Raw genomic sequence first — 57671 nt, 5'->3', positions numbered from 1 at the left:
CTCCCGGAAAGTGGAACCGACCCATCATAGAGACGCTTTGCGGATGTCCGTTTGCCGGATAGGCTCTTGCGCGTTCGAGGCGTGCTCGGATGCGCCACCGGCATGGGGCGCCCGAGATGTGCACGGACCTCCACCAGCAGATCGGGGAACCGGGCGATCCCGGTCCGCGCCTTGATGATGTCGAGCAGGTCGCCGTATTCGCCGGTCGCACCATCGGTCCAGCGGCCGCGGGCGCCCTTGCCTTCATCGGGACCGGTGAGGCGCACGTAAAGCGAGCGTCCGGGCGTGTTCTGCAGGTCGCCAACCAGCCAGTACCTGCCTTCGCGCCGCCCGGCGGAGAGATAGTGCCGGCACACGCTTTCGGCATTCTGTGCCAGCTCGCGAAGCAGCTCCTGAGTTTCAGTATTCATGGCAAAATCAACCTTTGCGTGTAGGTATTCCCCGAGCGATCTGGATATGCAAGTCTCTGAGGGGACGCTAAAATCTGGCGCCGCGGAATTCCGCTGACCCCTACGGCCTCAGCGCCAAGCAGAGGCCGTGGTCGACACGTGTGTGGGGCCATGCGAGATCGCGGACATTCGACGCCTTGTTCGCGCTGAAGGATTCAGGCAGGTCTGCCTCAGCCTTATCGGGGCTGAGGCGAAGGGCTCAGACGGCCCCGTGCTGGATCAGGAAGCGGCGTCCGATGCCAAAGCGATCGCCCTTCCTGAGAAGCGTCCAGGCCTCGACCAAGAGACGCGCCTTCATTTCAGAACCCATGATCAATACTCGCTCGGAAAGAGCCGGGTCAGCACGCGGCGCGTTTGCGCATCGTCCAAGGGATCTTCGGCGCCATAGGCGTAGTCCGCATCGAAGATATCAATCTTCCACCAGACCACCTTGCCCGCGATGGTGACCGCGCCGAAGGTGTGATCCCCATAGGGGTCATTGTCCTCGGTGAACTCCGCAAACGCGGCCACCGCGATCTGGGCGCGGGTCACGAAGTCCAGACCTTCTTCGGCGACACCCCGGGTGCAAAGGACTCTACCCTGATGGACCGGATGTCCGCCCCGGATAATCGCGGCGCGGATTGCGTCATTTGCCGCCGCCACCTGCCGGACGATCACCTCGGGATCGTTGCCCGCTTGCTCTTGGGATACACTGTGCTCTTCAGCCATATCGGCCTCCTATCTTCTGAGGCGGTTCGGGCTTGGTGCCTGCGTCCCGCCGATGGGCTCGGCCTCGCCACTCTGATTTGGCGAAAACCATGTTTTCGGCGGAACAGAGTGGGGTGAGCGAAGCCCGGCCCACGGGCCTGAGCCGGACAGTCAAAGGATCGAAGACGGGGATGGTGCGGCCCGCAGGCCGAAGGCCGAGGACACGGTCCCCGGCGGAGACGACGCGCAGCGCGCGGCGCTTGTCTTTTGACTTTCCGGGGCAGGTCTGTTGGCGGACAATTTATTGGATGGTGCCAGGGCGGGGGTGAGCGGGCGCAGCCCGTCGACCCCCTGCCCTGACTTTCGAGATCATGCGAGACGCGCGCCCCGCGCGGCTCTCAACTCAGATCCCCTCGGGACCGATGGGCGCCACCCTGTCCATCAGTCGTTCGAGATCTTCCGGGCGATACTTCGCAAGCACAGCACCAGAACCATAGACCTGAAAACCGCGGCCATCCGGTCCGCGATCTTCCCCGGGATTCCCGAAAGGCATGCCGCGCTCGGGCTTGGTCGCGCCGAGCGCTCGCAACTCAGCGGTTCGCCGACACCGCCGAGCGAGCAGAACATTGGGGTTGAAAAAGCCCACATAGATGCGAACTATTGTGATCTATTATGAAAGAGGGTTCGCCATGTCTCGACTGACCATCTCGATGCCCGCCCAGATGAATGAGTGGGTAGAGGCCCAGATCAGCACCGGCCGCTATGGCAACGTCAGCGAGTATTTCCGCGATCTCGTTCGCCGCGACCAGGAACGCAGGGAAGCCGCGATTAACGAGCTTCGCGCGCTGCTTGATCGTGCAGAAGAAAGCGGCGTGAGTGATCGCTCCGTCGCTGAAGTCCTCGAAGCTGCACGACAAGAAGCCCGCCAAAAAGGCCTCCTGCGTGGCGACAACTGAACTATCAAGGTCGGCAGAGCGGGACCTTATCGATATCTATCTCCATGGGGTCGAACACTTCGGCGCTGCTCAAGCTGATCGCTACGCAAAGAGCCTCGCCGCGAAAATCGCGACGGCGGCAGACAATCCGAGTTTCGCTGTAGACTACAGTTCTTTAATTGATCCCCTGCGCTCGTTCAATTTGTCGTTCCGGTCGGCCGCCTGCAAGGTTCTTTCCGAAGTCATCCGCGAAGGAGCTTCATCTCGGCGTTCAAGGCTCGGACGTCCCCAGGTGATATGCGCAGTATCCGCTTGGGTCCGCAGGTAGATCTCACGGGATCGATCCGTTGCCTGCCGCTTTGGCCGACGCGGCAACTGTGTGGCGCGTCTTGTCGGGTCAGGTCTCGGACATTTTCATGCCTCCCGCTCCTCGAAGACACCGCCACTTGTCCAGATCGCGTGCATGATCACGGCCAGCTTGCGCGCCAGGGCGACGACGGCCTTCTTGTGGCTCGTTCGTTGCTTCAAAGCCGTGGCCCAGTTCTTGAGCGCCATTCCTCGTCCGGGTTTCACTCGGCAAAGCAGCGAGTTGGCTGCTTCGTACAGTATTGTCCGCAGCAATCGGTCCCCGCGTTTGGAGATGCGGCCGCCGTAGTCGATTGCACCGGACTGGTACCGTCTGGAGGTCAGCCCTGCATAGGCCCCCACCGAGCGCGATTTTGCGAAGCGCTCTGGCGCGTCGATCGTCGCCACGAAGGTTGCAGCCGTGACGGTCCCCACCCCGGGCACTGTCATCAGGCGCAGGCATGCGTCGGACCCTTTCACCTGCCGGACCAGTTCCTTGGTCAGCGCGGCGGCCTGTCGGAGGGATTCCGTGCGCACCGCCAGAAGGGGTAGAATGATTGGTGCCAATGCGTCGTGCCCCTCGAGAACCGCGCGGATGCGGCCCTCGTAGGTTCGTGGCTGTGTCGGAACGCGCAACCCGAAGCTGGCAAGCAGACCGCGGATGGTATTCTCCGCATTCGTACGAATGCTGATCGCCGCATCACGGGCGGCCAGCAGGGCCCGACGCTCCTGCGCCTGTCGGCTCTTGACCTCGACCTTCCGATAGAAGCCCGTCCGAGCGAGATCGGCCAGCATTGCTGCGTCGTTGGCATCTGTCTTGTTATGCATCTGGCCGAGCACTGCATGGGCCTGCCGGGCATCGACACACACCGCCGGCAGACCGCGCCTCTTCAGTTCATCGTAGAGCCAGTTCGCCATGCGGCCTGTCTCAAGGATGACGCATTCAAGTCCACCTAGAAAGCGGGCGAGCGCTGTAAAGATCGCATCCGGATCAGTCCTCGTCTCGCAAGCCATTTCCATGCTGCCAGCCGAGGCGCGCACGCAGATCGCGGTCTTTTCCTTCGAGACGTCCAGTCCGACGTAGTATCGTTCCATTTCCACTCTCCTCTTCCGTGGTTCCAGATAACCGCCAGAGAGCGCGGGGGATCAATTACTCCGAGTCATGTCCGCCGCGGGCTGCGCCGCTACGAAAGCGTGTTCCATGCTATACGACGTCGGACGGCATTTTCGTCCTGCGCATCCTCGATCGCCGCATGGACCCCGCCCGCCATTTGGCCTGACCAAGGTACCGCCGGTCCTTGGTCGTCGTAATGCTCGACGCGTGCTGGGCCCGTTAGCCCCGGCGTCGCGAAGTGTGCTGAAGTTCATTCGCCCGCCCCCTGCCCCCCAACTGACAGGATCAGTTGCCCTGTGTCGATCATCGGCGCGTCCGAGGCGATGAAATCGCCCAGGCCTGCGACTGCGTCCTCGGCATCCCGGCTACTTGGATATCGTCGCAAGGCGTCGTGCAAATCGTAGGCGGCCGCGCGGGCGTCTTCGTGCACGTCAGCCGTGACTTGGTTCCAGCAGTTGAGAAACTCTTCGACCTCACGGAAATACATCTCGAATTCGGCATGGATTTCATTGCCGGAGTATCCGGCGTCGTGGAGGTAGCTCGCCTCAGGCTTCACCGGCTCGATGCAGGTCTCGGCCTCCGCAGCAAGTGGCGCCAAGAACACCAAGGACAGAGCCAAATGGATTGGACGCGGCACGACTTCGCTCCTTCTGTAGCCACGGCGCTCGGTCACGCCGATCAACTCTTCAAATCATTTCGGCGCGGAATGCCGCGTCCGCCGCCACTGCACCTTCCAGGCGGCACTCTCCGGCGACACCTGCGTTCGGTCCGGGCTTCGCTCAAACATCTCGCCGATAGACCGAGCCTTGACCACCCGGTGGCCCCGAAACTTCTGTCAAACGAAGCCTGGATCGGGTTTCCCTGCGCACCTACAGCGTGACATCTGGTGCTTAGCTGTCAGCGGTTCAAGCGACTGGGGCGCGACAGAGTCCGCTCTCCCCTGGGCGAAGGACGCACCGCGGGTAAACAATCGCGGCAAAGCCGTAAACATGTAAGAAAATCAGAATTTTACATGTGACGCTGATTGGCGTCTTTTCGCCGATTCCCTCAACTCGAAGTTCAACTCAAAGATGATTTTTCCTAGAGATTACCCGTTCGCGCCGAAACCGGAAACCGAAAGCAGCCCGGGAACTACGTTGCAAACTGAATGCCTCGCGATGCCGTTTTGCGACGCACCACCAGCCATCCGCGTGCCCTTCGCGGTAGCCGAGGCGATGAGCCTATCCTGCCATGGTTTTCCTCCATGCGCGCGATCAGAAGAACCGGAAATAAAGGAGCAGATTATGGCTCAATTCTCAGGCCTCCCTAAAAGACGCGTTGCACAGATTCTACTTGGGAACGCTGTCCGCAAGTTCCTCAACATGGGGGGGCGACTACAGTATGACCCTCGAATGGAAGCCAAGACAAAGAGGACTCTGTGGTATGTGATCGGAGTTACCGGTGACGGTAAGACTGAACTGCCCGTGTACACGGTCGCTGGACAGCCCAAATGCTTCCGCACTGCCGACGCGATGATCCGATACCATTGTGAGATGTGCCCGGACGACCGAGAGCTGACGATCCGCCTGCCAAAAATGGCTTAGTCCAAGAATAGGATGATCTCGCCCTTCGCGCTCTCCTGCGCCAGGCGGGCAGGAGAGCCAAATGTTCGTGTGGCGCTGGAGAGTGCGAAGGGCGAGCGCACGGAAGCACCAACAGGCCCGCACCCTTCCCGTTTGCGGCCTTCACACAGAATCGAAAAAGGACTGTCGGGACGCTCTAGTGATGCGAGTTTACGTCACTTGCATGGCTGTGGATAACGCTATCGGCGTCGCCTGCAGGGCAGGAAAATATGGTTAAATCACTGATTAAAAATATAGAATCATCATATTACTGTCAGGTCGACTTATCGCTGCACCCCCACCCCCAACAGAAAATGGTGGAAATTCAGTGAGAAGGTGATAAGCAGGTCTCAATGATATAAGAACGTCGAGGGCAGCATGAGCGGTATTCGAGGCTCGCAGAGGCTGGAGAACTACGCTTCCAAGCTCATTAAGAGCTTGCAAGACCACACGGCCGAAATCTTCCCACCGGATGCGCAGAAGACGCTCCGTTCCTACTCAATGAAGGAAGTGGGCGACCTCATCGGCGTCAATCCCAACACATTCCGGCACTACATCAAGACCTATGCCGACCAGATGCCCACGGGCAAGCTGGTCAACGGCAATCGCCGGTATTTCACCGCCGAGGAGATGCAGGAGATCCGCGAGTTCCTATGGAAAGAAGGCCGGATCGGCATCAAGGAGTACCGTCGCCGCCAACCGGGCGAGGAGATGAAGGCAATCACAGTCTTCAACTTGAAGGGCGGGGTCAGCAAGACAAGTTCGACGGTCCACCTCGCGGAAATCCTTGCTCTCCGGGGGTATCGGGTGCTTGCGGTCGACCTCGACGCTCAGGCCTCTCTGACGAACCTTTTCGGCCTCACCCCCGAGGCCATGCCGGACATGCCGAGTTCCTATAACGTCATCAGCTACAAGAACCCGTTGCCAGTGCGCGATGTGATCCGGAAGACTTACTTCCCGGGCATAGACATCATCCCGGCGTCTATGGACATCATCGAGTTCGAGTATGAGACTGCTCTCTCCTTCCGCGATGGCGGCACCAGTTCTCCGTTCCACAGCAGGATGGCGGAGGGGCTCAGCCAAGTGCGCGATGACTATGACATTGTCCTCTTCGACACCCCGCCTCAGCTTTCATTCGCGGTGATCTCTGCCCTCTTCGCGTCGAGTGGGATGATCATTCCGCTCACCGCGTCGATGCTGGACGTGATGTCGCTATCGACCTTTATGACGATGGCGGCCGAGCTCATGGCCGTCGTCGAGGAGCAGGATCAAGATAAGACCTACGATTTCATCAGGTTCATGATCACCAGATATGAGACCGGTGACCAGCCTCAGCTGCAGGTGGCCTCTTTCATGCGCACCGTTCTTGGCGATGCGGTCATGAACAACGAATTCCTCAAATCCACTGCGATCGGCGATGCCGCGAACACCAAACAGCCGCTATTTGAGGTCGAGCCGCGAGACATCACCAAATCGACTTACGACCGGGTCATGGCCTCAATCTCTGGCATGGCTGACGAGGTCGAGGCAGACTTGCGTAAAGCATGGGGACGAACCTGATGGTACGCAAAAACGTCTTTTCGAGCACACTTCGTGAGGCCATGTCCGGCTCCAAACAAGAGCAGCAGGAACCGCGCGCAGACGAAACTATTTCGGAGCCCCCTGCCCCGCCAGCCGCCTCGGCTTCTCAGCGGGATCAGAAGCCCGCAGCAGCGAGCACGCCAGGCAAGCGGAGCAACCCCAACGTAGAGATCTTCAGGAAGTCATTCCAAGAACAGATGCTGCGTACAATGCAGGATGTTGATCCGGATCGGGTGGACAGCTCACGTTTCCAGGACCGGCTCGATGTTTCTGAAGAACTCGACGGACTTAAGGACTCGATCCGCGAAAACGGGCAGCAGGTGCCTGTCCTGTTGCGTCGGGTGGCGGGGGACCGGTTCGAAGTGGTCTATGGGCGACGGCGTATCATGGCGTGCCGCCAGCTCGGTATTGATGTTCGCGCAATGGTCGTGGACATCAGTGATGAAGACGCGCTGATCGCACAAGGACTTGAGAACGCGGCGCGCCTCGAAAACAGCTATATCGAGAAGGCTCTATTCGTGGCCCAGGTCACGGAAGCGGGTTACAGCCTCTCCACGATACAGAAGGCGCTCGACATCGATAAAACGCAGGCGTCGAAAATGCGCGGTGTCATCCGCGATGTCCCACGCGAGGTCATTGCCGCGATCGGGGCGGCACATGGCGCAGGTCGACGGCCGTGGGAAGAGTTGCGCAACGCGCTCTCGGGCGATGACGCTCCCGGTCAAGCCCGTCTCCTCAAGATGATTGACGAGGAGTTGCCAAGCCACGAGCGACTGAAAAAGCTACTAGTTTTGCTGCGGCAAGCACGACGTACCGAACACGCGGCCCCTGCCCCAGATGTGAAGATCGGCAACGGAAATTTCAAGCTCGATCGAACTCCGCGCTCACTCACCGTCAAGGCGCATCGCAACGCGCCAGAGGCTTTCCTACAGCATCTCGAAGAAAACCTCGACAGAATATATCAGGAGTGGCAGAATGAAAACGCCTAACTCATTGATTATGAACGACTTTGACCTGCATTCAGGGCTTCCTTTCCGACTTGGAAAGGACTTGGCGGCAGTTGTCCGAAAGGCAAATCCTTCATTGCATTGGCTATTGCCCACCGGGCAATAGCAGCTTTCGGAGAAGAAGAGCGCCCGGCTAGGCACCGGGTTGAGGTAAACGAGCAGAAAAAGGAGCAGACCCCAGCAAAAGAAAACCCCCCAAAGACAGTGTCTTCAGAGGGCTTCTGTTCTGTGTAGCAACTAACAGATACCCGAAATCAGATTCACTGACAACACCGATTTCGGTGAACGGGTAGCTTTTGCCGTCTGAAATGACATGAAATCCATAAAATCCGCGGCATTCAATGCCGGGGCGCGGGAGAACTGCGTCCAAAGCATGGGGCCGGTTTTCCGCCCGATCCGGCGCTGGTCCCTCTTCGACCTAGTCAAGGCCTCCGCAGAAGCGCTTGCGCTCAATCCAGGCGACCTAGTAGCTCTGCGAGCAATGCTAACCTTCCTTCCCTTGAAGGACAGCAACGGCACAGAAGTGCCCGCTACGCATGAAATGCTACTCATCTGCTATGCATCGAACGCCTCCATTTGCGAACGGACTGAAGGCATGGATGAAAGCAACCTAAGGCGACACATTCGCAAACTGGTAGACCGCGGACTCGTCCGCCGGAAAGATAGCGCGACCGGCAAGCGTTTCCCCCTAAAGAGTGCCGGCGTCGTAGTCGACGCCTTCGGAATAGACCTTCGACCTTTGTTCCAAGCTGCTGAGCATTTGCAGGGCATAGCCACCAAGATTAGAGAGGAAGAGCAGCTGCGACGGAACTTGCGCAGCGAAGCTTATTCCTTGCGCCGTCGCCTTCTCGATTTAGAGGTGCCTTTCGATACTTCCACCCAGAGCTTCCTCAATGGCCTCACCAACTTTCTTCGTCGGAAGAGCACAACCGTTCCTCAGATCGCGGCAGCCCGAGATCGACTGCTCAACCTGCTTAAAGCGCCCTGCCCCGCACGGCAGGATCACGCCACCTCTAAGACATGCGACCTGCACGCGGGCAACGCTAGACCGGTTGTCGAACACCTCAACAAAACAGAATGTTCAGGAGTCATGCCTCGAAAGGATGACACAAAAACCGGTGATTTGCCCGCCAGCGACGGACGAATTGCACGCCAAGTAGAGTCACAAACTTTGAGAAAAAAACATACACAGCTACGAAAGGCGAAGAACTCGCCTGCGGTAACCTACGCCGACTTGCTGAGAAGAAATCCTCATGCCGCAAGCTTCCTTCCCGAGGTGGAACCAAGTGACCTAGGCTTGGTCGAAGCTCTCTATAGATTAGGGGTAAGCCTTGGCATAAGGAACGCGCCATACACGGTAATTCTCCAACGCCTAGGTCTGCACAGACTCGTCGATATTTTCGACCAGATGATCACTCAGGTAGAGACAATCAGCAATCCCCAGCGCTACTTCGAAGTGGCCGTCGTGCAGAGTATGCCTACGGGCTATCCTTGATTTAACTCTGACCCGTGCCTGTCGGGGAAGCCATGGAGAGAACTGACGTAACCCTAAGTGTCCGTCTCGCTGAGTGTCCCGAAAGCCGTTCGGACGCAAAGCAACCCTTCGGCTTCAGTAGGACCGGACAAGTTGCGCTGATCGAGCGCTTATGTCGCCCTAACGCTGTGTGCCAATGTCAGAAGACTGACTTTCAGCATGCAGTATCTTAGTTTCACAGACACTTAGTTTTGGACTGATTTGCGTGGCTGAGAGTGCCATCTGCCACTTCAGGAAAAGTTCTACACGCCTTTAGAGCCACGCCGGCCATTGGTCTTAAAGGTAGGAGACTGGCTTAGGTGCGCCCATCTGAGTTCGGGAATATCGTAGCTATTGCCCACTGGGCAATAGGCAATAAAAGCGAGGAACTGTAGGGCGGCCGACTGAGGAAACTTCCTGTCGGATAGCACTCTCAGACAGGAGGTTGCGGTTACCGATCAGCCAAACAGTCTTGGTTCTCACTGAACTCCAAACCACACGTTTAAATCAGGTGACACTCTCCTTAAGACCCTGCAAGCGCTCAGTACGCACACGAAAAAGCCCTATTGCCCGGTGGGCAATAGCTTGAAGGATCAAGAAGCTTGGCTTTGATATGTTTTGGCCCTTTCGAAGTCCCCTACCGTTGATTGATAACGGCGGCGGCATGTTGAGCTTCGTCCGAATGAAACCCAACCAAATCGCAGGCTCAGGATGTACTTCGGGGAACCCATTGGATACGACGTCGATTTTGCTCCCGCTGGGGGCGTCATACGTCCGTGCCTGAACCAATCCCGAGAAGCTCGATAACTGTAGCTTGGTGACAATCTCGGAACTCGTGAAGTGTGCCCTAACGTCTCAAAAAAGCCACCTGCTGTGACAGGTCAGTGCCGTCTGGAAAATATGAATTCAGCCAAAAAGCGCTGTCGGCCGGAAGTTAGCCTTTGCCCGGTGGGCAATAGCACCCGGCTCTCCTAGCGCCGGTTCTCAGCCCTAGCTGGCTACGTGTTCGCTTAACCAAGAATGGTACGCAGCGCCGTGCTTCGAGATCGAGTTACATCTAAGCTATTTCTCCAAGAACTCTTGGTACCTCCTAGTCGATTGGTTTCCAGTTCGGATACCAAAGCCTTGTGCTCACTAGCCACCAACGAGAACAGTGGGCACGAAAGACAATAGGTTCAAAGCGCGCCCCGCGAGCCGTGAAACAAGCTGCGGTCAGGTCTAAGCTGATTGCAGAGGACCACAACTCCGTCACTTGCGCGTTCTCTGCGGACGTCCGATCTCTGCCAAAGCTCTGACTAGGTCCAGGTCTCCACGGCGGAAATCTCGTAGCATACCTTCGAGAACCCCCGCAGGACACGCATCAGCTCGCGCACGCTCGGAATGCTTTGCATCGGCGATGAGCACACAAATTGCAGCACTCGCAGATCCCATCGCACCGCGGAGTTCCCTCCACATAGCCGGATGCGCACCCATCTCCGGGAGCCTGTTCTGAGCCGAGACGACGAAATCGTAGAACACAAGCTGCCGCTGTCCGTAGCGGCGCATATCCAGGTGAAGCTGCATTTCCTGAGAGCATAGCGCGTATAGGCGTTCCGGCCCTAGTGATCCAAGAAACGTCGCCTGACGTTCTCCTGCCTGCCCGCGGCTCAACAGCTCTCCTTCAGCCCCGGCCTCCTTCGGATGTTTGTCCTGGTCGCTGTAGCTCCGATCCCCCAGCTCGATATCATCGGTATGCCGTGCGTCATCCACCGCTTTGGCCGAAACTCGACTAACGCCTTGAGTAGGATCTTGGGTCATATCTTGTATTAAGGGCCGCTCGTTTTCGCAGGCCCGACCGCTTGATGTTGGCGCCTCACTCAGAGTGGCTGCAATCTTTCGGCACAGAGCGGCAGCTTCCGCTTCGTGCAGGGTCAACTCTTCCACCGACATGCGATGCAACTTGGCGGCCGAAGGCCACGCATCGAGCTCGGCCCGAAGGGTCGGAGTGATCTCGTCACCTCGGGTCCAGTCAGCAAGCTCCGCTAGGAGCATCAGCGCGCGCCGCTTGTGGGCGCTGCGCAGTCCGCGAAGTTGCCCGTGGGCCCTGCGCGTCTTCTCGAGCGCATCTCGGAGTCCAAGGAACTCTTGCACGCGGGCAATACCGCGACCGAAGAAGACACCGCAGCCGGCGAACCCGGATCGCGCGCCGTTTGCCATGGTCCGCTTCTCGATGAGGCCAGCGCGCTCCAGGACTTGCTCATGGGCACGGATGCGGCAGGGGGAGACCCCGCGCTTTCGCGCGAGCTCGGTCTGACTGAGGTAGCAGCACGGCTCCTCTGCGCCGGTCTTGAAGGATCGTGGGCGCGTGGCACCGATCATCGCACGGAAGGTCATCATGGCGGCAGCCCCAATGCCGACGGCACTGGCGATGGCATCGACGAGGTTGACGAAACCGTCGCGCTCCATGCCACTGGGGAGTGTGGGGAAGGGGCCATGTTGTCGGCCATGGCTCCATTGTTGCATCACTGTCATTCTGCTCGGTCCTTCTTCTTGAGAACGCGAGGCGGCGTACAGACAAACCTCTCCCGATCGCACAGATGCGGTTTGGGGTTGTCCGTCATGTCAGGAAGCTGCTAGACCGTGAACATGTCAGTGTTCTTTTCAGGGTTTGCAGACCCTGAAGGTCTTGAGCTTCCCCGTGTAAGGCTGCCGCCTTCGCGGGGTTTGCTTCTTAAAAGGGGCTGATCCTTTCAAGAGATGTCAGTAGTTCACCTGCTCGAACCCATAGCTCCCGCTATAGTCTCGCCAGTCGACAAACACCGCACGGGCATGGATGGATGGACAATCTTCGCCCCAACCATCAAGTCCTTCGAACGCGGCGGGGAGGTCGTCGACGCTGCTGTCCGACCAACCGAACGCCCCGTGCTCCCCATAGGTCCCGATCTGAACGTTCTGAGTGCGCCGGCAATGGCTCTCTTCGCTGCCGATCTCTCGTTGTCTGGCTAAAGCGACATGATAGACCCGGATCGAGCGGACAAAGTCAAACTCCGGGCCGCTGATGTCGACATCGGCAGCATGGGATTGATTGCCGTCCTGCGCCGCCAACGCGAGCGCGGTCATCGGGTCGGTGGACAGGGCCCCGAGCGTCTTGCCCAGAACCGAGGGTAGAACCGCCGTGCCAGGTTCATGGACGTCTGGCGCACTTCGCGCTGCGATTGGCACGAGACGGGGCAGGGGAGTTTCGTCGCGATCTCTGTCGTAGCTGGCGCCGAGCGGGCAGTTCCAGATTTGAAGGGGCGGCTCGATCGGCGACGGGGTGATGCGCTCGATGAAGGTCTCGCGTGCTTCGGCGCACTCCGCGGTGGACGGCCAACCGCCCGCGAGACAAATCAGGATCGCGCAATCAACCTGGTAGGCCTGCGCCGTGCGCGGGGCTCCGATTGCTACCTCGGAGGCCAGGATCGCCGCACCGGCGATTTTCCGCGCATGCCGGATTCTTAACTTAGCCACGTCAACTGACCTCCATCTTCCGCAGGGCCGGGCTCCCGCACGCTTCGTGTTGACGTTAGGGAGCCCGCTATGAAATTAAGGCGAACAAACATGGGTCGTGCAGCCTCAGGTTGCGTCTTGAGCGGGTAGATTTCAGCAAACGCCGATTTTGTCAAATTCGCGTTTCAAGCTTTTTCGAAAATGGCATGAAAGGCGATTTTGAAAATAGGCCTTTCTCGTTGTGGCTGGGTGTGTTTCAACGTTACCCATCACCTGGCCAGATAATCCCGACGACAGGTGTCCCCGAATGAAAAAACAACGCCCGATTACAAGCGATGCAGTACAAGGCTTCCTTCAGGATGGTGGCAAAATTGAATACCGCCCTATCGAGGCTTCCAGAGGATGGCACTGGGAGCTTTGGGCGATCCGACCTGACGGGTCGGAAACCGTCGTCATCTCATCCAAGACCGGAGATGACCGCGTCTTCAAATCCGCGGACGCGCTGGTCAACTTCCATCTTCGGACGTTCCCCGGCTCCGAAGGTGTCTGGGTTCCGATCCCGAAGGGCGCCGAAAGCCAAGACGCCAAATGACCGGCTGGGCGCATCCCGCGCCCAAATCCGCCTGCCTTCTTCGGCCGGGCGTCTCTCTCTGACCCTCTCAGCCTTCCTTGCGGGTTTGCCCGGGATCGCAGAGACCGAGCCGATGAATGCGGCTGCGTTCCGCGCGCTGGCTGAGAACTGCGCGCCAGGCGTTTCACCGAGCGTGATGGAAAAGCTCGTCGCCGCCGAGAGTGGCTTTGAGCCCTACGCAATCGGTGTGAATGGCCAAGGACAGCGATCTTACACGGCGCAAAGCGCCGAGGAGGCCGCCCAACTTGCGCGGCGCTTGATCTCCGAGGGCGGCTCCATCGACATGGGGCTCGGGCAGATCAACAGCGCCAATCTCGAGTGGCTTGGTCTGACGCCCGACACTGTCTTTGACGCCTGTCGCAACCTCGGCGCGGCGCAGACCGTGCTGCGCGAGGGCTACGTCCGCGCGCGTGAGCGCGGCGCGGAGAAGGGCACAGCCTTGAGACAGGCCCTGTCATCTTACAACACCGGATCGCCGACGCGCGGATTTGCGAATGGCTATGTGGACCGCGTCCTCGGGGGAGGGCAGGGGGCCGTCCCCGTAGCTGCCGCGGCACGTCCGGCGGCGCCCCGCGGGCAGGCCGATCCGCCGGAGGGCTGGGATGTGTTCGCCACATCAAGCGCCTCCGGAGCCCACGTCTTCCAGTAGAAGGATTTCACCTTGAAACGTTTCCTGCAACGTCACCGGTCCGCCGGTGCGCCGATCTCTCTCGCCCTGATCCTGGCCCTTGTCGCGCAGCCCGCAGCGGCCGCCGGGTTCACCGATTTCCTGAACAATATTCTCGACGAGTTTGAGAGCGCCAAGCAGCCGATCGCGCTCATCGCGATCATGTTCATCGGCGCGGGCTGGCTTTTCAATTTCGTGGACCTGCGCCGCGCGGCCTGGGCCGTCGGCGGGGTCGTGATGATCTTCGCGGCCTCCGAAGTTCTGACGATGATCACCGCGTAGGGCGGGGCAGGGGGCTTTGATGACCAGGGAAAAGCTCAACGAGGATACGTTGTTCCTGGCGCTGACGCGTCCGGCAATGGTCTTCGGCATTCCGATCGAGGCTTTCGCGATCTCCTGCGGGCTTGGCGGCCTTGCGATGATCATGGCGGACTCGATTGCTTATCTGTCCCTGGCACTCCCGCTTCTCGCGCTCGCGCGGCTCGTCGTCGAGCGTGACGCCAACGCCTTCCAGATCCTCTTTCGGTGGCTGGATACCAATGCCCGCTGCCGGAACCGCAGCTTCTGGGGCGGATCGTCCTCCTCGCCGCTGCAGTTGCACCGGCGGCACCTGCTCGAGGAAATCGATTGATGGGCTTTGCGCGCAATATCAGAACCGAGAGCACCGCCGAGCGCTACCTGCCGTGTCTGCGTCATGCGGATGAGCATGCGATCATCACGCGCAATCGCAGTGCGTTTCAGATGATGAAGCTTGAGGGGGCGTCCTTTCGAACGGCGGACACGCGCCACATCAATGTCCTGCATGACACTCTGAGCCATGCGCTGCGCAGCATCGCAGGCCTTGGGGTGATGGTCTATGTCCATGTGATCCGCAGCCGCGACGAGGGCTCTCCGGCGGGCGTGTTCACCTCCGATCTTGCCAGCTGGATCGACGGCGCCTACCGCGCCCGGCTCGAGCAGAAGCGCCTATACCGGAACGACATCTATCTCACGCTTTACATGCAGCCGCGGAACTTCCCGAGCGAGCACCTCGTCCGCGAGATGCGGCGGGCCCGCTCGCGCCAGATCGAGGTGGATCAGGCGCTATTGGACGAGCTCGATGACAAGGCGGCCCAACTTGCTGGGAGCCTCAGCCGGTTCCGGCCGCGTCGGTTGTCGGTTGTTCGCAACGACCGAGATGTTCTGATTTCTGAGCCTGCAAGCGTCCTGAAGCAGGTGATTTCCGGCCGCCCTGCTGAAGTCCCGCTGGTTCAGGGCACGCTCGGCGGTGCGATTTACACTGATCGAGTGATCTTTGGCCGCGAGGTCTGCGAGATCCGCCATGCCGAGGCCAGCACCTACGGGGCCATGTTCGGGCTCAAGGAATATCCTGCCTGGACCCGGCCCGACATGCTGGATGGCCTGCTGACCGCGCCCTTCGAGTTCATCCTGACCCAGTCGTTCCGCTGCGCGGGCAAGACCGACGCTCTGCGCCAGATGTCGCTGAAGGAAGGACGGCTACGCAATGCCAATGACCCGGCGCTGTCGCAGGCGGACGGGCTCCGCGCGGCACGCGACGAGCTGATGTCCGGGACCTTCGTCATGGGCGAGCACAACCTCTCGCTTCTCGTGCTGAGCGACGATCCGGTGGCGTTGAAAGCCCGCGCCGCGGATGCCGTGACCCTGTTGTCGGAAGCCGGCGCGGTTGTCGCGCGCGAGGATCTGGGGCTTGAGCCGCAGTTTTGGGCACAGCTGCCGGGCAACCACGCCCATCGCGCCCGGACGGCGCTCGTGACCAGCCGCAACTTCACCGCGCTGGCCCCCCTGCACAACTACCCGACTGGACATCGCGCCGGAAACGAATGGGGCGCGGCCATTGCAAAGCTCCAGTCGAGCGCGGGGACGCCGTTCTACTTCAATTTCCACGTTGGCGATCTTGGCCACACGTTCATCTGCGGTCCCTCGGGCTCTGGCAAGACCGTTGTGCAGACCTTCCTGCTATCGCAGCTCGAGAAGTTTGGCGTGAAGCGCGTACTTTTCGACAAGGATCATGGTGCCGAAATTTTCGTGCGGGCCTCAGGCGGAACCTATCTCGATTTCCAGCCCGGTCGGCCCACGGGATGTGCACCGTTCATGGCGCTCGAGCTCGATGCCCCTGGCCAAGCTTTCCTTGTGGCTCTCGTCAAATCGATGCTGGGCGGCGATCAAACCACCTTCTCGGCCAGCGATGTACGCCGCATTGAGCAAGCCGTAGCAGGGCTTGCCAATCTTCCGCGCGCCGAGCGCAGCCTATCGGCGCTGCGCGAGCTGCTTGGGTTCGGCGGTGGGGCCGAGGACATTGGCGCGCGGCTCGACCGCTGGACGCGCGAGGGCCGGCTGGGCTGGGTCTTCGACGATGCCGCCGATGAGCTGTCGCTCGATGCCGATCTCGTCGGCTTCGACATCACCGCTTTTCTCGACGATCCGGAAATCCGCAAGCCGATCATGATGTATCTCATGCGGCGGGTGGAGCAGCTTATCACCGGCCAGAGGATCGCGATCTTCATCGACGAGTTCTGGAAAGCGCTGTCGGACCCGTATTTTTCCGACTTCGTGAAGAACAAGCTCAAGGTGATCCGCAAGCAGAACGGCATCATCGTCGCGGGTACGCAGTCGGCTTCCGATGCCATTACAAGCCCGATCGCGCGCACCATCATCGAGCAATGCGCCAGCCAGATTTACTTTGGCACGGACCGCCCCAGCCGAAAGGACCTGGTGGACGAATTCGGTCTTTCCGAGCGCGAGTTCGAGATCGTGCAGAGCAAACTGCCCATGGGGCATTTCCTCATCAAGCAGGCCCAGAATTCTGTGGTCTGCAATCTCGACCTCTCCGGCCTTGATGACGTGCTGACCGTTCTGTCGGGGCGCACCGCGAGCAACGCGCTCATGCATGAGCTGCGGCAGAAATACCCCGCGCCCCGGGACTGGCTCCCGCGGCTCCTCGCGACACGAAAGGACCTGGCATGAAACGGCACGCATTTCGCGCCGCGCCCCTGCTCGCCTTGCTCGCCCAGCCGGTGCTCGCTCAGGGCGTTCCGGTGATCGACACCACCGCACTCGCCAATGCCAAGGCGGAATTTGCCCAGCAGATCGCGCAGATGGTGCGGGAGCTCGAGCAGGCGCAGGCCCTTTACGCGTCGATCAACGGCATGACCGACATGGACTCGGTGGTGAATGCGCTCAACTCGCCGGAGGTGCGCGAGCTGCTCGGGCCTGAGGCCATGCAGATCGCCCGGGATTTCGATGTGACAATCGATGATCTCGGTGATCTGGCCAGCACTGCTCAGGACGCGGCGGATTTCGCCTCTTTGGGTAGCACAGACATCGACGCCGAGGATTTCTACCGCAGCGAGCTTGATCGGATCACCAACCGCTCGGCGCGAGACACCGCTATCGGCGAGCGGATCGTGACCCTCTCGGACGACCGCCTCGCAGGGCTCGATCAGCTCCGCGACAAGATTGGTGACGTCTCGACACAGCGGGAGATGGATGCGCTTTCCGCGAGGATCGCGGTGGAGCAAGCCATGCTGCAGAACGACACCAACCGCATTCAGGGCCTTGCCATGCTGCAGGACGCGCAGACCCGCGTCGAAGAGCAGCGCCAGGCGGAAATTGCCGAAGAGCGTCATGCCCGCGAGAGCGAAGCGTTTGAGCGGCTCTACGGCCCGGACGAATTCTAAGAAGGAGAACTGCCATGAAACGTCCCATCCCAATGCTGGCGGCACTGGTCGCGACTGCTTTCGTTGCTGGCTGTCAGGAAGATGAGAACCAGACGGTTGAGTATTTTTCCGAAAACCCTGACGCGCGCGCTGAGATGCTCGAGTCCTGCGAGGTATCCGATCGAGCGTTCGAGGACGCGAACTGCGTCAATGCCGAGCAAGCCGAACTCGAAGGCCTGCATGAGAAAGAGAGCGAAGCTGCAGAACGGCTCTTTGGCGAGCCATCGTTCGATTGATCACGCGCCGCCATAGAAGAGACGGGTCGACATGCTGCAAGCGCTCTACGACAACTTCACAAACAGTCTGAGCGAGAAGATGAACGCGATCAGCGGGACGATGTCGGCTGAGCTAACGGCACCGCTGACTGCCGCAATGACGATCTATCTCATCCTCTACGGCTGGGCGATGATCCGGGGCTCTGTTCAAGAACCGTTGCTGGACTTCACACTGCGGGGCGTCAAGCTCGCGATTATCTGGACGCTCGTTTCCAGTGCTGGGGAGTACACTGCTTGGGTCGGCGACACCATTCAGCAAGGCATCCCAGACTTCGTAGAGGTTCTCGTCGGTGGCCCGGCGAACCTTCCGTCTGACCCAGTCATGACCATGTCCTCGAAGATCGGCGAAGAGGTACGAAAGCAGTTTGGTTCGGGCATTGCCGGGATGCTCTATGGCTACGGGCTCTCGCTGTTCGTGCTTGCATCCACGGTGCCGTTTGCGGCGTTGGCCTTTGTTGTCAGCCTTATCGTGCATTTTGGCTTGGCAATGCTCGCCGCCGTTGGCCCGCTTTTTGTCGCGTTTGCGCTTTTCGAGGTCACTCGCGGCTGGTTTTTTGCCTGGTTGGGACAGACGGTGAACTTCGCGCTCTTGAAGCTCCTGGTCATCGTGCTCACTCAGGCGATCACCGCCTTCATTGCGGACGTTTATACCGCCTTCAATCCAACCGACGGCGCCGCCGCGGTCTCGGCTTTCGCCGTCGCAATGGCTTGCGGGACGATCTTTTTCTTCCTGTTGCCGTCCATCGCCTCGGCGCTGAGTGCCGGCACGTCGGCATCGACCGGCGCGGCGCAGCGCATGGTCGAGCGCAAGCTCTTCGGCACCTCCCCGCGTGTCGATGGCCCCGGCAGTTCGGGTGGCTCGGCAACGCGCACAGATTGAGGCCGACAAATCGGCCTCTCCAACCCGCAAACCTCCAAGGTAACGAGATGAAATTTTCTGTCCTGCTCATGGCTGTTCTCGGCCTGACAGCCTGCGCGACTACCACACCGCTGCCGGATGTTGCCGGCACTCAGGTGCGCCCGCTGAACCCGACCAAATGGAACTACCAGGACGCGGTGCTGCAAAAGCAGAAGGAAATCGGCGTGTCGCCCCGGATCGCAGATACTCGGGGAGGCGCGGAGACATGAAACCCGCGGAGGACAAGGAATTTGCCGCCTATCTGAAAGAGGCGCGCAGCTTTGACTATGATCTGCGCCTGGCCGCCGAGCGCTCCAAGCGCACCGCCTGGATCATTGCCGGGGTCGCAAGCCTCCTTGCTGTGACCAGCGTTGCGGCGGTGGGGGTCATGGCACCGCTCAAGGAGGTCGTGCCCTTCGTGATCCGCGTCGATACCGCGAGCGGTGTTCCGGAGGTCATGACCAGCCTCAATGATGGCGCCACGAGCTACGAGGAGACCGTCACCCGCTATTTCCTGGCGCGCTATGTCCGCGAACGCGAGGGCTACAGCTTTGCCGAGCGCGAAGCGATCTACCGGGAGGTGACGCTGCTCTCGGCCCCCGAGGAGCAGGCCCGCTTCTCGGATGCTTTCAACGGCTCAAACCCCAACAGCCCGCAGTACATCTATGGCACCGACACCCGTGCAGAGATCAAGATAAGATCGATCTCCTTCTTGGGCGACGAGCTCGCGCAGGTCCGTTTCTACAAGACCGCGATCAATGAGCGCGAAAACCTTCGGACCCAAACGCTCTGGGTTGCGACGATCGAATTCGCCTTCGACGGCAAGGCAGAGATCAGTGCCGAGGACCGGACCATCAACCCTCTCGGGTTTCTAGTGGAAAGCTATCGGGCCGACCCGGAGGTACCGCAATGAGGCTTCGGGCAGCTCTTATCGCTTGCGCGGTGCTGACGGCGGCAACGCCAGTTTTTGCACTCGACGTGCCGCGTCCCTCGCGATCAGACACGCGGGTCCGGTCGGTCAGCTACAACGAATGGGACGTCGTGCGCGTGGTTGGCACAATTCGGACCACGGTTCAGGTTGTCTTCGCCCAGACCGAGGAGATCATCGATGTCGGCAGCGGCGATACCGTCTCCTGGGAAATCGTGCCGCGCGGGAACATCCTCTATCTGAAAGCGCGAGAGGCAAATCCGCCCACGAACCTGCAGATCGCCACGATGCGTGCCGATGGGACGACCCGGACCTATTCCTTCGAGCTCATCGTGCGTGAAGGGGCGATCACCAACACGTCCGAGGATGTCTATTTCCAGATCCGCTTTGCCTATCCGACCGATGAGGCCAATAGGCGGCGCGAGGCTGCGGCCACCCAGAAGGCCCGGGCCCAGGAACAGGCGGCCAAGGCTCGGCTGGCGGAGTCGGTGGCGACATCAGTCTCTAAGAACTGGCGCTATCTCGCGGCCGGCAGCCGAGTTCTGCAGCCGACCCAAGCCTACGACAATGGCGAGATGACCGTGCTGACGTTCGCTCGCCGGACCCGCATGCCCGCCGTGTTCATTGTCGGCAGCGCGGGCACCGAGCGTTTGGCCAACACCACCGTGCGGAAAAACCAGGTCATCGTGCACGACGTCGCGCCGGAGCTGCGCCTGCGTCTCGGGGGCGAAGTGACCGCCCTTTATAACATGGGGCAGGGCCATGCGGTCGGCGGTGATGCCGGCACTGGCACCACCAGCCCCTCCGTGCGCCGCGAAATCATCGGAGAGTGAGCATGGCCGAGACCGAAAATTCCGATGAAGCGCTGGAAAATGCCGAGACCACCCTTCCGGGCGAGCGGGGCATTTCATCCTTCGCCGGGGCAAAATCCGCAGGGCTGACCGAGAAGAACAAGAAGCTCCTGGTCGCCACGGGCATCGTGTTCCTCGGGGCAATGGCCTTCCTGCAATGGCCGAGGGACGCCGAGCCTGCCCCGGAAGAGGTGAGGGAGCGTAGGGCCAGCACGATCCGCACCGCGGAAGATTTCCTACCCGCGGAACTTCCGGGGCAGGAAGAGTCGACATCCGCGCCTGAGCCTGATGAGAAGCCCGCGGCAGCAGAGGATCCCGAGGCGCTCGGACCCATCGAACGCGCGCGCCAGGAAGAGCAGCAGAGCCAGTCGTCAGAGCCGAGCGAAGCCGAGCAGCTCTTTGAGGCCTCGAAGCGCGCCCCGCTCATGGCGCATGCGGGCACAAGGACCTCAGCTGTGGGAGGCATTACGCAAGGCGCAGCGTCCGCAGAAGGCGCCGCACCAACGCTCTTCGGCGGGGGAACTGCCGAAGGTGCCGGACGCGAACTCTCAGGGCTAGCCGCGGAACTCGTCACCGGCACGCGCGGGGCCGAGCAGGCTCGAGTGCTGGCCCATCCGAACCTGACGGTCACCCAAGGCACAGTCATCCCCTGCGCGCTCGACACGGCGATGGATTCCACCGCGCCCGGTATGGTGCGCTGCACCGTCACGGATGACGTTTATGCCACCACCGGCGCTGTCATCCTTCTCGATCGCGGCACGAAGATTGTTGGTGAGTACCGGGGCGGTCTGCAACGGGGCCAGAAACGCCTCTTCGTTCTCTGGACCCGGGCCGAGACGCCGGCCGGGGTCATCGTGAACCTGGGCTCGCCCGGCGCCGACGCGCTGGGACGCACGGGTTTTGAAGGCGACATCGACACCCAGTTCTGGACGCGCTTCGGCGGCACGATGATGCTGTCGATCATAGATGACGCGCTGATCCTCGCGACCCGCTCGGGCACGGATGACGAGAGCAACTACGAGAACACGCGCGACGCGGCGCGCAGCCTTGCGGAGACCGAGCTCGAGAGCACGATCGATGTGCCGGTCATCCTGCGCAAGAACCAGGGTGAAGAGGTCTCGGTCATGGTCGCCCGCGATCTCGATTTCTCCAGCGTGTACCGGCTGCGATGATGCAGGTGCGTGACACGGGTCGTGCAAAGCCGAGAGCTACCAGCAGGGTCGTGCCCTCGGCTCTTGCCTCCCATCTGGAACCGCTTGCGCCTTGGCTCGCGCGCAGCGACGTGCTCGAGATCTGCATCAATCGTCCCGGGGAGGTGTTTGTCGAAGATGCCTCCGGAACCTGGGAGCAGGTCGCCGCCCCGGCGTTCACCTATTCCTTTTTGCTAGGTCTCGTCTCCACCGTCGGTAGTTGGACACGCCAGCAGGTCAATGAGCAGACGCCGCTCCTGTCTGGCGCCCTGCCAGGCGGCGAGCGGATTCAGATCGTCCTGCCGCCCGCGGTGCCCGACGGCACGATCAGCATTACAATACGCAAGCCGGCCCAGAAGAGCTACACGCTCGACGATCTGATGGCCCAAGGCATGTTCGAGGCTGTCAAAAGCTGTTCGACGGACGGCGGGTTGAGTGCGGAGGACGAGCGCCTTCTGTCTCTGCACCGCGACGGCAGCTGGCCGGCGTTCCTGACCTCGGCGGTAAGGGCGAAGAAGAACATCCTCGTTTCCGGCGCCACCGGCTCGGGCAAGACCACGTTTTCCAAAGCGTTGCTCCCACTCATTCCGGCGCACGAACGGCTTATCACGATCGAGGACACGCTTGAGCTCGGCCTGCCACATCAGAATGTTGTGCGGCTGATCTACTCAAAGGGGGAGCAGGGCGCGGCGCGCATCACCGCGCGCGAACTTCTCGAAAGTGCCCTGCGCATGCGCCCGGACCGGATCTTCCTGCAGGAGCTGCGGGATGCCGCGGCCTTTTACTACCTGCGAAACGTCAACACCGGCCACGGCGGATCGATCACCACGATCCACGCGGACTCCCCCGCACTCGCCTTCGAGCAGCTGGCGCTGCTGGTCAAGGAAAGCGACGCCGGCCGGGACCTCACGCGCGGCGAAATCAAGGAGATGCTGATCCACATGGTCGATGTCGTCGTGCAGCTCAAGCGCACCGAGGTGGGGCGCCGCGTCACCGAGATCTACTTCGACCCCCTCCAGAAGCTGGGAGGCGGCGCATGATCGTTCAGAACTGGCATCGTCTCGGCACGCCGGCGCGGGCCGCCGCAATCACCGCCGCCGCCGGCATTGGCGTGGTGGGCGGGCTCATGACCTCGGCCTACGCCCTGCAGTGGGGTCTCAACGTTCCGGTGCATCTGCCCCGCGACCTGTTGCTCTGGCCGCGCGCGGCGCTCGCCGGGTACACCGATCCCGAGACCCTGAAGTGGGTCAAGCTTGCAGGCTACGCTGGGCTTTTACCCGCTGCTGTCCTGGGAGCAGCTATCCTCAAGGCAAAGCCCAAGCCAAATGTCCACGGGAGGGCCGAGTTTGCCCGCGAGCGCGAAATCCGGGGCGCGGGCATGCGCTCGAGCGCCGGTCTGATCGCGGGCTTCACCTCGGCGCGCCCCCACAAGACTTACGGCAAGCCCGTGGACAGGTGGGGCAGGGCGGTCGAGCACAGCGGCAGACTCAAGATCCACAAGGCGGGGCACCTCAACGCCGACAATCTGCTAATGTATGGCGGGGATGAGCATGTGCTCCTCTATGCCCCGACCCGCTCAGGCAAAGGTGTCGGTGTGGTCATCCCCAACTTGCTGAACTGGCCGGGATCCGCTGTCATTCTCGACATCAAGAAGGAGAATTGGGCGCTGACCGCGGGTTTCCGCAAATCGGGAGGGCAGGAGGTCTTCCTGTTTGATCCGCTCGAGCCTTCCGGCAAGACACACCGCTGGAATCCGCTGGCGACCGTACGTCGGGGCACCGAGTTCCAAATCGAGGACCTGCAGCGTCTGGCTGATCTCTTCATCCCGGTGGCGTCCAAGGACCCGTTTTTCGACCGGGCCGCGCAAACCGCCTTTGTCGGCGTCGGTGGCTATCTCGCCGAAACCCCCGAGCTGCCGTTCACCCTTGGGGAGATTTACCGGCAGCTGACGCTGACCCCGTCTTTTGCAAAGACGTTCCGCAAGCGCATCGAGGACCGCGCGAAATCCGAACGGCCGCTCTCGATGCAGACGGTCTCGACGCTGAACGACTTCCTGTCGAAGAGCGAGAATACCTTCGAGAGCGTCAAGTCGACCATCACCGCCAACCTCGGGCTCTTTGCGAACCCCATGCTGGATCGGGCGACAGCCGCGTCGGATTTTGATTTTGCCGACCTGCGGCGCAAGCCGATGTCTATCTACGTCGGCATCTCACCAAACAACCTTGGCCGCCTCGCGCCGCTGATGAACCTCTTCTTCCAGTCCTGTGTCGATGCCAACATGCAGGAACTGCCCGAGCAAAATCCGGCGCTGCGGCACAAGGTGCTCCTTTGCATGGACGAGTTCGCTTCGGTGGGTGAGTTGCCCGCCTTCAAGCGCGGCATTGGGTACTTTGCCGGCTATGGTCTCAAGGTGCTGACTATCGTGCAGACCCCGGCGCAGCTTGCTGACATCTACGGTCGCGACGGCGCCGATGCCTACATGGACAACTCTGGCGTCAGCATTGTTTTTACACCCAAGGGGCTCACCGAGGCGAAGAACCTCTCCGAGCGGCTCGGCACGCTGGGCGTCGAGGTGGAGAGCGAGAGCAAGTCCAAATACTTGGCCAATCGCCAGGGCACGACCGTCAGCCAGAGCGAGCAGCGGCGGTCTCTTATGCTGCCGCAGGAATTGCTGCAGATGGACCAGAGCGAGGCCCTGGTGCTGGTGGGTGGCCACCCGCCGATCAAGGCAAAGAAGATTCGCTATTACGCGGAGGCTGCGTTGCTCAAGCGCACGAAGATTCCGGCGCCGCATGTTCCGTCCATCGCGGGCAGCACGCTCGAGCGCGAGCTCGCCCTGGTCAAGGCACAGAACGCCATGCTTATCGCGCGCCAGACGGAGATGCAGGAAAAGGTCGATCACATCCTCAGCCTGCAGGCCGCTCATGCGGAAAACATCGCCAAGGGCGAACCCGCGGAAGTGCCGATGTCCGACGAGGAGATCGCCGATCCGGGCACGATTTCCTACGAGCGGCTGAGCCTGACGGGACATCAGCAACAGGCAAAGATTGCAGAGCTCAACACCGCCGGAACGATCGGAACGAAAGAAGGCGCCATCGAACTGCTCGAGGCCTTTGGATGCGGCGACATCGCGAACCAGCAGGGCGACGAAAGGGATGAGCATGGATGAGAAACAGAACGAGGTGGGGTTCACCCTTTCCTATGCCGGCAATGACACCATGGCGCGGTTTGCCACGGCAGCGGAGGCCGGACGGGCATTCGCCGATGCGGATGCAGCGCAGCGGCCGCGGGTCATAGAGGCGGTGGGGCAGGGCGCGCGCACGCTGGCCTCGACCGTGACCATCGGGACGGATGTGCAAAAGTCGGTGCCGGCGCTGGAGAGCTTGCCCGACGTCTCGGCGAAGGAGATCGGTTCCAAATCCCGTGAAGGGTTTGGCGAGAGTGACCTCGCGTTTTGGACCGCGTATCATGAGCGCGTTGCGGAGCAGGAGCGCGAGGACGCCGTGAAATCCCCGGTGGCCGAGGTCGCCGCAACAGTGCGAGAGGAACAAGGCCGGGGGACGATCGCCCCGGACGAAGCCACGAAAACCCGGGCAGGGGAGGATCGGTTCTCCCTCCCGGCCAGCTACCATGACCGTTTCCTCGTGACGAAGGCCGCGCATCAGCAGGAACTTTACCGATCCTACGAAGATGTGCGCCCGGCAATCAGCGACACGGGCGACCGGCTCAGCACCCGCAACGCGGATCGCGGCACCGCGATGGACATGATCGAACTCGCGGCGCACCGCGGCTGGCAGAACCTCACAGCCCGGGGTCCGGAAGAGTTTCGCCGCGAGATGTGGATCGAGGGCACCGCGCAGGGCCTGAAGGTTGAGGGCTACCGGCCGACCGAGAAGGATCGCGAAGAGGCCAGTCGCCGAGGGCAGATGATCGGCGAGCGCGTGCTCGAACGCACGGATGGTGAGCAGATCGAGCGCGGCGGCAGTACAGCAGGGTCGTTGCGATCTGACGGGACGGCGAAGGACGGAAACGTGGTGCAAATGCCGCGCGCCAACTTCGCCGAGGGCATCACCGGCACGATCACCGAAATCGGCTCTGCGCCATACCGCAATCGCGAAGGCGCCAATTCCGTGCCATTCATCGAACTCGCGCGCGAGGGTGAAAAGGTAGAGCGTCTCTGGAGCGTGACCCTGCCCGACGCCGTCGAGAAACATGAACTCAAGGCTGGGGATCAGGTGACGCTGTATTCGCCGGGGGTCCAGCCGGTGACCTACAAAACCATAGACAAGAAATCAGGCGAAGAGGTCGAAAGACAGGGGCATCGGCGCCTTTGGGATGCGCGGGATATTGAGCGAGCGGCGGAGGTCAATAGAGGCGAGCCGGGCGTCGTTGAGGCGCAGCCACAGGAAAATGCGATGGCTGTAGCCGAGGAGAATAGCACAGTGTCCGACAAACTGCGGGAGCAGGAACTGTCCTCAGAACGTCTCGAGGATCGTATCATGCACTATGAGCCCGGCGATCAGGCTGTCAAAGGCTCGGCGAGCGTGCTTGCCCACATGGACGCGCGGATGCGGGCCGGTGGGGTGTCGGAAAAGGATCGAGAGGCGGCTCGGGAGAATGTCGCCAAGCTCCTGTCGCAGGGGCTGCAGGCAGGGAGGTCGGTGCAGGTTCAGAGCTTAGCGAATGTTTCCAGGGAGCAGGAGCGGCTAGCACAGAATGCCGGGCAGGTGGCTGAGAAAGAGCGGGCGCGCGGGGTGCAGAAGGGACAGGAGCGGTGAATGCCGCGCGTGCCGTTATGGGTGGCGGGATTTCGGAATTGGGTCCTGTCCGCATGCTCGTGGGAGTTGCGGCCTTGGTCTGGCTGGAACTCCAGATCTCTATGCGTTCGGCACTATACCATTGACGGCGCTTTGGTCCGTGGACACTAGCTCCACCTGAGGTAGATCTCGCGCCCGTGACGTGCGGCATCAGGCTTCAAAGAGGCGGGGGAAAAGCATTTCGTGCGTCTGACTGGGGAAGCGCAGCTGCAGTGGCGCGCGGGGTGTGATGGACCCCAGCACCCCATCATCGGTGAGTTCCTTGATGACGGCGCGTGCGGTGCGCGGGGCCACGCCCAGGATGGCCGCTGCATCGCCGCGGTCAACTTCGCCCCGAACGAGGACTGCCCGCAACAGATCGGACGCGCCGGCACGGAAGTCGCGGCTTGTCGCATAGCGCGCGAGACGCTTGCCCATCCCGTCAAATCCCAGAAGCTCGTCCATGAACTCTACCTGGTCGAGACAAACCTTCAGGAACCAGTCGGTATAGGTGGTTAGTGCCGCCAGGGAGAGATTGCCTCTCCCGTCCCGATCGCTCTGCCGAACCCGGTCGGCCAGATGCATCATGGACTTGTACTCGTCGCGCCCGGGTAGACCTCCCTCCAGTCCGCGGGCGAGCCCCCGGGAGACCGACCAGCGGCCGCTGGCACCGATCCCGGCATGATGGGCCAGAGCATGGCTCATGAGCCGACTGACGCGGCCGTTGCCATCGTAGAACGGATGGATGAAGTTGAGCCGGTGGTGGGCCGTGGCCACCGCGAGGATCCGGGCCGTCTGCCCGTGCAGCCAGTCAAGCCGGAAGCGCGCATGGAAGTGATCCATGAAGGCCGGCACCTTGTCATGGGGCGGAGGCACATGCTCGCCGATCTCCACGTCCCCGTCACGCCATTCTCCCGGCACCATGACCACCGGGTGCGCGCCTTCCCGGATCGTCAGGGCGGAGGCGTCGAGGTCCCGGTAAAATTCAGCGTGAAGCCAGCGGATGAAGTCGGGTCCGGTCGGATCCTCGAGCGTGCCGGCTGCGGCCTTCGCATCGATCTGCGCCTGGATGCAGACGTGGGCGGCGCTTTCCTGTTGCAGGGCGCGGCGCTTCGGGTCGGCATCAAAAGTGCCTGACAAGGCGCGCTCAATCTCCCGGGGCCGGGTGTTGTTGCCCTCGATCCGGTTCGAGTAGTAGCTGTTCATCACCCGGATCATTGAGGCAACCTCGGCCAAGGTCTCGGCGGGCAAGTTTCGACCCAGCTTTGTGGCAGCCGTCGCTAAAGCCAGGGCGCAGTCGGCCAGCTTGATCGGCAGATCCTCGATCCGGGCTGGCTCGATTCGCGTAGGGGCGATGATCATCTCGGCCACTCCGGAAATCCATTTCGTGCCACTAAGTTGCTTGTCTAAGTATCTGCAGTGTGGAGGCTTATTCAAGTTTATTGCAGTTTTATGCCACTAAGGCACGCCACTATTTCGTGCCACTCCGCCCGACCGCTAGAAGTCCCGATGAGGCTTCCCGCGCCGGTGAAGGAGATAAACTACGGCCAGACAGTGCTTTTGCGGCGGGGCCGCGTCCGTGTGGAGGCCTGCTAGGTATTGCTCATGGCTTGGAAGCCAGCCCCGGGCACCTTATTTGCAAACAGGGCGGGCAGGGGGCTCGGCCTGGTGAGAGGACAAAATGCAGCGCGGCGCGATCCAGCCTTCGGAGCCCAAGGACTACTTTTCTGCAGCGCGGGCACGCGTCGATAATTATGCCAAATCGACGTTCTCCCTCGCGGGCTCGGCCCGGCTGCATCGCAGGGCCCTGGGTTTGGATGTCCTCTGTGCTCCGCTCAACGTGGTCTTGGCGCCCCTTCATGCGCTCCTGCGCCTCATTTCACTCTTGCTGCGCGCGGTGCGCCTGAGACGCGCTGCAGCCCTTTTGAGGCGCGTCCATCTGATCCTGCCCACGCGCACGGCTCGCACGGTGGAGGAGGGGCTTCTCAAGCATGTATTTGCCCTGCCGGACGGTCCGGGACGCTCTATCGCCGATCGCTTCGCCGAGGCTCCTCCGCTTCGAGATGACACTTCCCTCAGCGAAGATGAAACGCGCAGGCGGGCGGAGCGGGCCGCAGCGAATATCAAGACCTACACCGGCACCCGGTCGGCCGTGGCCGAAATGACCACGGCGCTGCTGACAATCTGCTTCGGGGCCTGGCTGTTCCATCGCCTGACGCCGGGCATGCTGTCTCTAGCGCCTGCGCTGGCCGATAGCTATGCCATGGACGCCGCGATCGGGAACTTCCCGCTCGGGCGTGGGCTGGGCGGCCTCTGGTATGGCGCATTCCCTGTCGGCGCTTCGCCTCTGGCCATTGTCACGGTCGCCCTGATGCTGATCGTCACGGCGGCCATCATCACGGCCTTCGCGGGCGTTCTGGCCGATCCCGTCCAGACTCGGCTCGGTGTTCACCAAGCCCGTCTGCGCCGGTTGGTCACCGCGGTTGAGCGGGACATGACAGGGTCAGACTCGGCACCCTTCGCCGCGCGCGAACATCTCTATGCGCGGGTCTTCGACATCGCCGATATCGCCGGTGGGCTGTTCAGGCACTTCCGCTGAGGTCAGCCTGGATTAGCGCTGAACACGCGTCATCGCCCAAGCACCAAAAGTATCAGGTGCCCGGCATGGGCCCACTCCTCGTTGGAGCGAGCGGTAGCTTTGCGTGGCCTTTTCCTTGCGAGCATCTTTTGGGCGGACTCTCAGCCCTCAGCCGTGATGCTGGTAACCTTCCCCCCACCGCAGCTCGAGTAGGCGTACCCGCGCTTGGTCGCCAGCTCATTCCTAGACCTGATGATCGCGGAGTGAGCTGACTGGGCACGGCAGACCGCGTTACATATTTCAGCGTTATCCGACCGGGCACTCCTTTGGGCATGAGACAGACGCAGAAGAGGGCTCGAAAAATTCAAGAACCACATACTGTTAACCCACAGGCCGCGTACGCACCTGAAGTCATTTGTCGCTTCGTAAAATTTGGGAGGCTTCCCTGTTCAAAGGTGTATTATCTTGGGAGAGGCCGCCGACCCAGTCAGCCCACTCCGCGATCATGGGGTCTATGGGACGCGGGCCTCTGAGGAACCACGGGGACGTGGTTCCGGCGATGCGCCGGGACCGACTGATGCCAGTCCAGACAGCGAGCACGCAATTGCGATGGGCACGTCTTGATTCTATTGAATCAGCATCGTGTTGGCAGCTGCCGCGCTGACCACCGACCGAAACACGCATCCCCGCGGCCCTAGCAGTGAGGCCGCGCTCTAGGGAAGGACGGCGACCTAACTGGACTTAAACCCCACTCCGACGGACCAAGCCGCTTGGGCCGAAGGCGATCGACGAAGATGGCCCCGTGACCGAATTCAGAGCCAAAGTTCGCTGCCGACAATGGGGCTGGCTCAGATGCTCAGTACCTCGAAGTCCAAAATTCAGGAGGGCGTGTTTGGACCAATGTCATCCGCGTCCGGCACGGCCACTTGTGTTCTGTCGATGGTCTTGAAGCGCGGCTTGTGCGGCGGAAACTTGGCGCGGTCCTCTTCGAGCAGGCCCGCGTCCGTGATGATGAGGTCGATGGAATTGATCGGCACCGTGCGGTGCAGGGCGCAGGACATGAACCTGCTGCTGTCGGCGATGAGCACGACCTCTCTTGCGGCGGCGGCCATGGCTCGCTTCATGTGCCCCAGTTCCAGATTGGTTTCCGACGTGCCATTCTCGTCGATTGCGGTGGCCGAGGTGAAGAAGATGTCGCAGTGGATATTCTTCAGGAAGCCCAGCCCGGGCTCTCCCAGCAGGCTGAACGAGCCGACACGACACGCGCCTCCAGGCACGATCAGGGTGATGTTGTCGCGGTAGGTCAGCTGCTTGGCCACGTAGAGATCGTTGGTGATAACGGTAAGCGGAAACTCGATCTTTGCGATCTCGTCGGCCAGGCGATGACAAATGACGGCGCCGGTATCGATCAGGAGGGACTGGCCCGGTTCGATGAGCGTGAGCGCCTCGCGCACTATGGCCAGCTTTTCCTCGACCGCTGTTCGCTGCGACAGGTCGGTGGACGGCTCGTAGCTCGAGCGGGACCGGATCGCCACCGCGCCGCCATGGGTGCGCCGCACGAGCCCCTCGCCTGCCAGGACGTCCAGGTCCCTGCGAATGGTCGATACTGAAATCCCCAGCATCCGAGCAAGATCCTGACCGGATCCCGCCTGGTTCTGCTTGAACCAGTCGATGAGATGTTGCCGCCGCTCTGCCGGCAGCATCTCTTCATTCAATGTGTCCTCTGACTTGCGCAAGGGGACCTCCTAATCTGGCATTGGGTCGGTTTGACCTGACTATCGGTAACTAAGTGCGTCAAAGCAGGCTAGGTAACCAAAGGACGATCTGCGGGAAAACCGCGAGAATGACCGTTCCGAGACACAGCAGCAGGAAGAAAGGCATCGTCGCGCGCACGGTTTCCCCAAGCGATCGCTGCGTGAGGCCCTGCAGGACAAAGAGGTTCAGTCCCACTGGCGGTGTCAGGGCGCTCATCTCTATCATGATGACGAGGTAGATGCCAAACCACAGCGGGTCGAAACCGGCCTGCACGATGAGCGGGACCGCGATGGGTACCGTCATCACGGTCATCGAGGTGCCGTCGAGGAACATGCCCAGCACGATGTAGAGACCGGCGAGGATCAGCAGAACGCCATAGGGCGACAGATCGAGCGACGAGATTGCCTGCGTGATCTGATTGGGCAACTGCAGGAAGGCGATTGCTGCCGACAGGAAAGAGGATGCGGCGATCAGCATCAGGATCATGGCCGAGACGCGGATGGTCGCGGCAAGGCTGTCACGCATGAGTTTGAGCGTGAACTGACCGGTGACGATGGTGATCACGATGGCCCCGAACACGCCGACCGCGGCGGCCTCGGACGGCGTGGCGATGCCCGAGTAGATCGACCCGAGCACGACGAACATGAGCAGCATGATCGGCAACAGTTCGACAAAGCCGCGCGCGATCGCGCGGGCGTCCACCTTGCCTTCGTAGCGCGGGGCACGTTCGGGGTGCAGCAGCGAGACAAGCGCGATGTAACCCGCGTAAAGTCCTGCCATCATCAGGCCGGGCAGCAGGCCGCCGGCAAAGAGCTTGGCAATCGAGACTTCGGCCAGGACCCCGTAGACGATCATGGCAATCGAAGGCGGGATCAGCAGCCCGAAGGAGCCAGCACCGGCCAGCGAGCCTGCGGCAAGGCGCAGGTCGTAGCCGCGCGCCTGAAGTTCGGGGATGGTGATCTTGCCCACCGTCGCCGTGGTTGCCGTGGACGAGCCCGAGATCGCGGCGAAGACCGTGCAGCCGAAGACGTTGGTGTGCAGCAGGCCGCCCGGGATGCGCGCCACCATGGGCGCAAGGCCACGGAACAGCCGCTGCGAGATGTCGGTGCGGAAGATGATGTCCCCCATCCACATGAAGATCGGGATGGCTGCAAGCTCCCACGAGATGGCGGAGGAAGAGATCACCTTGGTGGCAATGGTCCCGATGCGGGCAGCGCTGAAGTCGAGGACAAAGTACATCGCCGAGGCCCCGACCAGCATCAGGCCGGAGAAGATCCACGCGCCGGAGCCGAGAAAGAGAACGAGCAGCAGCAGGATGACCGTGGCGGAAAACGTGATGGACATGGAAATCTCCCGATCAGAGGGTCAGGGCGCGTTCTTCGGCGTGACCGACCACGATGAGTCGGAGCGCCCGTACGAGCATTTGCAGGAGCAGCAGGATAAGGCCCACGAAGAAGAAGCTCTCGGGGATCCAGAGCGGGATCGGGATCAGGTGTTCGCTGACCGAACCGCGCTCGAAAAGCTTCGCCACCGACTTCCACTGGTGCATGGCGAGGAACCCCATGATGGCCGCGGAAGAGCCGAGGGCGAAGGCCTCCACGATCCAGCGCAGCGGACCGGAGAGCGTGTCGGTTAGGGCTGTCACGCGGATCATTGCGCCTTCCTCCAGCGCCCAGGGCGCGGCGAGGAACGTGATCGCGGCAACGCCGAAGCCCACCAGAACATCGGCCATATAGGTCGAGGTGGAGAACATCCGCATGCAGATCTCGAGCAGGATGAGAAGGGTCATCGCGACCAGAAGGACCGCCGAGATGACGGCCGCGGTCCTGTTGAGGATCGTCGACAGCCGAGCGATGGAGGCAAGCCAGGCCGGATCGTCGTTGCGGTCGGGGTGGTGGTGCTCTTCGATCTCGGGGAGTTCAGGCTTCTCTACGGGACTCACTGCACGCTCCATGGTTTGTCATTCCTAGGGGCTCCGCGCCCCGCTGTGCAGGGCGCGGAGGATAGCAAGGATCAACCCTGCTGGGACTTCAGTTCCTCAAAGCGGGCCAGGATGCGTTCGCCGCGCTCGCCTGTCTCGGCCAGCCAGGTCTCGCGCACCTGAACACCGGCCGCTTTCAGGAAGTCGAAGACCTCTGGCGGCACGTCCGCGCTGCGGGTGATGTTCATGCCGTTCTCGGCCATCTTGGTGTAGGCCTTGTCGATCGAGGCGCGGATGATATCCCAGTTGTAGGCGTCGCAGGTCTCGATGGTCTCGAGCATGGCGGCCTGAACGTCCTCGGGCAGGGCGTCGAACTCGTCCTTGTTCACGTGGCACATGAACAGGCCCATGGCGTAGCTGAGTTCGGTGAAGTCGCTCAGGTAGTCCCAGATCGACAGCTGGATCGCGCCGTCCGCAGAGGTGAGTACCGCGTCGAGACCGCCGGTCGACAGCTGCGGGATCAGGTCGGACCAGGCAACCTGCAACGGCGCAGCGCCCGCGTTCTTGAGAGTCTGGGTGCCGTTCACGTCATAGGTGCGCACGCGCAGGCCCTTGAGGGCATCTTCCGAGGTGATCGGCATCTTTGCGTGGATGCCGGAGGGCGCGTTCGGCATGGCCCAGAGCAGCACCATGTTGTTCTCTTCGAAGACCTTCGCATATTCTTCGCGGGCGGCCTGCCAAAGCAAGTAGGCTTCGTCGAGATCGGAGGCGATGAAGGGTAGCGACGACAGGTTGAACAGGGGATCGATGCCGCCGAGTTGCGTCATCAGCGTGACCGCCGCTTGCACGCCGCCATCCTGCACGGCATCGAAATGGTCAATCGACTTGTAACCGAGGGCGCCGCCGCCCTGGTAGTTGATGCTAAGCTTGTCGCCGACCTTCTTGCTGACTTCCTCCACAAAGAAATTGCACGCCTGGCCAGAGAGGGACGTGGCGCCGTACTCATCGGACATGTCCCAGCGGACGTTGGCGAGGGCGGGGCCGGTCAACGCGACGAGCGCGCCGGTAGCGGTGGCGGTGCGCATGAACGCGCGACGAGTGAATGTCATGGTAAAGCTCCCTGCGATTGCTTTCGTTTCGGGCGGATACGTTCGCCGCACCGATCATTGAGGCGTGCACAATGATGCGTGTATGCAGGCACATTTGGACCCTATTCGTCAAGAAAGTTTCACTTACCGCCATAGAATCTGATGGATGATGCTCATATTTGACTTTTTTTCTGTAAAATTCGGCATGCCTTAGCCAGTATCCCGACATTCTGTCATCGCTGAAAACTTTTTCGTTCACTTTCGACCACAAATGAGCAACGGTAGGCTCCGTAGCGGGGATGATCGCGATTCTCCGGTACCACCTAGGAGCAAGGTAGTGATTCATGTCGTCGAATACCCAAATCCTGCTATTTCTGCGTGGCGCGAGTTTGAGCTCTATGCCAAATGCACTCGGCGCCTTGCTCCGCTTGGGAGCAAGCGCGGTGCAGGGGCGCCGCCGGAACTGCGGCTGCCTTGATCTTACCTTGATGCTTCTTGATCGTTTCTATTGCGCGTTTTTCCCAACGTTCAATTTTGGGGTGAGCGGGAACGAACCGACTTTTCGTGTACATCGAGAGCGGAGGTCTTTCCCTCGAGAGCAGCAAAGGACGTCGTCGCGTGTCGCGCGGTGGCGCGACATATTCCAGAAAGCGGCCGCGCGCGCGGCCTGAACAAAAGGTAGGAAGGCAGAAATGGCCTGGAGAATTGGCGTAGATTCCGGAGGCACGTTCACCGATGTGTGCCTCTTCGATGAAGACAGTGGCAAGGTCGAAATCTGGAAGGTCTCGTCCACGCCAGACGATCCTTCGCGCGGCATCACCACGGGTGTGGTCGAGGGCCTCGACCAGGTCGGCAAGACCGCCAAGGACCTGTCCTTCCTCGGTCACGGAACCACGGTTGCCACCAACGCGCTGATCGAGCTGCGCGGCGTGAAGACCGGTCTCATCGTCTCCGACGGCTTTCGCGACCTGCTGGAAATCGGCCGTCAGAAACGCCCGAATCTCTATGACATGAACGCCGAGAAGCCCGAGCAGCTGGTCTCGCGGGATCTGCGTCGCGAAGTGCCCGAGCGCATGAAGTACGACGGCACCATTGATGTGCCGCTCGACGAGGCCGCGCTTCGCGCCGAGCTGCGCGAACTTGCCGGTCAGGACATCAAGTCGCTGGCCGTGTGCTTCCTCTACGGCTTTCTCAACACTGAACATGAAGAGCTCGCCAAGCGCGTGATCGCCGAGGAGCTGCCGGATGTCTTCGTGTCGACCTCGCATGATGTCGCGCCCGAGTTCCGCGAGTTCGAGCGTCTGTCGACCACCGTGGTCAATGCCTACCTCGGGCCGGTCATGCAGCGCTACATCCGACGCCTGAAGGAAAACCTCGCAGAGATCGGTCTGGAAATCGCGCCGCAGCTCACCCAGTCGAACGGCGGCGTGATCGGCTTCGACACCGCCGCGAACCTGCCGGTGCGCACCGTGCTCTCCGGTCCCTCCACCGGCGTGGTTGCTGCGCAGGCCATCGGCAAGATGTCGGGCTTTGACAACATTATCACCTTCGACGTGGGCGGCACCTCTTCCGACGTGGCGCTGCTGCAGAACGGTGTCTGCCAGCTTACCGGCGAGGCCGACGTCCACGGTTACCCGATCAAGGCGCCGATGCTCGACATCCACACGGTCGGCGCTGGCGGCGGCTCCATCGCCCATGTCGATAGCGGCGGCCTGCTGAAGGTCGGCCCGCGCTCGGCTGGCGCTCATCCGGGGCCGGTCTGCTATGGCCTGGGCTCGACAGAACCGACCGTGACCGACGCCAACATCGTGCTTCAGACGCTGAACCCCGTCGAGATCCTCGGAGGCCGCATGAAGGTGCGCCGCGATCTGGCTGTTGCGTCCGTACAGCGCCTCGCCGACAAGCTCGGCCTGGGCGTGATGGAAACCGCGCAGGGCATCATCTCGGTGGTGACCGCAAACATGGCGAAGGCGATCCGGGTGATCTCGGTGCAGCGCGGCCACGACCCGCGCGACTACGCGCTGATGGCCTTCGGCGGGGCGGGCCCGCTCCACGCCGCACGTCTGGCCCGAGAGCTCGACATGGGCAAGGTGATCGTGCCGCTGACCCCGGGAACGCTCTGCGCGCTCGGACTGCTGCTCACTGACCTGCGTGCCGACTTCGCGATCTCGCGCCTGCTGCCGCTAGACGACAGCGCGCTTGCCTCCATCGATGCAGGCTTTGCCGACCTCATGGGGCAGGCGGGCGCATGGTTCGATGCCGAGGAGATCTCCGAGGACCGCCGCGTGATGACGCGGACCGCGGACATGCGCTACATGGGCCAGAACTACGAGCTTTCCGTCGCTGTGCCTGCCGGTCCGATCACCCCGGAGACCTTCAAGGCACTTGAGGAAGGCTTCGAGGCGGCGCACCGCCAACGCTTCGGCTTCGTCGCGGAAGGCGAGCAGATTCAACTCGTCACCCTGCGTCTCGAGGCGGCCGGCGTCGTGAACAAGGCCCAGTTCAAGCCGCAGCCGGTCGAGGGGCACGATGCCTCGGCCGCGCAGATCGACACCCGCGATGTCTATATGGCCGAAGCTGGCGACTTCGTGTCCTGCGCGGTCTATGCGCGGGACAGGCTGCGCCCCGGAAACGTCATCCAGGGCCCTGCAATCGTTGAACAAATGGATACCACCACGGTTATCCTGCCAGACATGTCGGGCACCGTGGACACCTATCTCAACCTGATCCTGGAGGTGAAGGCATGACCGCGACCGAAAAAATGACCATCGATCCGATCACGGTCGAGGTGATCGGCTCGGCACTTCAGAGCATCGTCGAGGAGATGGGCGAGGCGCTGGTGCGCGCGTCCTACTCCACCAACATCAAAGAGCGGCGCGACTGCTCCACCGCGCTCTTCGACCATCGCGGCAACACGCTGTGCCAGGCCGAGCACATCCCGATGCACCTCGGCTCATTCCTTGGCGTGATCCCTGCGATTCAGGCCCGCTTCGACATGGCCGACATCAAGCCCGGCGACGTGTTCATGGCCAACGACGCCTATGCGGGCGGCGCCACGCACTTGCCCGACATCGTGCTGGCGGAACCGATCTTCGTCGAAGGCACGCTGGTCGCATGGGCGGTCAACACCGCGCACCACTCCGACTTCGCCGACCGTGGCCACGAGCACATCTATCAGGAAGGCATCCGCATCCCGCCGGTCCGCCTCTACCGGGAGGGCGTGCTCAACAACGACCTGCAGGAGATGTTCCTGCTCAACTGCCAGGTCCCGCGCGAGCGCATCTCGGACCTGCGCGCCCAGATGTCCGCGAACCGCCTCTGCGTGCAGCGGATGAGCGACCTCTGCGTCAAATACGGCACCGCAAAGGTGCTCGCCGCCGGGGACGCGCTGCAGGACTACGCCGAGCGCAAGATGCGTGCTGCAATCGAGGCGATCCCCGACGGCACCTACAGCTTCGAAGACCAGTTCGACAGCAACCAATGGTCCGGCGCGATGACCTTCAAGGTCGACATCACCGTCACCGGCGACGAGATGCTGCTGGCCTTCGATGGCCCGCCGCAGGTTCGCGGCGGCCTGAACCTGATCTACACCTCGCTTCTGGCGGCGGCCTATTTCACGGTGAAATCCGTGCTTGATCCGACCGTCCTGCCAAACGCGGGTCTGGCGCGGCCGCTTACCGTGACGGCGCCCAAGGGATCGATCCTCAACTGTGCCCATCCGGCGGCGGTCGAGGGACGGATCGCGGCCTCGCAGCGGGTGACCGATCTGGTCTACGGCGCGCTCGCCAAGGCGCTTCCGGGAAAGGTCATGGCTGCCGGCAACGGCTGCTGCACCGGCGCGATCTTCAACGGGGCGGACGACGACGGCAACATGTGGGTCTACCTCGAGACGATCGGTGGCGGTGGCGGCGCTCGCCCCGGCGCGGACGGGCTCTCGGGCATCCATGTCGGCCTGACCAACACCTCGAACCTGCCGGTCGAGGCGCTGGAGCTGGAGTACCCGCTCACGCTGCTGCGCTACGAACTCGTGGACGACAGCGCAGGCCTGGGCCAGTTCCGCGGTGGCATGGGAGTCAGGCGCGTCTACCGTGCCGAGAAGGCCTGCCGCTTCACCGTCGAGAGCTCCCGCGTGGGGTCGCAGCCCTGGGGCCTCGACGGCGGCCATAGTGCCAAGGGCACCACGCTCGACTTCGGCGACGGGCGGACGACTTTCGCGGGGATGGTCGACCTGAAGCCCGGGCAGATCGTGTCGATCACCACCCCGGGTGGCGGTGGCTACGGTGATCCGGCGAAACGCCCCGAAGAGTCCGTCCTGCGCGACATCGCGGAGGGCCGCGTCAGCGCCGCGGCCGCCAAGGCGACCTTCGGTCTCGGCGCCTGACGGACCTAGCAGCGCATCGAGGGGCGGTCACGGAACATGATCCGTGGCCGTCCCGCAGACACGCCGCGAACAAACTCCTCCTGAGCAAAGAATTTATGATGATTAACAGTGAAACCAGAGGGTTCGTCCCCTCGCTGAACACGGTCGCGAGCGAGTCCGAGCTTCCGGCCGAAACTGATGTGGTGGTCATCGGCGGCGGCACGGCGGGCGTGTCGACCGCGCTTTTCCTCGCGGAGAAGGGCGTCCGTGTCACCCTGTGCGAAAAGGGTGAAATTGCCGCCGAGCAGTCGTCGCGCAACTGGGGCTGGACCCGCCAGATGGGCCGTGATCCGCTCGAGATGCCGCTGACAATCCAGAGCCTCAACCTCTGGCGCACGCTCAAGGACCGTTTCGGGATCGAAGCGGGCTACAAGGAAACCGGCATCGTCTACGTCTGCAAGAAGGACTGGGAAGTCAAACAGGCCGAGGGCTGGGCCAGGACCGGCAAGGAATACGGCCTGCCCTTGCGTGAACTGACTGCCCGCGAAATCGAGGACATCGTTCCGGGAATTGCGCCGGGTCAAAATTATGGCCTGCATACGGCGACGGACGGGCGCGCGGAACCGGCGCTTGCCGTGCCTGCCTTTGCCGACGCCGCTCGCCGGTTGGGGGCAAAGATCGTCACGCGATGTGCGGTGCGCGGCTTCGAGAAGACCGGCGGCGCCGTCTCTGCGGTGGTTACCGAAAAGGGCACAATCAAATGCTCTGCCGTGGTGGTCGCCGGAGGTGTCTGGACCCGCCCCTTCCTGCTGAACATGGGTGTGCACCTGCCGCAACTGAACATCATTGCCGCGGCTGCGCGCGTCGAAGCCGTCTCAGGAAATCTTCACAACGGCCCTGACTTCCCCATGGGCGGCGCAGCCTTTGGCCTGCGCAAACGGATGGACGGCGGGTATACCGTGGGTCCGCGCAACATCAACATCGCGCCGATCACGCCGGACAGCTTCCGCCTGTTCACCGACTATTTGCCTGTCTTCCTCAAGAGTTGGCGTGAACTGAGCCTTCGCTTCGGCAAGGACTTCTTCGAAGAACTCATGGCGCGCAAGCGCTGGGGCCTCGACCAGATGACACCCTTCGAGGTGGTGCGGGTATTGAACCCCGAACCTTCGGACTGGATGCTCAACCGCGCCCTGAAAGGGATGCGGGAGACCTTGCCCGCCCTGCGCGATGCGCGGGTGACGCATGCCTGGGGTGGCGCAATTGACGCGACGGCGGACGGAGTGCCGGTGATTGACGGAGTCGAACAGATCCCGGGCCTCTATATCGCGGCGGGCCTCTCGGGCCATGGCTTCGGTGCGGGTCCCGCAGTTGGCCAGCTGATGGCGGAACTGATAGCGGGGGACCGTCCGACCGTTGATCCGACCCCCTTCAAATACAACCGCTTCCGCTCCACGAAGCGCTTTGCCGCATGGGAGCCAAAGCAGGCCTACGCCTTAGCGCCAGGCCCGCGCGCTGCGTCCCACACGAACTGACGAGACCAAGGATGGAAGGACAATCCATGACCTATTCGCCAAGCGAAACCCGCTACGAAAAGATGACCTACAACACCTGCGGCGCGAGCGGGCTAAAGCTTCCGGCGATCTCGCTGGGTCTTTGGCACAACTTCGGCCACGACACGCCGCATGACACCAAGCGCGCGATTTGCCAGACCGCCTTTGACCTCGGGATCACCCACTTCGATCTCGCCAACAACTACGGCCCGCCCGCAGGCTCCGCCGAAGAGGCGTTCGGGGAAATTCTGCGCACCGACTTCAAGGGCTATAGGGACGAGCTTCTGATTTCGTCGAAGGCGGGTTGGGACATGTGGCCCGGGCCTTATGGTGATGGTGGGTCGCGCAAATACCTCATGGCGTCCTGCGACCAGTCGCTGAAGCGCCTCGGTGTCGACTACGTCGACATCTTCTATTCGCACCGCTTTGATGCGAACACCCCGCTCGAGGAAACCATGGGCGCGCTGGACAGCATCGTGCGTCAGGGCAAGGCACTTTATGTCGGCATTTCCAGCTACAATTCGGAAATGACGCGCAAGGCTGCCGCGATCCTCAAGGATCTCGGAACACCCTGCTTGATCCACCAGCCGAGTTACAACATGCTCAACCGCTGGATCGAACGCGACGGGCTGAAGGACACGCTTGCGGAAATCGGCATGGGATCCATCGTCTTCACGCCGCTGGCGCAGGGGATGCTGACCAACAAGTATCTGAAGGGCGTGCCCGAAAACAGCCGTGGCGCCCGAGGAACGACACTGAGCGAAGGCTTCCTGTCCGAGGAAAACATCGAGAACATTCGTCAGCTGAACCGCATTGCTGAAGGCCGTGGCCAGACACTGGCGCAGATGGCGATCGCGTGGTGCCTGCGCGGCGGGGCGATTACCTCTGCCCTGATCGGCGCGTCCAAGGCACAGCAGGTCGTCGACTGTGTCGGCGCGCTGGAAAACCTCGAATTCACCACCGAGGAATTGGCCGAGATCGACCGCTACGCCGTCGAGGGTGACATCAACCTCTGGGCCGGTGCCACCAACAGCTGACCGGAAATCTCCTATCCGGGTCCGCCCCTTCCAATCGAGGGGGCGGGCCATCATGCTGACTGGACGCCCGCCCGGGCGCCACTGGCCTCGCTCACAAAGATCGCGTCAAGGACTGTTGACCTGCTAGTGACGCTCACCGCAAAAATGGTAGGGTCAACTCTCGCATCAATGGGACAGAGACGGCGGATACGATTTACCTAGTTCGGCAGGATATGCATTTTGCTAGCGGGGCCATTGATGCGCCGGCCTTCTGAGTCGAAGAGGTGCAGCACAGTTGATGCTGCGCCGAGCTTGATCTGGGCGCCGCGGTTTAAAGGAATCTCACCTGGCAACTTAGCCACGAGTAGATCCGAATGTTCACCAATTTTGCTGTGAACAAGCTGCACCTCGCCCAGATGCTCCACATGGTCGATTGTGGCGTCAATCAGCGCATCCTGCGCGTGTGCGACAGTGAGATCCTCAGGGCGGACGCCCACCTGAACCGCTTCCCCGACCCGCATCTCACCCCGCTCGATAGCAACCTTTACGCCATTGAAGAGTCGAACTGAAATGGTCTCGTCGGACTGGTCGGCAACTTCTCCGGAGAGGATGTTCATAGCGGGGGAACCGATGAAGCGCGCGACAAAGACGTTGGCAGGATTGCGGTACAGGTCCTGCGGGCTGCCGACTTGCTCGATCTGCCCATCCTTCAAAACCACGATACGATCTGCCAGGGTCATCGCCTCGACCTGATCATGGGTGACGTAGATCATTGTTGTGTCGGGCATCGATTCTTTAAGTTTAGCGATCTCGATCCGGGTCGCGACACGCAAGGCGGCATCAAGGTTCGATAGTGGCTCGTCGAAGAGAAACACGCGAGGATCGCGCACGATGGCGCGACCAATGGCGACACGCTGGCGCTGTCCACCGGAAAGCGCCCTTGGATAGCGATCAAGATATGGCGTCAGCTTGAGGACTTCGGCTGCGCGAGAAACGCGCGCCTTTATCTCAGCCTTGGGAACACCCGCGATTTTCAGACCGAAGGCCATATTGTCGAAAAGGGTCATGTGTGGATAGAGCGCGTAGCTCTGAAATACTTTCGCGATGCCGCGCTTGGATGGCGGCACGTCGTTCATAAGTTGGTTTTCTATGCGCAATTCGCCAGCGCTGATGTCCTCCAGCCCCGCAATGCACCGCAGAAGTGTCGACTTGCCACAGCCGGAAGGTCCTACAAAGACCATGAATTCCCCTGTGTGAACATCGAGATCGATGCTGTGGAGCACATCGAATGTGCCATAGGATTTCTTGAGCTGTCGAATGGTCATCTCGGCCATTTTTGGGGCACTCCGGTGTCGTTAGGATTTTTGCTCGTGGCCGGAGACAAGGTCCGACAGGTAACGCACGAGTGGATTGGGTTGCCGATTGCGGATCTCCGCGGCATTGCGACGTCTGACTGCCGCGCGTACAATACGGGCGCCAATGTAGCGGATCGGTTCCGGTGGCAGTGTCCTTCGCTGCGCTAGGCCGACAAGCCCGCTCCGGCTCCATTCGTCGCTACGACCCAACGCCATACTGGCCAGAATACGCGCGACGACGGGAGCCTGCGCGATCCCGGTCCCGTTCAGGCCAAGCCCAAAGATAATGTTCCTGTGCCCTGTAAGGCTGCCACACGCAGGCACGTGGTCCGGGGTGCAATCGATGGGTCCCGCCCAGTCATGGGTGATGCGGGTATCCCGAAGGTCGGGGTAGAGCCTCTTGAGTTCTGCCCGGTTATCGCGACCGCCCTCCTTGCTTCGATTGAATTCGGCGCCGAAAGCATCGTTGTAGCAGATCCGTCCACTGCCATGACCGAAGATCAGCCGGCCGTTTTGATCGCGCTGATAGTAAGTCACCTGTCTTTGGGAATCGCAGACGGCGACACCTTCCTGCAATCCGAGACGATCCAGGAAAGGTCCTGTCGGCTCGGTAGCGATAACCTGGCTCTGCACCGTGAACATGTGGCGGTGAAGTTCCGGGATACAAGACAGCCAAGCGTTCGTGGCAAGTACGAGCGTGTCCGCCGTTAGCGTCCCGATCCCGGTTTGCAACTCGCAAGGAGTGCCAGGAACAATGTTTCTTACTACCGAGCCTTCATGGATCTTGACGCCGCGGGAGATCGCAAGATCGCGGAGCCCGAGCGCAAGTTTGGCCGGTTGAAGCGAGCCGGCGCGTTCCTCCGAAACGCCGAGATAGGAGACTGGGGAGCCGGTCCGTTGCAGGATTTCTTCCGCGCTAAGCGGCCGGAACGTGTTGGTGGCACACTTCTCCGTCATCTCGACAGCGCTGTCCCAGGCACCTTCCTGGGCCGTCGAGCTTGCCGTCCATAGCCATCCGCGCAGTCGCAGGTCCATGTCGATCGTACCACTCGCCTGCAATTCCGCGAGTTCCTCGATGGCTTCGGCTGTCGCTGCGCAAAGCCGTTGGGCCTCTTCGATCCCGACTACTGATGTCAATGCGTCGATTTCGGCATACCACGAATGCACTTGCCCTCCGTTGCGCCCCGAGGCGCCGCAACCGCAGGTGCCCGCTTCTAGAACGGTGACTGAGCGCTCCGGCGCCAACGCCCGCAGGCGGAGTGCGGTCCAGAGGCCGGTATATCCACCTCCGACGATGGCGATGTCCGTCCTGTGGGCACCCTCCAGTGGCTTTGTGACCGGCTTCGCCCCGATATCCTGGAGCCAGAAGGACCGGTCCCCGGGGGCCGCGAGAACAGGTGTGCGCAGAGGAATAGCGGTCATCTGGAGGTCTCCTTCGTGCCCGCAATCAAGTCTTTGTATTTCGAAGGCAACCAGCCGGGCACCTTTCGCAATGGCTGTGGGAAGCCTCCGGCATGCTGACAGGTGAGCGCGGCTGCTTCTGTCGCGGCCGCCATTGCAATTTCAGGATCCAGGCCTGCGACGGCAAAGTCGGCAAGGAAGCGTGCAATGAAGCTGTCGCCTGCGCCGCAGGTATCGACGACCTGCACGGGATGGGCGGGTGCAGAGCGTCTCAGACCGCCCTTCGAGAAGAAAGCACCTCGTGGGCCACAGGTCAGAACCACAGTCTCGGCACCGTCGGCGTGCAGGCGATCCAGGATCGGAGACACTGGTTGTGCCTTGTTCTCAGGTCCAGAGGCAAAGACGATGCTGACGCCGGCTAGAGAGAACCCGGTACGCTCCGTCGAGATGTCGATACTGAACGGAATAGCGTCGGCAACCAGTCGGTTCACAAGTCTCGGGCTCGAATGGGTGCCCAAGTGAACCCACCCAGCCTGCTGAAGTGCCGCGTAGCTTTCCGGGATGGGCTCGTAACATTCGCCTACGCCAAGGTCTTCTAGGAGGAAACGTCGATCACCGTCACGCTCCCGGATCAGGGTGACGGCCGTGCCGCCTGTTCGACGCTCGATCCCGTCGGTGGATAGGCCGGTGCGGGAGATCTGCTCAAACATGATGTCGCCTTCGGGATCGTTTCCGATCGCTCCGAGGTACAGGGCAGGATGCCCTGCTCGGGCCCATTGCACGGCCACGTTGAGTGCATTGCCGCCTACTGCCATCAGGTTCTTGTCCACGTACACGTCGAGGCAGTTATCCCCGACCGTGATCAATGGAGCGCCTAGGGAATTGCTTACGGAAGGTCTCATGCAGCGTCCTCCGTGCGATCCATGAAGGGCGTAATCGCAGTCAGGTTGCGCTGCCAAGCCCCCATCGGATCAAGTGCGTAGGATGGTGCTCCGATAGCTTCGAAGGTCAGCGTTCCGGCGTATTTCGCCTGCGTCAATTCAGTGATCACGCTGCCGAGCGGTAGCGTGCCATCGCCCCATACGAGATGGCCCGAAGGCGTACCATCGACAATATGGACATGGGCAAGGCGATTCCCGAACCGAGAGAGATAGTCCGCGACGGAGTCCCCAGCTACCGCGATCGCAACGGTATCGAGCACGACGTCGAAATTGTCGCCGGGAAGCTCGCCGAGAAGTTCATCCAGTTCGGCCGCACTATTGGCGACGTTCGACTCGACCCGTTGTAACGGCTCGAGGAGGCACCGTAGCCCAAGCTCGGATGCGCGGGCTGCAATTCGTGCCAGGGCGTCGCTCGAGCGGCTCCAGGCGTCCTTGGCAGGCGCATTTTCGTATCCGCGTCCCGGCGTGAGAAACAGATAGTCAGCTTCTAGTTCGGCCGCGATCTCGGCAGCGCGAAGGAAATGCGCGATGCTTGCGTCTCGCCAGCTCGGGTCGCCGCTGGCGATGTTGACCGGATAGGCAACTTGTTCTGGCGTCAGGCAGCGCACGCCGATCTTGGCCGCCCTAAGAACCCGGTTCAGCCGGGTCACGTCGGACCCGGTGGCGCGCGAGACATCCAAGTGGGGAGCAATGCCCCATAGTTCGATGCGGGTGAAGCCAAACTTGTGCATCGCGTCTAGACAGGCATCGAAAGTGTGGTGCTGGAAGGTGAAGTTCGCTCCGATCAACTGAGAAGATGCGAGGGTTGTCATTTCGGTCCTATTTTCAGGGCTCATTTTCCGATGCCTTCGGTCAGGCCGCGGATGAAGTATTTCTGCATCGCGAAGAAGAGGAGCACGATCGGCATTGCAGAAATGGTCATCGCAGCGAAGACTTGGGCGTAGTTCGTCCCATGCTTGGCCATGAGCGAGGTCAATCCGACGGGCAGGGTTTGCACGTCTTGCGCGCTCGTGAAGATCATCGCGAAGAGATATTCGTTCCAAGCGAAAAGCACGTGCAGGATAACGCTGGAAACGATGATCGGCGCACAGAGTGGCAGGATGATCCGCCAGAAGATTTGTCCCTCCGACGCTCCGTCCATGCGCGCGGCCTCGTCCAGATCAGCAGGAAGATCGAGCATGTAGGCCCGGATCAGGAAGGTGGTGAAAGGAATGCGGAACGCGGTGTAGAGGAGGATCAGTGCCCAGTGGGTGTTGTAGAGTCCGAGGGACTGCATCATTCGGACCAGGGGAATGAGCGCGACCGTGGGGCTCAGCATCATACCGCCGAGTATCATGGCGGTGATCAGTGGCTTTCCGGGCATACGCGAGCGGCTCAGCCCGTAGGCCGTCCATGCGCTGATTAGTACCGTGCAGACAGCCGAGGCCGATGTCACCACGAGGCTCGAGAATAGGAAGCTCCGGACGCCCTGGTTCCAAGCCGCCACGTAGTTGTCGAACCCCCACGACCGAGGGAATGCGAAAGGCTCGTTGAAGATCTGCGCGTTTGTCTTGAAGCCGCTGAGCGCCATCCACAGCAGCGGGTAGATGACCACAATGGCGAGGCAAACCAGGAACGACAGGATGAAGGTCTTGCCAAGCGCGTTCCAGAAACGGTCGCCATCGGTCTGGGTGGAAATAGGGGAAACGGTCACAATTTGACCCTCCGCTTGCTTGTGTACCAGACCTGCAGGGCGCCGGTGAGCATGGTGACCGCGAATATCACTGCCGCGATTGCGGCTCCGTAGCCGAACTCGTTCTGGATGAATGCCTGCTGGTAGAGCCATGTGCCGAGCACCTGGCTGCTGTTGTTCGGCCCTCCGGCGGTCATCACCATGATTTCGTTGAACACCTGGAAGGCGCCGGTGATCGTCACGATGACCATCAAACCGGTCATTTCGCGCGACATCGGCAAGGTGATGGCAAACAGGCGCCGGACCGGTCCTGCCCCGTCCATGATCGCCGCGTCATAGAGTTCGCGCGGGATCTTCTGGATCGCGATGGAGAACAGCAGCGTCGAATATCCGAAGCCCTGCCACTGGCTCATGGCGATGATGCCGAAGATCGCGGTGTCCTCGAGCGCAAGCCAGGGCCTCGAGAGCGCCCCGAGGCCGATGGAGGTCAGGCCGGCGTCGAGCAGTCCGACCTCGGGCTGGTAGAGGAAGTAGAACAAGAGCCCTGTGACTGTGGTCGAGATCGCGGAGGGCACGAAGTAGATTGCCCGGCACAGGTTGCGGATGCGGCGGCTCTTCAGCCCCTCGATCATTGCCGCAAGGAGGAAGGCGCCGAACACCTGAAAGACTATGGAAAGACCGGCATATAGCGTGTTGTTGAGTAGCGCGCGCCAGACCACCGGATCGTCGAGCAGGCGCTGGTAGTTCTCCAGTCCCACCTGGCTGATCTCGCCGGTAAAGATGTCGCGGTTGGTCATGCTGACGCGAAAGTTGTCGATGATGGGCACGTAGATAAAGGCACCGACCACAAGCACGGCCAGCACGACCCAGCGCAGCGACAGGGCACGGATCAGCGCCCGCCGCAGCAGCGCAGGACGGCAGATCTCATGGGAGGTGCCGCCTGAAGTGGCGGCACCGGGGAAATGGGGATCGGTTGGAACCATCTTGTGCGGCCTAGTCCCTTACCGCTGCAGACGTCTCGCGCACCTCGGCGACCAGTTCCTCGGAACTCATCGATCCGCCGACCAGCGCCTGCAGGCCCGACAGCCAGGTCGCCGCAACCCGCGGATGGTGGACGGTATCGAGCCAAGGCATCAGGTAGCTTGCCTCGTCGATGTCGGCCATGCCCGCCACGACGCTGGCATTCATCGTCCGAGGCTCCGAGCCGCCGACAACGGCGCTCGGCTGGCCGTAGGGGCTGGCCGAAAGCACTTTGCCTGTCTCCTGGGTTGTGAGGAACTTCAGGAAATCGATCGCCAGCGGGATCTGATCGGAGGCCGCACTCACCATGTAGCCCTCTGGCGCTCCTTCGATGGCATTCGGATCGCCCTGTGCATCCTCCGGTGCCGGCAGAACGAAGTAGCCGAACTCCTCCGGTTGAAGCGCGGTATCGGAATTCGCCGAGCCATCGAATTCGATGATCTCCTGATAGTACATGGCGGCCTTTTCATCGCTGAAGGCCTGGACTGCAGCCTCGTAGGACGTGCCATTGGGCGCGCCGGTGGTGCAATGCTCGATGAAGGCTCGGAACTGGTCGAGGGCGGTCACATAGCCAGGGTGATCGAACGCCGAGGTCTGCGGGTCGAAATCCTGTTCCAGGGTTTCGACGGGCACATTGTAGACGAGAAGCTGACCGGCATAGTGCACCGCCGGCCAGGCTTCCTTGTTGCCGAAGGAGACAGGGACCACGCCTGCCGCGCTGATGGTGTCGCAGGTTTCCAGAAGGGCGTCGAAGGTTGTGGGGGGTTCAAGTCCCAGGTCCGCGAACAGGCTCTTGTTGTAGCCCATGAATTTTGCGTCGAGATAGAGCGGTACACCGAAATTCCGGCCCCCGTAGCTGAAGGCGTCCAGCGCGGCGGGGGTGAAGGTCTTGCCCCACTCGGTCCCGGCTCCGACCACCGGCGTGAGGTCGACGGCGCGGTTGCCGCGGATGAAGTTGCCGCCCCAGGTGCCGGTCCAGCTGAAGAAGATGTCGGGCATTGAGTTGGTGGCAACCAGCGTCTTGGTCTTGCCCTTGACGCTGTCATCGGTCTCCTGGATCAGTTCGACAGAGACCTCGGGGTGCATCTCGGTGTACTGCTTGGCAACATCCTCGAAGAAGGGTGAGAGCTGTTGCGAGCCGAACTTTGTCAGGATCGAAAGGGTGCCGCTGTAATCGACTTCGGCCGCGGGATCGGCGGTGACCGGGTTGGAGCCCGCCGCGAGCACTTCCGGCGCGGCGAAGCTCAGAGCCGACGTGATGGTCAGCGCGGTTGTCGTTATTTTACTGATTTTTTTCATTTTTATTTCCCTGTTGGTTTCTGGGTCAACGCGTCAGTATTCGACGCGCTTGTAATATCGACGGGTGGTCAGCGGGTGGTTGCGAAGCACTTCGAGATGCGCGCTCAGACGCTCGAGAAGCGTTGCGAGCACCACTGGCGAGATCATTGAGCGGGTCGTGTCGCTGATGCCGGGAAGACTTACGGACTTGGTGTCCAGAACCCGGAGCTTGTCGGTATAGCGTGGGGCGAATTTCTCGACCCTGTCTCCGAGCGGGCGGTAGGGGTCTTCGCCCTTGAACAGAAAGACGCTGACCCCCGGCTCCACCAGTTCGAGCGTGCCGTGGAAGAAATCTGCGGCGTGCACCGGACGGCTGCGGATCCACTGCATCTCCTCGAGGATGCACATCCCGTAGTAATGTGCCTCCGGCCAGGCCGAGCCGGCTCCGGTAAAGATGTGGTAGGGATCGTCCTTGATCGCCTCCGCCAGTCTTGCCGCCTCAGGCTCGAAAGCCTCCTTGGCGTCGCACAGCAAGCCGGGCAGCAGTTGCAGTTCGGCAACCAGGGCGTCGTAGTTTCCGATTTCGCCGCGCGCATCGAGGATCGACAGCACCAGAAGCAGCGTCTGTAGATAGAACATCTCGGAAGAGGTGTCGTCCTCGGCGAAATTGGTGAAGTTATGATCGGCGTTCCGAGCCAACGGGGTGTCGGCATGACCGGTGAGCGACAGAGTCTTGGCGCCGGTACCTTTGAGGAAATCCAGAAGTTCCACGCTTTCCTTGGTGGTGCCCGAGAGCGAAGGCAGCACGACAAGGGCGTTCTCGTTGAGTCCGGCCGGCGGGGCGATCACGGTCTGTGCGGGGTATTGAGCGCTGATAGGGAAGGTGGAGTAGCGCCCGGCGAGTTCGATGGCCGGCAGGGTCAGCAGCTGTACGCCCCCGGTCCCCATGAAGAAGACCCGCTCGATCCCCGAGGCAAGCAGGTCGCGGACCAGTGCGCGCATCTCTCCGGCGATCCCGAGCGCGCCGCCCTGAATGGAAAGAAACCGGTCCTTGTCGAAGTTCAACATCGTTTGTTCGTCCCTTGATGTAGGCGCAGGATGCCCGGCCGGCTGCGGCGGTTCGCCGAAGCCGGTGGCGGGCGAGCGCCGCCTTGGAAGAATTTGGAAAGAGATCGATCTCACATCGAGCCCCAAAAAAATCGGTACACGACAATAGGCAATGTGATACCGATCTCACATTCACGGTCTCACAGCTTCAAAAACTTCGCAACAAAAACATGAAAAAACTTCTATACTACGGAAAACACGTATCTTTATCATCATAGGGCACAGCTTCTTGTTGCGATGCCCGGGAATGCCGATCACCCGATTCCAACCGAAGGGACCCCTGCGCCCCGTGGATCGGACGTCGCCGACAAAGCGCTGGTCTCTTGACGGCAACCGCACTGGCGGGGCTGGCGGGAACATGCCAGAAGGACGGAACCCATGCGTCGAAGGGAGAGAGCCGAGTGTCGCGCAAGCCGGTCACGATCAAGGATGTCGCCGCCGAAGCGAAGGTGTCGAGGGCGACCGCTGCCCGGGCGCTGAACAACTACGGTTATGTCGGCGGGTCGGCCGCCGAGCGGGTGCGCGAGGCGGCGGACCGGCTCGGATACCGCCATAACCGCATCGCTCAGGCCTTGCGCCGGGGTGATTTGCCGCTGATCGGATTCATCCCCGGCGATATCCAGAACCCGTTCTTCGCGCGTATTGCACATGATCTCGACAAGAGACTGCGCCAGCAAGGTCACAACCTGCTCATCGCGAGCAGCGAAGAGGACCTCGACCAGGAGCGCGAGCTCGTGGAAAGCTTGCGCTCGCTCAGCGTGCGCGGGCTTATCGTGGCTCCGACCTCGGCGCGCGATATGTCGCATTTCCAGTCTCTGGCCAAGGACAACATGCCGCTGGTCGTGATCGACCGCTACTCCGGCAACGTCGCCTGCGACAGCATCGTCGTGGACAACGAGGGGGGCGCGCGCGAGGGTGTTGATCTGCTCGTTTCCAAAGGTCACAGGCGCATCGCCTTTCTCGGCGACGAGGGGCGCATCTTCACGGTGCAGCAACGGCTTGCTGGTTACCGCTCGGCGCTGCAGGCGCATGGGCTGGCCGTGGACGAACGGATGATCGCGCTTTCGGGCTCCACGACAAAACACGCGGTCGAGGCGGTGATACGCCTGTTCCGCCAAACGCCGGCACCGACCGCCATTTTCACCGTAGACAGCCTGATGACCACCGGCGCGATGATTGCTCTGCGCAGCATGGGCCTGCGGGTTCCGCGCGACGTTTCGCTCGTGGGCTTTGACGATTTCGATCTTGCGACGTTCACCGATCCGCAGGTTACCGTCGTATCCCAGCCGATCGAGCGCATCGGACCCCTCGCAGCCGAGATCATGCTGCAGCGAATTTCCGGGGACAGCTGTGCGCCGCAGCACCATGTCTTTCCCACAGAGCTGATTATCCGAGGGTCGGTGGCCGCGATCTAGACCGCGGCCACCTCAGTCAGAGACGCGCGACGGCTCAGGTCGCAAAGCGCTCGGGACGGAAGGCGGCGAGCAGCGGGTGGCGCAGGCCGAGCGCCATTTCCTCGGCCAGCAGTTCGCCAGCGAGCAGACCCAGCGTCGCGCCGCTGTGCGAAAACGCCACGAAACACCCGGGCAGTTTCTCGAGCTCGCCGAACACTGGCTCGCCGTCCCCGGGGATCGGCTTGGGACCAAGGTGCACCGCCTTCACCTGCAGGTCCGGCGCGCCGCTGAGAACCTTGCGGGCCTCGTCGATCAACTCGCTGACTGTCGAGGGCAACGCCTCGAAGGTGCCGTTCTGGTGCACGACCACCTCTTCCTCGGACCAGCCGGAGTCGAGGTAGAACGCCCCGTCTGGGGTCGGACGGATGGCGACGCGCGGGGTGTTGAGCACAGTGCGGAGCGGATGCGAAAGCGGATGGGTCTCGACGAGCAGCGCCACGGGGGTGTCGTCACCGATGGTGATGCCCTGTTCGGCCACCGTGGCGGGAACCGCGGGGCCGGTGGCCAGCAGCAGCTTGTCGGCAGAGAACGTGCGCCCATCGGCGCAGCGCGCGCCGGTGCAGCGGCCGTCTTCCACGATCAACTCGGCCCGGCCCGCATCGGTGACGATGGTGCCGCCTGCGGCCGTGACCTCGGCGGCGAGCTGATGAATCAGCGACGGCAGGTCAACCCAACCTTCGTTGGCATTGAGGATCGCGCCGGCGCTGGTCACCTGCGCGCCATCGACCCCCTCGATCTGCGCGCTCACTTCCTCGCCGGACAGCAGTTCGGCAGGGTAGCCCAGCTCCCGCTCGTAGCGGAAGACATCGGCGATCTCGTTGCTGTCGTCTTCCGCGTCCCAAGTAAGTCCGCCGGCGAAGGATAGCCAGCTGGCGCCGGGATTGCGGTCGGCCAGCACACGATAGCGCTCGATCCCGGCCTGCCGAAGTCGGTGGTAGGGCAGGCTGCGCCGCCGCGCGGTATTGAGCCAGGCCAGCGAACGCCCGGAGGCCCCGTTGCCCAGCGGGCCATCGTTGATCAGGGTCACTTGCACGCCCATGCGGCTGAGCTGCGCGGCGGTCGAGACGCCGAAGATGCCGCCGCCGATGATCAGCGCGGTGGAGATGGAGGGTTTGGGGCACTGCATGTCAGTCTCCTGCTTGTCCCGTTGTCGAGGTGATGGCTTCCCAGCGATGGCTCTGTGCGGCGCGTGTCAGCGCCTCGAGCGCGGCGGCGTTGCCAAGGGTGTCCGCGGCCGCATCGGCGGCAAACCCGCCCTGATGCACCGCCCGGGCAAAACTTTCGGCCTGCAGGCGGTATTGGTCGGCGGGCGGGCAGGTCAGCAGCTCGCGCCCGCCACCGAGCAGGTCTGCGCCGTTGTCGAGCGCCAGCCGCGCTGGGTGATCGGGCGGGCAGTTGAAGGGCGCGTCGAGCACGAGGTAGCCCTCGGTGCCGAGCAGCGTGAGCTGCTGAACCAGCGCAGACTGGGTCGAGACGGTAAAGCTCAGCTGCCCACCGCCCGGAAAACGCGCGGTCCCGGTGGTCAGACGGTCAGTGCCGAACTTGGGATCGAGGTCCATGGTACAGCTCACCGCCTCGGGCTCGGCACCGAAGAAGAACCGCGCGGTGTCGACCGCGTAGCAGCCGACGTCATAGAGCCCGCCACCGCCGATGTCCTTCTGGTTGCGGACGTTTTGCGGATCGTCGTTGCAGTAGCTGAACAGCGCCTGCACGCCGGTGAGCCGGCCGATCCGGCCCGCGCTCACCAGTTCACGGGCTTTGATCCATTGCGGGTGGTGGCGGGTCATGAAGGCCTCGGCCACCACGCGCCCCGCGGCTTGCGCCGCTGTGGTGACCTCGCGGGCTTCGGCGAGGGTCAGGGCGAGGGGCTTCTCGCACAGCACATGCTTGCCGGCGGCCAGCGCCTGCAATGTCAGGGGCACGTGCAGGTGGTTTGGCAGGGGATTGTAGATCACCTCGATTTCGGGGTCCGCGAGCAGTGCCTCGTAGCTGCCGTAGGCGCGCGGGATGCCGAACGCGCCGGCCATAGCCTCGGCCCGGGCGACATCGCGCGAGGCGATCGCGCCAAGGCGGCAGCCCTCGGCATCCCGCAGGGCGGGCAGCATCGCCTTGCGCGCGATGCCGGCGGTGCCGAGGATGCCCCATGATAGGTCTTTCATCGGAGTTTCCTTAGGTTTTCCGTGTCACAGGACCTCGGCGAAGAACTTCTTCAGCCGGTCGGTCTGCGGGTTGTCGAAGAGCGCGTCGGGCGTGCCGGCTTCGACGATCTTGCCCTCGTCCATGAAGACGATCTGGTCAGCGACCTGCCGCGCGAAGCCCATCTCGTGGGTGACCACGACCATGGTCATGCCGCGCCGCCCGAGATCGGCCATGAGGTTGAGCACGCCCTTCACCAGTTCCGGGTCGAGGGCGCTGGTGACCTCGTCGAAGAGCACCACCTCGGGGTCCATCGCCAGAGCCCGGGCGATGGCGACGCGCTGCTGCTGTCCGCCCGACAGGTTCGACGGCCGGTGATCGCCGCGCCCCTGCAGGCCGACCTCGGCGAGGCGGGCGTCGGCGATGGCGCGGGCCTCGGCGCGCGGCAGCCCCTTGATCCTGGTGAGCGAGAGCATGATGTTCTCGCGCGCTGTGTGATCGGGGAAGAGGTTGAAGTGCTGGAACACCATGCCGACGCGGGCGCGCAGGGTCTCGGGTTTCATGCCGCGGATGTCGGTGCCATCGAGCATCACCTGGCCGCCGTTCATCTCGACGAGCCGGTTGAGGCTGCGCAGAAGTGTCGACTTGCCCGAGCCGGAAGGTCCGACGATGCAGGTGACGGATCCCTTGGGGATCTCGAGGTTGATCCCGCGCAGCACTTCGAGGGGGCCATAGCTGAGCCGCAGGTCGCGGATCGACAGGCTGCCGCCGTTGAAGCGGGTCTGCTCGGCATTGCGCGTCGCGGCGCCAAGCTCGTCCACCTCGTCGAGACCGCTGCTGGGCTGGGCCCCGGTTGTCCGCTTGCCGGACCGCAGGCGGTGGTCGATGTGGTTGACCAGGTGGGTCAGCGGCACGGTGATCACCAGATAGAAAATCCCCGCCAGAAGCAGCGGCGAGAGGTTGCCGGTGACCACTGCGGCGTCCTGCCCGACGCGGAAGATCTCGCGTTCCGAGGCCAGGAGGCCGAGGAAGTAGATCAGCGAGCTGTCCTTCACGTTCGAGATGAACTGGTTGACCAGCGCCGGCAGCACGCGGCGGATGCCCTGCGGCACGACAATCAGGCGCATGCCCTGACTGTAGCTCATCGAGAGGGCGCGGCAGGCCTCCATCTGGCCGGTCGGCACGCTCTGGATGCCGGCCCGGAAGATTTCGCCGATATACGCCCCGGCGATCAGGCTCAGCGCGAGGATGCCGAGCGGGTAGGGGGAGGGACCGAAAAGCTCACGCCCGAGCCCGGCGAAGCCCTGTCCGATGAGCAGGATGGTGACGATGGCGGGCAGGCCGCGGAAGATGTCGGTGTAGATGCGCGCGGGCACCCGCAGCCAGGCGGCGCGCGAAATGCCCATTACCGCAAGAATGATGCCGATGATGATGCCGATGATTGTCGAGGCGGCCGCGAGGATCAGCGTGTTCTTCAGGCCGGTCGACAGCATGATCGGCAAGATCTCGGCCATGGCGTCCCAGTCGAGGAACGTCCGTTGGAGGTTTTCCAACCACATAAGGTGTCTCCAGGGGGCGGGGCAGGGCGCCGCCCGACGTCTTGGGAATTGGGCTGCCGGCGGTGCCGGCAACCGGAAGGTCGGGCGGGATCAGCTGCCGCTCGGCAGATACTGCTTGGGCATTGGCGAGCCGGGGAACCACTTCTCGTAGAGGTCGCGCCAGGTGCCGTCTTCCATCGCCGCATGCAGCGCTTCGTTCAGCGCGTTGCGCAGCGCGTCATTGCCCGGTTTCACCGCGAAGCCGGCGGGTGCATCGAAGGAGGGGATGTTGACCTTGATGTCGAGGTCGTAGCGCTCGCCGTAGGTCTTGGCGGCCTCGTAGTCGAGGAAATGCGCGTCGATCGTGCCGTTGTTCAGCGCCGCGACGCCGGTGTTGTTGTCGGGGAACTGCACGATGTCGGTGTCGGTGAAGGTCTTCTTGGCGTACATCTCCTGCAGCGTGCCCTGCACGACGCCGAGGCGCTTGCCCGCGAGGCTCGCGGGGTCATCGGTGATCGCCTCCTCGCCCGAGAGGACCGAGAGGTAGCCGGCAAGGTAGCCGTCCGAAAAATCGACGACCTCTTCGCGCTGCTCGGTGATGCCGATAGCGGCGGCGGCGATATCGAAACGACCGTTGGAGACGGAAGGCAGCAGCGCCGCGAACTCCTGCCCGGTAAAGAGGATCTGATCCTCCTCGAAGCCGAGCCGCCCGAGCACGTTGCGCAGGAACTCCACGTCGAACCCGGTGAATTCGCCGGCTGCAGTTGTGAAGGCATAGGGCTTGGCATCGCCGAGCGATCCGACGCTGACCGTGTCGGCGTCGAGCAGGTTGTAGGGGTTGTCCTGCGCCTGGACGGCGCCGGCGGCGGCAAGTGCAACCAGCAAGCCGGTCAGGGGGGCTTTTGCCCGGTCGAGAAGGCTGATGGACATGTCGTGTCTCCCGCTGTTGGCGGGCCGACCCTCTCTGTGCAGTCATGCCGAGGGATCGGCCTCGTTTAAATATGAGACCGGTGTCATATGTAGTGAGACCGGTATCAGTAGTTGTATGGTTCATGTATGTTTTGATTCGCGTCAACAGGCTTGATAAGGATTTCGAGCCCTGAAAATTGAAGTGGCAGGAATGAGCGGAAAAAAGAGTTCACTGACCGTCGCGGACGTCGCCCGGGCGGCCAAAGTATCAAAAGCCACGGCGGCCCGGGTCCTCGGGGGCTATGGCATCGCCAGCGAGACCGCGCGCAAGGCAGTGCTGGAGGCCGCGGAAACGCTTGGGTACCAGCCCAACGACCTCGCCCGATCAATGAGCACTGGAAGGAGCGGCTTGGTCGGAGTGATCGTCGGCGACATCGAGAACGCCTTCTTCAGCCAAGCAGTCCGGGGCATCAGCGATACGCTGCGCGCCGCTGACCTGAACCTGATCATCAGCAACTCGAGCGAACGGCTTTCGGAAGAGATTGAAATGGTCTCGGTCCTGCTGCGTCAGCGAGTCGCTGGGCTCATCGTCGCACCGACGGACGCGCGTCACCTGGATCATCTGAAAGCAGCTCTGGCAGCGGGCACGCCGGTGGTCACACTTGACCGCCATGTTCCGGAGTTGGAAGCTGATGCGATTTGCGGCGACGACCGTGAGAGCGTCGGACGCGTGCTGCGGCGGCTGCACGAGGTCGGACATCGGCAGATCGCCTATGTTACCGCCATGGAGACAACTGACGGAAAGCTCGGCAAGCTCGAAGACATCGGCATCTCGGCGGTCCGGGAGCGGATCACGGGCTTTCTGACGCACATGCGTGAGGCGGGCGTGGAGAAACCCGCCAATCTTGTTTTCGTCGGAGCGACTGGGGACGATGAAACGAGCTTGGTCGTAACACGCATCCTTGAGCGATCCCCGCCAATTACAGCGATTCTGGCCTCGGACAGTCTCATCGGAGCGCGGATCTTTCGCGAACTGTCAGACCGGGGTCTCAAGTTGCCGCAGGAAATGTCCCTGGTTTCCTGGTTCGATGCCGACTGGACGCGGGTCACCTCGCCGCGGATCTGCGTGGTGGATCAGCCGACCTATCGGTTCGGACAGGAGGCGGCCGAGCGGTTGATCGCTCGGCTAAAGGGCGATGCGTCACCGCCCCAAGTGTTTGTTATACCGACGCCTCTCCTAGAACGTGGCTCGATTGGAGCGGCAAGGTCCGACTGACTTCTTACAAAGGTGGGTGCGGGGCGCCGCACCGCTGCAAAAGCCAGTCGGGTTGCAGCGCTGGTTCAGAGGCTCAAGTGTCGAGCCGCGCCATCAGTGCCTCTGCTGAGAAGAGGTCGAGGTGTCCGCCGCCAACGTTCTTGCAGACTGTGATCTCCGTATCCCTGGTGCGACCGGGGTGCGTGCCCTGCGCGAGTTCGAAATGGTCTGCTTGAATGGCGTCCCAGCCGATCACACCGGCAGCGATGGGTTGGCAGAGATCGCCCGCACTCTCCATTCCGCCGCGCGTATCCACGAAGAGTGTGCCTCGCGTCATGCAGGTGTCGTCGCATTCACGCATCTCCGGTCGATAGGCCCCGACCAAGTCCAGATGCACGCCGGGCTTCAGCAGCGCGCCCTTGACCAGTGGCGCACGGGACATGGTCACGCAGGAGATGACATCGGCGCATGCAACAGCGGCATCGAGGTCGGAGACGACCTCCACGGAGACTCCTCTGCCGGCAAGCGTGGCTTGCAGTGCCCGGGCGCGCGCTGGGGTCCGGTTCCAGACGAGGACGCGGGAGATGGAGGGCCGTGCTGCGCAATGGGCCGCAATGACGTGTGGCGCGAGGCCCCCTGCACCGACGACAAGAAGGATTTCAGC

Annotated in this window: 51 protein-coding genes (2 of these 51 cut by a window edge); 27 read left to right on the top strand and 24 right to left on the bottom strand. The window is 62.0% G+C overall.

Annotation, left to right across the window (positions count from 1 at the left end; genetic code table 11):
* Together BM397_RS24920 and BM397_RS24915 are read right to left on the bottom strand one after the other, a co-directional pair.
* Positions 1–410, bottom strand: the 5' end (the start) of a protein-coding gene (locus BM397_RS24920; RefSeq protein ID WP_092430635.1) for a DUF7146 domain-containing protein. 625 nt of this gene lie to the left of the window's left edge; 410 of the gene's 1035 nt are visible here — the first part of the coding sequence; it begins with the start codon at positions 408–410; its stop codon lies beyond the left edge, outside the window.
* A gap of 351 nt (positions 411–761) precedes the next feature.
* Positions 762–1157 carry a DUF3768 domain-containing protein gene (locus BM397_RS24915; protein WP_092430637.1) on the bottom strand — a complete coding sequence of 132 codons (396 nt, stop codon included), beginning with the start codon at positions 1155–1157 and terminating at the stop codon, positions 762–764.
* 668 nt (positions 1158–1825) lie between these two features.
* Here BM397_RS24915 and BM397_RS24910 point away from each other — a divergent pair.
* Both BM397_RS24910 and BM397_RS30015 read left to right on the top strand, forming a co-directional pair.
* A complete protein-coding gene (locus tag BM397_RS24910; protein ID WP_092430719.1) occupies positions 1826–2092 on the top strand; it encodes a type II toxin-antitoxin system ParD family antitoxin in 267 nt (88 codons plus the stop codon).
* Positions 2013–2399, top strand: a complete 387-nt coding sequence (locus BM397_RS30015; RefSeq protein ID WP_369678444.1) for a type II toxin-antitoxin system RelE/ParE family toxin — start codon at positions 2013–2015, stop codon at positions 2397–2399. The genes BM397_RS24910 and BM397_RS30015 overlap by 80 nt, the downstream gene beginning before the upstream one ends.
* Positions 2400–2485: 86 nt before the next feature.
* Here the strand turns inward: BM397_RS30015 and BM397_RS24900 are convergent, their stop codons facing one another.
* Positions 2486–3511: an IS110 family RNA-guided transposase gene (locus tag BM397_RS24900; protein WP_092430641.1), complete on the bottom strand. Its 1026-nt coding sequence runs from the start codon at positions 3509–3511 to the stop codon at positions 2486–2488.
* 269 nt (positions 3512–3780) lie between these two features.
* The gene (locus BM397_RS24895; protein ID WP_143187077.1) at positions 3781–4203 is read right to left on the bottom strand and encodes a hypothetical protein; all 423 of its coding nucleotides are present in this window, start codon (positions 4201–4203) and stop codon (positions 3781–3783) included.
* Between the two features lie 1306 nt (positions 4204–5509).
* On the opposite strand from BM397_RS24895, the gene repA reads away from it, so the two are divergent.
* From repA to BM397_RS24875, 3 genes are all read left to right on the top strand, one after another.
* Positions 5510–6691, top strand: a complete 1182-nt coding sequence (gene repA, locus BM397_RS24885; RefSeq protein ID WP_092430647.1) for a plasmid partitioning protein RepA — start codon at positions 5510–5512, stop codon at positions 6689–6691.
* Complete coding sequence (gene repB, locus BM397_RS24880; RefSeq protein WP_176806936.1) at positions 6691–7701, top strand: plasmid partitioning protein RepB; 1011 nt, start codon at positions 6691–6693, stop codon at positions 7699–7701. Before repA ends, repB begins: the two co-directional genes overlap by 1 nt.
* A gap of 331 nt (positions 7702–8032) precedes the next feature.
* Positions 8033–9214: a helix-turn-helix domain-containing protein gene (locus tag BM397_RS24875; RefSeq protein WP_092430651.1), complete on the top strand. Its 1182-nt coding sequence runs from the start codon at positions 8033–8035 to the stop codon at positions 9212–9214.
* 1266 nt (positions 9215–10480) lie between these two features.
* On the opposite strand, the gene BM397_RS24870 is transcribed toward BM397_RS24875, so the two are convergent.
* A complete protein-coding gene (locus BM397_RS24870) occupies positions 10481–11743 on the bottom strand; it encodes a helix-turn-helix domain-containing protein (RefSeq protein WP_092430653.1) in 1263 nt (420 codons plus the stop codon).
* A gap of 228 nt (positions 11744–11971) precedes the next feature.
* Positions 11972–12721 (bottom strand): hypothetical protein, encoded by a 750-nt coding sequence (locus tag BM397_RS24865; RefSeq protein ID WP_245696242.1) that lies wholly within the window; start codon positions 12719–12721, stop codon positions 11972–11974.
* A gap of 286 nt (positions 12722–13007) precedes the next feature.
* On the opposite strand from BM397_RS24865, the gene BM397_RS29115 reads away from it, so the two are divergent.
* The 15 genes from BM397_RS29115 to BM397_RS24795 all read left to right on the top strand — a co-directional run bounded on the left by BM397_RS29115 (position 13008) and on the right by BM397_RS24795 (position 26655).
* A complete protein-coding gene (locus tag BM397_RS29115; protein ID WP_143015445.1) occupies positions 13008–13292 on the top strand; it encodes a hypothetical protein in 285 nt (94 codons plus the stop codon).
* Positions 13293–13404: 112 nt separating this feature from the next.
* Positions 13405–13980, top strand: coding sequence for a lytic transglycosylase domain-containing protein (locus BM397_RS24860; protein WP_245696243.1), 576 nt, complete (start codon positions 13405–13407; stop codon positions 13978–13980).
* 12 nt (positions 13981–13992) lie between these two features.
* The gene (locus BM397_RS24855; protein ID WP_194137103.1) at positions 13993–14280 is read left to right on the top strand and encodes a TrbC/VirB2 family protein; all 288 of its coding nucleotides are present in this window, start codon (positions 13993–13995) and stop codon (positions 14278–14280) included.
* Between the two features lie 19 nt (positions 14281–14299).
* Positions 14300–14629, top strand: coding sequence for a VirB3 family type IV secretion system protein (locus BM397_RS24850; RefSeq protein WP_092430655.1), 330 nt, complete (start codon positions 14300–14302; stop codon positions 14627–14629).
* Complete coding sequence (locus tag BM397_RS24845) at positions 14629–16983, top strand: VirB4 family type IV secretion/conjugal transfer ATPase (protein WP_092430657.1); 2355 nt, start codon at positions 14629–14631, stop codon at positions 16981–16983. Before BM397_RS24850 ends, BM397_RS24845 begins: the two co-directional genes overlap by 1 nt.
* The gene (locus BM397_RS24840; protein ID WP_092430659.1) at positions 16980–17696 is read left to right on the top strand and encodes a TrbJ/VirB5 family protein; all 717 of its coding nucleotides are present in this window, start codon (positions 16980–16982) and stop codon (positions 17694–17696) included. Before BM397_RS24845 ends, BM397_RS24840 begins: the two co-directional genes overlap by 4 nt.
* Positions 17697–17710: 14 nt before the next feature.
* Positions 17711–17971, top strand: coding sequence for an EexN family lipoprotein (locus BM397_RS24835; RefSeq protein ID WP_092430661.1), 261 nt, complete (start codon positions 17711–17713; stop codon positions 17969–17971).
* Between the two features lie 31 nt (positions 17972–18002).
* Complete coding sequence (locus BM397_RS24830; RefSeq protein ID WP_092430663.1) at positions 18003–18890, top strand: TrbL/VirB6 family protein; 888 nt, start codon at positions 18003–18005, stop codon at positions 18888–18890.
* 47 nt (positions 18891–18937) lie between these two features.
* A complete protein-coding gene (locus tag BM397_RS24825; protein ID WP_092430665.1) occupies positions 18938–19138 on the top strand; it encodes a hypothetical protein in 201 nt (66 codons plus the stop codon).
* Complete coding sequence (locus BM397_RS24820) at positions 19135–19821, top strand: VirB8 family type IV secretion system protein (RefSeq protein ID WP_092430667.1); 687 nt, start codon at positions 19135–19137, stop codon at positions 19819–19821. The genes BM397_RS24825 and BM397_RS24820 overlap by 4 nt, the downstream gene beginning before the upstream one ends.
* Entirely contained in the window at positions 19818–20669 is an 852-nt protein-coding gene (virB9, locus tag BM397_RS24815; RefSeq protein WP_092430669.1) for a P-type conjugative transfer protein VirB9, read from the top strand. The genes BM397_RS24820 and virB9 overlap by 4 nt, the downstream gene beginning before the upstream one ends.
* Positions 20670–20671: 2 nt before the next feature.
* A complete protein-coding gene (gene virB10, locus BM397_RS29830) occupies positions 20672–21859 on the top strand; it encodes a type IV secretion system protein VirB10 (protein WP_092430671.1) in 1188 nt (395 codons plus the stop codon).
* A complete protein-coding gene (virB11, locus tag BM397_RS24805) occupies positions 21859–22917 on the top strand; it encodes a P-type DNA transfer ATPase VirB11 (protein WP_092430727.1) in 1059 nt (352 codons plus the stop codon). Before virB10 ends, virB11 begins: the two co-directional genes overlap by 1 nt.
* Positions 22914–25046, top strand: coding sequence for a type IV secretory system conjugative DNA transfer family protein (locus BM397_RS24800; RefSeq protein WP_092430673.1), 2133 nt, complete (start codon positions 22914–22916; stop codon positions 25044–25046). Before virB11 ends, BM397_RS24800 begins: the two co-directional genes overlap by 4 nt.
* Positions 25039–26655: an LPD7 domain-containing protein gene (locus tag BM397_RS24795; RefSeq protein WP_092430675.1), complete on the top strand. Its 1617-nt coding sequence runs from the start codon at positions 25039–25041 to the stop codon at positions 26653–26655. Before BM397_RS24800 ends, BM397_RS24795 begins: the two co-directional genes overlap by 8 nt.
* Positions 26656–26844: 189 nt before the next feature.
* Here the strand turns inward: BM397_RS24795 and BM397_RS24790 are convergent, their stop codons facing one another.
* On the bottom strand, positions 26845–28035 hold the full coding sequence (locus BM397_RS24790) for a Fic family protein (protein WP_092430677.1): 1191 nt from the start codon (positions 28033–28035) through the stop codon (positions 26845–26847).
* A 319-nt stretch (positions 28036–28354) separates the two neighbouring features.
* Between BM397_RS24790 and BM397_RS24785 the strand changes: the two genes are divergently transcribed.
* Entirely contained in the window at positions 28355–29272 is a 918-nt protein-coding gene (locus tag BM397_RS24785) for a DUF6635 family protein (RefSeq protein ID WP_092430679.1), read from the top strand.
* An 857-nt stretch (positions 29273–30129) separates the two neighbouring features.
* Here BM397_RS24785 and BM397_RS24780 read toward each other — a convergent pair.
* From BM397_RS24780 to BM397_RS24765, 4 genes are all read right to left on the bottom strand, one after another.
* Complete coding sequence (locus BM397_RS24780; RefSeq protein ID WP_235958008.1) at positions 30130–30987, bottom strand: DeoR/GlpR family DNA-binding transcription regulator; 858 nt, start codon at positions 30985–30987, stop codon at positions 30130–30132.
* A gap of 58 nt (positions 30988–31045) precedes the next feature.
* Entirely contained in the window at positions 31046–32350 is a 1305-nt protein-coding gene (locus tag BM397_RS24775; protein ID WP_092430683.1) for a TRAP transporter large permease, read from the bottom strand.
* A 13-nt stretch (positions 32351–32363) separates the two neighbouring features.
* Positions 32364–32948 (bottom strand): TRAP transporter small permease, encoded by a 585-nt coding sequence (locus BM397_RS24770; RefSeq protein ID WP_245696244.1) that lies wholly within the window; start codon positions 32946–32948, stop codon positions 32364–32366.
* Positions 32949–33019: 71 nt separating this feature from the next.
* Positions 33020–34036, bottom strand: a complete 1017-nt coding sequence (locus tag BM397_RS24765) for a TRAP transporter substrate-binding protein (RefSeq protein ID WP_092430687.1) — start codon at positions 34034–34036, stop codon at positions 33020–33022.
* Between the two features lie 671 nt (positions 34037–34707).
* On the opposite strand from BM397_RS24765, the gene BM397_RS24760 reads away from it, so the two are divergent.
* The 4 genes from BM397_RS24760 to mgrA all read left to right on the top strand — a co-directional run bounded on the left by BM397_RS24760 (position 34708) and on the right by mgrA (position 40962).
* Positions 34708–36762, top strand: a complete 2055-nt coding sequence (locus tag BM397_RS24760) for a hydantoinase/oxoprolinase family protein (RefSeq protein WP_092430689.1) — start codon at positions 34708–34710, stop codon at positions 36760–36762.
* On the top strand, positions 36759–38396 hold the full coding sequence (locus BM397_RS24755) for a hydantoinase B/oxoprolinase family protein (protein WP_092430691.1): 1638 nt from the start codon (positions 36759–36761) through the stop codon (positions 38394–38396). Before BM397_RS24760 ends, BM397_RS24755 begins: the two co-directional genes overlap by 4 nt.
* A 179-nt stretch (positions 38397–38575) precedes the next feature.
* The gene (locus tag BM397_RS24750; protein ID WP_245696245.1) at positions 38576–39907 is read left to right on the top strand and encodes an NAD(P)/FAD-dependent oxidoreductase; all 1332 of its coding nucleotides are present in this window, start codon (positions 38576–38578) and stop codon (positions 39905–39907) included.
* A 26-nt stretch (positions 39908–39933) separates the two neighbouring features.
* Positions 39934–40962: an L-glyceraldehyde 3-phosphate reductase gene (gene mgrA / locus BM397_RS24745; protein ID WP_092430693.1), complete on the top strand. Its 1029-nt coding sequence runs from the start codon at positions 39934–39936 to the stop codon at positions 40960–40962.
* A gap of 197 nt (positions 40963–41159) precedes the next feature.
* Here the strand turns inward: mgrA and BM397_RS24740 are convergent, their stop codons facing one another.
* Genes BM397_RS24740 through BM397_RS24705 form a run of 8 tightly spaced genes read right to left on the bottom strand, consistent with a single transcriptional unit; the run spans position 41160 to position 49676 of the window.
* A complete protein-coding gene (locus BM397_RS24740) occupies positions 41160–42275 on the bottom strand; it encodes an ABC transporter ATP-binding protein (RefSeq protein WP_092430695.1) in 1116 nt (371 codons plus the stop codon).
* Positions 42276–42296: 21 nt separating this feature from the next.
* Positions 42297–43718, bottom strand: a complete 1422-nt coding sequence (locus BM397_RS24735; protein WP_092430697.1) for an NAD(P)/FAD-dependent oxidoreductase — start codon at positions 43716–43718, stop codon at positions 42297–42299.
* Positions 43715–44563, bottom strand: a complete 849-nt coding sequence (locus BM397_RS24730; RefSeq protein WP_256218780.1) for a PfkB family carbohydrate kinase — start codon at positions 44561–44563, stop codon at positions 43715–43717. The genes BM397_RS24735 and BM397_RS24730 overlap by 4 nt, the downstream gene beginning before the upstream one ends.
* Positions 44564–44595: 32 nt before the next feature.
* Positions 44596–45450: a sugar phosphate isomerase/epimerase family protein gene (locus BM397_RS24725; RefSeq protein WP_092430701.1), complete on the bottom strand. Its 855-nt coding sequence runs from the start codon at positions 45448–45450 to the stop codon at positions 44596–44598.
* 20 nt (positions 45451–45470) lie between these two features.
* The gene (locus tag BM397_RS24720) at positions 45471–46331 is read right to left on the bottom strand and encodes a carbohydrate ABC transporter permease (protein ID WP_245696246.1); all 861 of its coding nucleotides are present in this window, start codon (positions 46329–46331) and stop codon (positions 45471–45473) included.
* On the bottom strand, positions 46328–47293 hold the full coding sequence (locus BM397_RS24715; protein ID WP_092430703.1) for a carbohydrate ABC transporter permease: 966 nt from the start codon (positions 47291–47293) through the stop codon (positions 46328–46330). Before BM397_RS24715 ends, BM397_RS24720 begins: the two co-directional genes overlap by 4 nt.
* Before the next feature lie 10 nt (positions 47294–47303).
* Complete coding sequence (locus BM397_RS24710; RefSeq protein WP_092430705.1) at positions 47304–48629, bottom strand: extracellular solute-binding protein; 1326 nt, start codon at positions 48627–48629, stop codon at positions 47304–47306.
* Positions 48630–48662: 33 nt separating this feature from the next.
* On the bottom strand, positions 48663–49676 hold the full coding sequence (locus BM397_RS24705) for an SIS domain-containing protein (RefSeq protein ID WP_092430707.1): 1014 nt from the start codon (positions 49674–49676) through the stop codon (positions 48663–48665).
* Positions 49677–50116: 440 nt separating this feature from the next.
* Here BM397_RS24705 and BM397_RS24700 point away from each other — a divergent pair, with 440 nt between their 5' ends.
* Complete coding sequence (locus tag BM397_RS24700) at positions 50117–51130, top strand: LacI family DNA-binding transcriptional regulator (RefSeq protein WP_092567422.1); 1014 nt, start codon at positions 50117–50119, stop codon at positions 51128–51130.
* A gap of 34 nt (positions 51131–51164) precedes the next feature.
* On the opposite strand, the gene BM397_RS24695 is transcribed toward BM397_RS24700, so the two are convergent.
* The 4 genes from BM397_RS24695 to BM397_RS24680 all read right to left on the bottom strand — a co-directional run bounded on the left by BM397_RS24695 (position 51165) and on the right by BM397_RS24680 (position 55773).
* Positions 51165–52295, bottom strand: a complete 1131-nt coding sequence (locus BM397_RS24695; protein WP_092430711.1) for an NAD(P)/FAD-dependent oxidoreductase — start codon at positions 52293–52295, stop codon at positions 51165–51167.
* Between the two features lies 1 nt (position 52296).
* The gene (locus BM397_RS24690) at positions 52297–53328 is read right to left on the bottom strand and encodes a Gfo/Idh/MocA family protein (RefSeq protein ID WP_092430713.1); all 1032 of its coding nucleotides are present in this window, start codon (positions 53326–53328) and stop codon (positions 52297–52299) included.
* 24 nt (positions 53329–53352) lie between these two features.
* The gene (locus BM397_RS30010; RefSeq protein WP_092567421.1) at positions 53353–54864 is read right to left on the bottom strand and encodes an amino acid ABC transporter permease/ATP-binding protein; all 1512 of its coding nucleotides are present in this window, start codon (positions 54862–54864) and stop codon (positions 53353–53355) included.
* 90 nt (positions 54865–54954) lie between these two features.
* Positions 54955–55773: an ABC transporter substrate-binding protein gene (locus tag BM397_RS24680; RefSeq protein ID WP_092430327.1), complete on the bottom strand. Its 819-nt coding sequence runs from the start codon at positions 55771–55773 to the stop codon at positions 54955–54957.
* 190 nt (positions 55774–55963) lie between these two features.
* On the opposite strand from BM397_RS24680, the gene BM397_RS24675 reads away from it, so the two are divergent.
* Positions 55964–57028, top strand: coding sequence for a LacI family DNA-binding transcriptional regulator (locus BM397_RS24675; RefSeq protein ID WP_092430325.1), 1065 nt, complete (start codon positions 55964–55966; stop codon positions 57026–57028).
* Positions 57029–57101: 73 nt separating this feature from the next.
* On the opposite strand, the gene BM397_RS24670 is transcribed toward BM397_RS24675, so the two are convergent.
* Positions 57102–57671 carry the 3' portion of an ornithine cyclodeaminase family protein gene (locus tag BM397_RS24670; RefSeq protein WP_092430323.1) on the bottom strand. 372 nt of this gene lie beyond the right edge of the window, so only the last 570 of its 942 coding nucleotides appear in the window; its start codon lies beyond the right edge, outside the window; the stop codon is at positions 57102–57104.

This window comes from Alloyangia pacifica, assembly GCF_900116195.1.
Classification (GTDB): Bacteria; Pseudomonadota; Alphaproteobacteria; order Rhodobacterales; family Rhodobacteraceae; genus Salipiger; species Salipiger pacificus.
The sequence above is the reverse complement of the archived record's forward strand: the minus strand, read 5'-3'. Positions and strand labels throughout refer to the sequence as shown.

Bases quoted from the DNA above. Each gene is read 5' to 3' on its own strand.
- BM397_RS24915 (WP_092430637.1), bottom strand. From the start codon at position 1,157: ATGGCTGAAGAGCACAGTGTATCCCAAGAGCAAGCGGGCAACGATCCC.
- BM397_RS24910 (WP_092430719.1), top strand. From the start codon at position 1,826: ATGTCTCGACTGACCATCTCGATGCCCGCCCAGATGAATGAGTGGGTA.
- BM397_RS24900 (WP_092430641.1), bottom strand. From the start codon at position 3,511: ATGGAACGATACTACGTCGGACTGGACGTCTCGAAGGAAAAGACCGCG.
- repA (WP_092430647.1), top strand. From the start codon at position 5,510: ATGAGCGGTATTCGAGGCTCGCAGAGGCTGGAGAACTACGCTTCCAAG.
- repB (WP_176806936.1), top strand. From the start codon at position 6,691: ATGGTACGCAAAAACGTCTTTTCGAGCACACTTCGTGAGGCCATGTCC.
- BM397_RS24875 (WP_092430651.1), top strand. From the start codon at position 8,033: ATGAAATCCATAAAATCCGCGGCATTCAATGCCGGGGCGCGGGAGAAC.
- BM397_RS24870 (WP_092430653.1), bottom strand. From the start codon at position 11,743: ATGACAGTGATGCAACAATGGAGCCATGGCCGACAACATGGCCCCTTC.
- BM397_RS29115 (WP_143015445.1), top strand. From the start codon at position 13,008: ATGAAAAAACAACGCCCGATTACAAGCGATGCAGTACAAGGCTTCCTT.
- BM397_RS24860 (WP_245696243.1), top strand. From the start codon at position 13,405: ATGAATGCGGCTGCGTTCCGCGCGCTGGCTGAGAACTGCGCGCCAGGC.
- BM397_RS24850 (WP_092430655.1), top strand. From the start codon at position 14,300: ATGACCAGGGAAAAGCTCAACGAGGATACGTTGTTCCTGGCGCTGACG.
- BM397_RS24845 (WP_092430657.1), top strand. From the start codon at position 14,629: ATGGGCTTTGCGCGCAATATCAGAACCGAGAGCACCGCCGAGCGCTAC.
- BM397_RS24840 (WP_092430659.1), top strand. From the start codon at position 16,980: ATGAAACGGCACGCATTTCGCGCCGCGCCCCTGCTCGCCTTGCTCGCC.
- BM397_RS24835 (WP_092430661.1), top strand. From the start codon at position 17,711: ATGAAACGTCCCATCCCAATGCTGGCGGCACTGGTCGCGACTGCTTTC.
- BM397_RS24830 (WP_092430663.1), top strand. From the start codon at position 18,003: ATGCTGCAAGCGCTCTACGACAACTTCACAAACAGTCTGAGCGAGAAG.
- BM397_RS24825 (WP_092430665.1), top strand. From the start codon at position 18,938: ATGAAATTTTCTGTCCTGCTCATGGCTGTTCTCGGCCTGACAGCCTGC.
- BM397_RS24820 (WP_092430667.1), top strand. From the start codon at position 19,135: ATGAAACCCGCGGAGGACAAGGAATTTGCCGCCTATCTGAAAGAGGCG.
- virB9 (WP_092430669.1), top strand. From the start codon at position 19,818: ATGAGGCTTCGGGCAGCTCTTATCGCTTGCGCGGTGCTGACGGCGGCA.
- virB10 (WP_092430671.1), top strand. From the start codon at position 20,672: ATGGCCGAGACCGAAAATTCCGATGAAGCGCTGGAAAATGCCGAGACC.
- virB11 (WP_092430727.1), top strand. From the start codon at position 21,859: ATGCAGGTGCGTGACACGGGTCGTGCAAAGCCGAGAGCTACCAGCAGG.
- BM397_RS24800 (WP_092430673.1), top strand. From the start codon at position 22,914: ATGATCGTTCAGAACTGGCATCGTCTCGGCACGCCGGCGCGGGCCGCC.
- BM397_RS24795 (WP_092430675.1), top strand. From the start codon at position 25,039: ATGGATGAGAAACAGAACGAGGTGGGGTTCACCCTTTCCTATGCCGGC.
- BM397_RS24790 (WP_092430677.1), bottom strand. From the start codon at position 28,035: ATGATCATCGCCCCTACGCGAATCGAGCCAGCCCGGATCGAGGATCTG.
- BM397_RS24785 (WP_092430679.1), top strand. From the start codon at position 28,355: ATGCAGCGCGGCGCGATCCAGCCTTCGGAGCCCAAGGACTACTTTTCT.
- BM397_RS24775 (WP_092430683.1), bottom strand. From the start codon at position 32,350: ATGTCCATCACGTTTTCCGCCACGGTCATCCTGCTGCTGCTCGTTCTC.
- BM397_RS24765 (WP_092430687.1), bottom strand. From the start codon at position 34,036: ATGACATTCACTCGTCGCGCGTTCATGCGCACCGCCACCGCTACCGGC.
- BM397_RS24760 (WP_092430689.1), top strand. From the start codon at position 34,708: ATGGCCTGGAGAATTGGCGTAGATTCCGGAGGCACGTTCACCGATGTG.
- BM397_RS24755 (WP_092430691.1), top strand. From the start codon at position 36,759: ATGACCGCGACCGAAAAAATGACCATCGATCCGATCACGGTCGAGGTG.
- mgrA (WP_092430693.1), top strand. From the start codon at position 39,934: ATGACCTATTCGCCAAGCGAAACCCGCTACGAAAAGATGACCTACAAC.
- BM397_RS24740 (WP_092430695.1), bottom strand. From the start codon at position 42,275: ATGGCCGAGATGACCATTCGACAGCTCAAGAAATCCTATGGCACATTC.
- BM397_RS24735 (WP_092430697.1), bottom strand. From the start codon at position 43,718: ATGACCGCTATTCCTCTGCGCACACCTGTTCTCGCGGCCCCCGGGGAC.
- BM397_RS24725 (WP_092430701.1), bottom strand. From the start codon at position 45,450: ATGACAACCCTCGCATCTTCTCAGTTGATCGGAGCGAACTTCACCTTC.
- BM397_RS24715 (WP_092430703.1), bottom strand. From the start codon at position 47,293: ATGGTTCCAACCGATCCCCATTTCCCCGGTGCCGCCACTTCAGGCGGC.
- BM397_RS24710 (WP_092430705.1), bottom strand. From the start codon at position 48,629: ATGAAAAAAATCAGTAAAATAACGACAACCGCGCTGACCATCACGTCG.
- BM397_RS24705 (WP_092430707.1), bottom strand. From the start codon at position 49,676: ATGTTGAACTTCGACAAGGACCGGTTTCTTTCCATTCAGGGCGGCGCG.
- BM397_RS24695 (WP_092430711.1), bottom strand. From the start codon at position 52,295: ATGCAGTGCCCCAAACCCTCCATCTCCACCGCGCTGATCATCGGCGGC.
- BM397_RS24690 (WP_092430713.1), bottom strand. From the start codon at position 53,328: ATGAAAGACCTATCATGGGGCATCCTCGGCACCGCCGGCATCGCGCGC.
- BM397_RS30010 (WP_092567421.1), bottom strand. From the start codon at position 54,864: ATGTGGTTGGAAAACCTCCAACGGACGTTCCTCGACTGGGACGCCATG.
- BM397_RS24680 (WP_092430327.1), bottom strand. From the start codon at position 55,773: ATGTCCATCAGCCTTCTCGACCGGGCAAAAGCCCCCCTGACCGGCTTG.
- BM397_RS24675 (WP_092430325.1), top strand. From the start codon at position 55,964: ATGAGCGGAAAAAAGAGTTCACTGACCGTCGCGGACGTCGCCCGGGCG.